This is a genomic window from Nocardia sp. CNY236 (assembly GCF_000482385.1).
In the GTDB taxonomy this organism is placed as follows: Bacteria; Actinomycetota; Actinomycetes; order Mycobacteriales; family Mycobacteriaceae; genus Nocardia.
This window is the reverse complement of record NZ_AXVD01000014.1, coordinates 56,307-113,977: the sequence shown is the minus strand read 5'-3', so window position 1 is coordinate 113,977 and position 57,671 is coordinate 56,307. Positions and strand designations below refer to the sequence as shown.

General features: G+C 65.7%; 45 protein-coding genes, 1 tRNA gene and 1 other RNA gene (2 of these 47 cut by a window edge). 23 read left to right on the top strand and 24 right to left on the bottom strand.

The window, feature by feature from the left end:
- The 6 genes from K940_RS0109815 to K940_RS32915 all read left to right on the top strand — a co-directional run.
- Positions 1-1,362, top strand: partial view of a DEAD/DEAH box helicase gene (locus K940_RS0109815; RefSeq protein ID WP_028477384.1) — the 3' portion only. The gene continues 984 nt to the left of window position 1, outside the view; the window shows 1,362 of its 2,346 coding nt (coding positions 985-2,346); the start codon falls outside the window, past its left edge; its stop codon occupies positions 1,360-1,362.
- 21 nt (positions 1,363-1,383) lie between these two features.
- Entirely contained in the window at positions 1,384-2,226 is an 843-nt protein-coding gene (locus tag K940_RS0109810; RefSeq protein ID WP_028477383.1) for a helix-turn-helix domain-containing protein, read from the top strand.
- Positions 2,227-2,231: 5 nt separating this feature from the next.
- Positions 2,232-2,654, top strand: a complete 423-nt coding sequence (locus tag K940_RS0109805) for a VOC family protein (RefSeq protein WP_081706268.1) — start codon at positions 2,232-2,234, stop codon at positions 2,652-2,654.
- Between the two features lie 237 nt (positions 2,655-2,891).
- Positions 2,892-3,914 carry a DMT family transporter gene (locus tag K940_RS0109795; RefSeq protein WP_196812156.1) on the top strand — a complete coding sequence of 341 codons (1,023 nt, stop codon included), beginning with the start codon at positions 2,892-2,894 and terminating at the stop codon, positions 3,912-3,914.
- Between the two features lie 162 nt (positions 3,915-4,076).
- Positions 4,077-5,090, top strand: a complete 1,014-nt coding sequence (locus K940_RS27695) for a DMT family transporter (RefSeq protein ID WP_081706256.1) — start codon at positions 4,077-4,079, stop codon at positions 5,088-5,090.
- A gap of 77 nt (positions 5,091-5,167) precedes the next feature.
- A complete protein-coding gene (locus tag K940_RS32915; protein WP_028477380.1) occupies positions 5,168-5,359 on the top strand; it encodes a hypothetical protein in 192 nt (63 codons plus the stop codon).
- A gap of 106 nt (positions 5,360-5,465) precedes the next feature.
- Here K940_RS32915 and K940_RS0109780 read toward each other — a convergent pair whose 3' ends face one another.
- The 5 genes from K940_RS0109780 to K940_RS0109760 all read right to left on the bottom strand — a co-directional run bounded on the left by K940_RS0109780 (position 5,466) and on the right by K940_RS0109760 (position 14,554).
- Positions 5,466-7,010, bottom strand: coding sequence for a sodium:alanine symporter family protein (locus K940_RS0109780; protein ID WP_028477379.1), 1,545 nt, complete (start codon positions 7,008-7,010; stop codon positions 5,466-5,468).
- A 341-nt stretch (positions 7,011-7,351) separates the two neighbouring features.
- Complete coding sequence (locus K940_RS0109775; protein ID WP_051407062.1) at positions 7,352-8,260, bottom strand: endonuclease/exonuclease/phosphatase family protein; 909 nt, start codon at positions 8,258-8,260, stop codon at positions 7,352-7,354.
- 151 nt (positions 8,261-8,411) lie between these two features.
- Positions 8,412-11,423 (bottom strand): bifunctional [glutamine synthetase] adenylyltransferase/[glutamine synthetase]-adenylyl-L-tyrosine phosphorylase, encoded by a 3,012-nt coding sequence (locus K940_RS0109770; protein WP_028477377.1) that lies wholly within the window; start codon positions 11,421-11,423, stop codon positions 8,412-8,414.
- Between the two features lie 55 nt (positions 11,424-11,478).
- Positions 11,479-12,819: a type I glutamate--ammonia ligase gene (gene glnA, locus K940_RS0109765; protein WP_028477376.1), complete on the bottom strand. Its 1,341-nt coding sequence runs from the start codon at positions 12,817-12,819 to the stop codon at positions 11,479-11,481.
- 196 nt (positions 12,820-13,015) lie between these two features.
- Complete coding sequence (locus K940_RS0109760; protein WP_028477375.1) at positions 13,016-14,554, bottom strand: alpha/beta hydrolase; 1,539 nt, start codon at positions 14,552-14,554, stop codon at positions 13,016-13,018.
- A gap of 179 nt (positions 14,555-14,733) precedes the next feature.
- On the opposite strand from K940_RS0109760, the gene panB reads away from it, so the two are divergent.
- The 4 genes from panB (at position 14,734) to K940_RS0109740 (ending at position 18,086) form a co-directional block, all read left to right on the top strand.
- On the top strand, positions 14,734-15,603 hold the full coding sequence (gene panB, locus K940_RS0109755) for a 3-methyl-2-oxobutanoate hydroxymethyltransferase (protein ID WP_036528109.1): 870 nt from the start codon (positions 14,734-14,736) through the stop codon (positions 15,601-15,603).
- Between the two features lie 164 nt (positions 15,604-15,767).
- The gene (locus K940_RS0109750) at positions 15,768-16,235 is read left to right on the top strand and encodes a hypothetical protein (protein WP_028477373.1); all 468 of its coding nucleotides are present in this window, start codon (positions 15,768-15,770) and stop codon (positions 16,233-16,235) included.
- 13 nt (positions 16,236-16,248) lie between these two features.
- Positions 16,249-17,211, top strand: a complete 963-nt coding sequence (gene pip / locus K940_RS0109745; protein WP_028477372.1) for a prolyl aminopeptidase — start codon at positions 16,249-16,251, stop codon at positions 17,209-17,211.
- A 5-nt stretch (positions 17,212-17,216) separates the two neighbouring features.
- Positions 17,217-18,086 (top strand): CHAD domain-containing protein, encoded by an 870-nt coding sequence (locus K940_RS0109740; RefSeq protein WP_028477371.1) that lies wholly within the window; start codon positions 17,217-17,219, stop codon positions 18,084-18,086.
- A gap of 80 nt (positions 18,087-18,166) precedes the next feature.
- Here the strand turns inward: K940_RS0109740 and K940_RS0109735 are convergent, their stop codons facing one another.
- Complete coding sequence (locus K940_RS0109735) at positions 18,167-18,499, bottom strand: hypothetical protein (protein WP_028477370.1); 333 nt, start codon at positions 18,497-18,499, stop codon at positions 18,167-18,169.
- A 417-nt stretch (positions 18,500-18,916) separates the two neighbouring features.
- On the opposite strand from K940_RS0109735, the gene K940_RS0109730 reads away from it, so the two are divergent.
- Positions 18,917-19,759 carry an acetoacetate decarboxylase family protein gene (locus K940_RS0109730; RefSeq protein ID WP_051407052.1) on the top strand — a complete coding sequence of 281 codons (843 nt, stop codon included), beginning with the start codon at positions 18,917-18,919 and terminating at the stop codon, positions 19,757-19,759.
- A 51-nt stretch (positions 19,760-19,810) separates the two neighbouring features.
- Positions 19,811-20,665: a phytanoyl-CoA dioxygenase family protein gene (locus K940_RS0109725; protein ID WP_028477368.1), complete on the top strand. Its 855-nt coding sequence runs from the start codon at positions 19,811-19,813 to the stop codon at positions 20,663-20,665.
- A gap of 46 nt (positions 20,666-20,711) precedes the next feature.
- Here the strand turns inward: K940_RS0109725 and rnpB are convergent.
- An RNA gene (gene rnpB, locus K940_RS30725) (RNase P RNA component class A) lies at positions 20,712-21,128 on the bottom strand.
- A 36-nt stretch (positions 21,129-21,164) separates the two neighbouring features.
- Between rnpB and K940_RS0109720 the strand changes: the two genes are divergently transcribed.
- Positions 21,165-22,052, top strand: a complete 888-nt coding sequence (locus K940_RS0109720) for an alpha/beta hydrolase (RefSeq protein WP_028477367.1) — start codon at positions 21,165-21,167, stop codon at positions 22,050-22,052.
- Between the two features lie 70 nt (positions 22,053-22,122).
- On the opposite strand, the gene K940_RS27690 is transcribed toward K940_RS0109720, so the two are convergent.
- The 7 genes from K940_RS27690 to cobC all read right to left on the bottom strand — a co-directional run bounded on the left by K940_RS27690 (position 22,123) and on the right by cobC (position 37,360).
- Positions 22,123-29,355 (bottom strand): non-ribosomal peptide synthetase, encoded by a 7,233-nt coding sequence (locus K940_RS27690; protein WP_051407051.1) that lies wholly within the window; start codon positions 29,353-29,355, stop codon positions 22,123-22,125.
- Positions 29,356-29,520: 165 nt separating this feature from the next.
- On the bottom strand, positions 29,521-31,992 hold the full coding sequence (locus K940_RS32260) for an FAD-dependent monooxygenase (RefSeq protein WP_036528106.1): 2,472 nt from the start codon (positions 31,990-31,992) through the stop codon (positions 29,521-29,523).
- 305 nt (positions 31,993-32,297) lie between these two features.
- Positions 32,298-33,509, bottom strand: a complete 1,212-nt coding sequence (locus K940_RS0109705) for a bifunctional RNase H/acid phosphatase (protein WP_231390304.1) — start codon at positions 33,507-33,509, stop codon at positions 32,298-32,300.
- Positions 33,506-34,243 carry a zinc ribbon domain-containing protein gene (locus K940_RS0109700; RefSeq protein ID WP_028477365.1) on the bottom strand — a complete coding sequence of 246 codons (738 nt, stop codon included), beginning with the start codon at positions 34,241-34,243 and terminating at the stop codon, positions 33,506-33,508. The genes K940_RS0109705 and K940_RS0109700 overlap by 4 nt, the downstream gene beginning before the upstream one ends.
- Positions 34,244-34,313: 70 nt before the next feature.
- Entirely contained in the window at positions 34,314-34,958 is a 645-nt protein-coding gene (locus K940_RS0109695; protein WP_028477364.1) for a hypothetical protein, read from the bottom strand.
- 132 nt (positions 34,959-35,090) lie between these two features.
- Positions 35,091-36,212, bottom strand: a complete 1,122-nt coding sequence (locus tag K940_RS0109690; protein ID WP_028477363.1) for a Nif3-like dinuclear metal center hexameric protein — start codon at positions 36,210-36,212, stop codon at positions 35,091-35,093.
- A complete protein-coding gene (cobC, locus tag K940_RS27680; RefSeq protein ID WP_081706253.1) occupies positions 36,209-37,360 on the bottom strand; it encodes an Rv2231c family pyridoxal phosphate-dependent protein CobC in 1,152 nt (383 codons plus the stop codon). Before cobC ends, K940_RS0109690 begins: the two co-directional genes overlap by 4 nt.
- Before the next feature lie 44 nt (positions 37,361-37,404).
- Here cobC and K940_RS0109680 point away from each other — a divergent pair, with 44 nt between their 5' ends.
- Both K940_RS0109680 and K940_RS0109675 read left to right on the top strand, forming a co-directional pair.
- Positions 37,405-37,890: a low molecular weight protein-tyrosine-phosphatase gene (locus K940_RS0109680; protein ID WP_028477362.1), complete on the top strand. Its 486-nt coding sequence runs from the start codon at positions 37,405-37,407 to the stop codon at positions 37,888-37,890.
- A 5-nt stretch (positions 37,891-37,895) separates the two neighbouring features.
- Positions 37,896-38,771, top strand: a complete 876-nt coding sequence (locus tag K940_RS0109675) for an SURF1 family protein (RefSeq protein WP_028477361.1) — start codon at positions 37,896-37,898, stop codon at positions 38,769-38,771.
- 3 nt (positions 38,772-38,774) lie between these two features.
- Here the strand turns inward: K940_RS0109675 and K940_RS0109670 are convergent, their stop codons facing one another.
- A complete protein-coding gene (locus K940_RS0109670; protein ID WP_028477360.1) occupies positions 38,775-39,689 on the bottom strand; it encodes a cobalamin biosynthesis protein in 915 nt (304 codons plus the stop codon).
- A 158-nt stretch (positions 39,690-39,847) separates the two neighbouring features.
- Between K940_RS0109670 and sigJ the strand changes: the two genes are divergently transcribed.
- Positions 39,848-40,804 carry an RNA polymerase sigma factor SigJ gene (sigJ, locus tag K940_RS0109665; protein WP_028477359.1) on the top strand — a complete coding sequence of 319 codons (957 nt, stop codon included), beginning with the start codon at positions 39,848-39,850 and terminating at the stop codon, positions 40,802-40,804.
- 35 nt (positions 40,805-40,839) lie between these two features.
- Here the strand turns inward: sigJ and ald are convergent, their stop codons facing one another.
- Positions 40,840-41,946: an alanine dehydrogenase gene (gene ald / locus K940_RS0109660; RefSeq protein WP_028477358.1), complete on the bottom strand. Its 1,107-nt coding sequence runs from the start codon at positions 41,944-41,946 to the stop codon at positions 40,840-40,842.
- A 291-nt stretch (positions 41,947-42,237) separates the two neighbouring features.
- Between ald and K940_RS0109655 the strand changes: the two genes are divergently transcribed.
- Positions 42,238-42,423: a hypothetical protein gene (locus K940_RS0109655; protein WP_028477357.1), complete on the top strand. Its 186-nt coding sequence runs from the start codon at positions 42,238-42,240 to the stop codon at positions 42,421-42,423.
- 98 nt (positions 42,424-42,521) lie between these two features.
- On the opposite strand, the gene K940_RS27675 is transcribed toward K940_RS0109655, so the two are convergent.
- The 7 genes from K940_RS27675 to aceE form a co-directional block, all read right to left on the bottom strand.
- The gene (locus K940_RS27675; RefSeq protein ID WP_051407050.1) at positions 42,522-44,324 is read right to left on the bottom strand and encodes an N-6 DNA methylase; all 1,803 of its coding nucleotides are present in this window, start codon (positions 44,322-44,324) and stop codon (positions 42,522-42,524) included.
- Positions 44,325-44,394: 70 nt separating this feature from the next.
- Positions 44,395-45,828, bottom strand: a complete 1,434-nt coding sequence (locus K940_RS0109645) for an acyl-CoA carboxylase subunit beta (protein ID WP_028477356.1) — start codon at positions 45,826-45,828, stop codon at positions 44,395-44,397.
- Between the two features lie 117 nt (positions 45,829-45,945).
- On the bottom strand, positions 45,946-47,196 hold the full coding sequence (locus tag K940_RS0109640; protein WP_028477355.1) for a KasA/KasB family beta-ketoacyl-ACP synthase: 1,251 nt from the start codon (positions 47,194-47,196) through the stop codon (positions 45,946-45,948).
- Positions 47,197-47,206: 10 nt separating this feature from the next.
- Positions 47,207-47,509, bottom strand: a complete 303-nt coding sequence (acpM, locus tag K940_RS0109635; RefSeq protein ID WP_028477354.1) for a meromycolate extension acyl carrier protein AcpM — start codon at positions 47,507-47,509, stop codon at positions 47,207-47,209.
- A 128-nt stretch (positions 47,510-47,637) separates the two neighbouring features.
- Positions 47,638-48,552 (bottom strand): ACP S-malonyltransferase, encoded by a 915-nt coding sequence (locus tag K940_RS0109630; protein ID WP_028477353.1) that lies wholly within the window; start codon positions 48,550-48,552, stop codon positions 47,638-47,640.
- A gap of 128 nt (positions 48,553-48,680) precedes the next feature.
- Positions 48,681-50,015, bottom strand: coding sequence for a CdaR family transcriptional regulator (locus K940_RS0109625; protein WP_028477352.1), 1,335 nt, complete (start codon positions 50,013-50,015; stop codon positions 48,681-48,683).
- Between the two features lie 15 nt (positions 50,016-50,030).
- Entirely contained in the window at positions 50,031-52,943 is a 2,913-nt protein-coding gene (gene aceE, locus K940_RS0109620; protein ID WP_028477351.1) for a pyruvate dehydrogenase (acetyl-transferring), homodimeric type, read from the bottom strand.
- A gap of 211 nt (positions 52,944-53,154) precedes the next feature.
- Here aceE and K940_RS0109610 point away from each other — a divergent pair, with 211 nt between their 5' ends.
- From K940_RS0109610 to K940_RS27670, 6 genes are all read left to right on the top strand, one after another.
- Entirely contained in the window at positions 53,155-53,688 is a 534-nt protein-coding gene (locus K940_RS0109610) for a hypothetical protein (RefSeq protein WP_028477350.1), read from the top strand.
- Between the two features lie 123 nt (positions 53,689-53,811).
- Positions 53,812-54,234: a DUF3052 domain-containing protein gene (locus K940_RS0109605; RefSeq protein ID WP_028477349.1), complete on the top strand. Its 423-nt coding sequence runs from the start codon at positions 53,812-53,814 to the stop codon at positions 54,232-54,234.
- Positions 54,235-54,306: 72 nt separating this feature from the next.
- Positions 54,307-54,771 carry a peroxiredoxin gene (locus K940_RS0109600; protein ID WP_028477348.1) on the top strand — a complete coding sequence of 155 codons (465 nt, stop codon included), beginning with the start codon at positions 54,307-54,309 and terminating at the stop codon, positions 54,769-54,771.
- A gap of 17 nt (positions 54,772-54,788) precedes the next feature.
- Positions 54,789-54,860, top strand: a tRNA-Val gene (locus K940_RS0109595).
- A 128-nt stretch (positions 54,861-54,988) separates the two neighbouring features.
- Positions 54,989-55,297, top strand: coding sequence for a hypothetical protein (locus tag K940_RS32910; protein WP_196812155.1), 309 nt, complete (start codon positions 54,989-54,991; stop codon positions 55,295-55,297).
- Positions 55,240-55,788, top strand: coding sequence for an inositol monophosphatase family protein (locus K940_RS27670; protein WP_196812154.1), 549 nt, complete (start codon positions 55,240-55,242; stop codon positions 55,786-55,788). Before K940_RS32910 ends, K940_RS27670 begins: the two co-directional genes overlap by 58 nt.
- A 1,473-nt stretch (positions 55,789-57,261) precedes the next feature.
- Here the strand turns inward: K940_RS27670 and K940_RS0109580 are convergent.
- Positions 57,262-57,671, bottom strand: partial view of a hypothetical protein gene (locus K940_RS0109580; protein ID WP_028477347.1) — the 3' portion only. The gene runs 40 nt beyond the window's last position; the window shows 410 of its 450 coding nt (coding positions 41-450); the start codon falls outside the window, past its right edge; the stop codon is at positions 57,262-57,264.

The following is a 57,671-nucleotide window of genomic DNA, read 5'->3' as shown; positions in this document are numbered from 1 at the left end:
CGCGCCACACTGGCCGAACTGCGGCGCCCCGGGGCGGCGACCGTGGTGGTGTCGAATGCGCGCGTCCTCGCCGAGGGTGTCGACGTCCCAGCACTGGACGCGGTGATGTTCGCCGACCCTCGCGATTCCGCCACCGACGTCACCCAAGCCGTCGGTCGAGCCCTACGCCACGGCGGAGACCGAGGAAAGACCGCGACGATCATCGTGCCGATCTTCCTCGTCGACGGCGAGAACCCCATAGCAGCGCTGGACGGTTCGCAGTTCGACACGGTCTGGCGCGTGGTGCGCGCTTTGCGTGCCCATGACGAACGCATCGGTGACTACCTCGACCGAGCCCGCCGGAACGCGGGGGCATCCGAACGCCGTGGGGTCGAAGACGCTCCCCCGTGGCTGCGCCTCGATGGACTCCCCCCACGCATCGGCCCCGAGTTCCACCGGTCGATTCTGCTGCGCACAGTGCGGATGACGACCTCGACCTGGTGGGAGAACTATGGCGCACTGCTGGCCTTTCACGCCGAGCACGGGCACACGGCCGTGCCGTCCGGACACCGAACTGCTGACGGGCGCGACCTGAGTGAATGGCTCACCAGGTGCCGCGTCGCCCATCGAGCCGGCACGCTGCCGCGCCCATTCACCGAAAAACTGGACGACCTCGGCGTGGAATGGAACCCACTGCCCGCCCGATGGGACAACGGCATCGCGGCACTAGGCGAATTCCACGCCGCGCACGGGCACGGCGAGGTTCCGCTGAATCATGTCACTGCTACCGGATTCGAACTGGGCCAATGGCTGCGCAAGCGTCGGGAGTACTACCGGGCGGGCGTTTTGTCGACCGAACATGCGGCCGTATTGACCTCGTATGGAATCGATTGGCATCCCAGCGCCAGCCGGCGCAACGCCCGGTGGACCGTCGCGCTCCGCGCGCTGGCCGACTACAGAGCCGCGCACGGACACACGAACGTTCCGGTCACCTATGTGACGGCCGATGGTCTATACCTCGGTAGATGGCTGCAACGACGCCGCACCCAGTACCGGGACGGGTCCTTGCCCGACGAACTCGCCACTCGGATACGCGCCGAAGGCGTCGAGTTGGTGGCCGAATCCTCGAGCGCTCAGGTGTGGCATCGTCACCTCGAGGCGCTGGCCGCCTATCGCCGCGAACATGGGCACGCCAATCCCCCGCAACGATTCACGACGTCGGACGGATTCCGGCTGGGCGCCTGGCTCGCACGATGCCGCACCGAGCATCGCCGCGGCCGCCTCGGCCGGGCGCATCTCGACGCATTGCACGCGCTCGGCGTCGACCTGGATTCGACGACCCCCACACGCCGGGGCGGGAAGAAACGTCGCGGTCGCGGATAACCGCGAGGTACCGTGACCGATATGGAGCCGCCCATCCATGCGGTGACGGCGCGTCCGGCACCCGCGCTCGCGGCGTTCATCGACCGCTACGTCGGCTACCGTATGTCCGGGCTCGCGCCGGCGATCCATCGCGGGTTGCCTTCACGGCATATGACGTTCGTCGTCGCCATCGGCCCCACCATCGATGTCGTCGAGCAAACCGATCCGCACCAGTCGCCGCAGAACTATCGCTGTGTGCTGAGTGGCCTGCAGGCGCGCGCCGCACTGATCGCACAACAAGGCGACCAGGAAGGCGTGGCCATCGCGCTGACCCCGCTGGGCTGCCGCACCCTGTTCGGCATTCCCGCGGCGGCACTATGGGATACGTCGATCGAACTGGCCGACGTGGCCGGCCCCGTCGGCCGGCAGCTATGGGAACGGTTACAAGAAGCACCGACCTGGCGGGAACGCTTCGCTGCCTGCGATCGGGTGCTTTCGGCGCTCGCCGACCACGATCGCGTGGTCGGCCCGGAACTCACCTGGGCATGGCACACCCTGGTCGACACCGGCGGGAACATCACGACCGGTCTGTTGGCCGAGCGGATCGGATGGAGCAGGCAACATCTCACTCGCCAGTTCCGTCGCGAATTCGGCCTGAGCCCGAAGCCAGCGGCTCGCATCACCCGATTCGGCCGGGCACGACGGATGCTCGCCCAGACGACCTCGTCGCACACCATCGCCCAGGTAGCCGCCGCATGCGGCTACTACGACCAAGCCCACCTCGATCGCGACTTCGCCGAACTGGCAGGAACCAGCCCCACGAGCTGGCTGTCGGAGCAGGTTCCATCCGTCCAAGCCACCGACGAGCACGCCGGACGACGATGAACGACATGACGAACATGGAAGCAACCGAAACCAGCACCCGCACCGCCGTGTGGCCCACCCTGACCTTCCGCGATGCCCGCGCGATGGCTGCCTTCCTCACCGAGGCCTTCGGCTTCCGGGAAGCCGCGCTCTACGCCCGCGAAGACGACCCGTCGATCATCGAACACGCCGAATTCCGCTGGCCGCTCGGTGGCGGCATCATGTTCGGCTCGGCAGGCAAAGACGACGGTCCATTCGGCAAACGCCCCACCGGCACCGACTCCGTCTACCTGGTGTGCGACAACCCGGACGCGCTCTACGCCCGCGCCTGCGCCGCGGGCGCCGAAGTGGTCCGGGAGCTGCGCGACGAGGACTACGACGCGCGCGGCTTCACCGTCCGCGACCCCGAAGGCAACCTGTGGAGCTTCGGCACCTACTGGGGCGCCTGACGACCCCCGAGTGCCGACCGCGCGATGCAGCGTCGTTCACCGAATGCGGCCGGGTAGCGTCACGCGGGTGATCTCCGCCGACCCCGAACGCATCGGGTTCGAATCCGCATCGGCCCAGCCCGGCGCGAGCGATCACGAGTCGACTACGGCTAGGTGCGGTGACGCGGAGTCCACCGGATGATCGGGCGAGCGGAATGCGGTGGACAATGCCACCAGACACTGGGCAGGATCGCTCGGGTGAACGCACCCGACGCACCCAGCCGGACAGTCTCCCCAGACCAAATCATGCAGTCCGGCTACCCGTACCTGCTCACCACGATGGTGCTCTTCGGTAGTGCGTATGCCAGCTCCAAAGTCGTTGTCGGCGAGATGCCGCATCAGCTCGCCGCTGCGTTGCGCTTCGCTGGCGGTGCGGGTGTGCTCGCACTGCTACTGCTGATAGTCGGGCGCAACCGGACTCCGATCAGCCGGGCGATGGCGATCCGCGCCGGATTGGTCGGCTTGATCGGCGTCTTCGCCTACAACGTGTTCTTCTTCTGGGGGCTGTCGCTGGCGCCGTCACTCGATGGCGCGATCATCATTCCGGTGATAAGTCCGGTTCTGACCACAGCGTTCCTGGTCGTCACCGGTCGAGAGAGCACGTCGCTGCCACGGATCGTCGGGCTGATCATCGCTGTGTGCGGTGCGGCACTGTTCTTCGTGGGCGCCGGTAGCGCAGGGGGGCAATTGAGCGGATCGCGGCTTGCGGGAGACCTGATCTATTTGGGCAGCGCAGTGTGCTGGGCGGTGTACACGATCGTGTCCAAGAGAGTGCTCGTCGGCGTCGACCCATTACGTTCGGCCGCCTATGGCACCAGCGTGGGCGCAGTCGTATTGCTCATCGTCGCGGCGCCGCATCTGCCCAGCACGGACTGGGGCGCGGTGACGGTGGCCGGTTGGGCGAATCTCGTCTACCTGGCGGTGGGACCCACAGCAGTGGCCTTACTGTGCTACGCGCGAGGGTTGAGCGTGGTCGCGCCGTCCACGGCCACCATCATGATGTTCGCGGTCCCTGTCTCCGGCGCGGTGTGCTCGGCGCTGTTCCTGGGTGAGTCGTTCACCACGGGCCAGTTGGTCGGCTCGCTCGTCACCGTGGCGGGGGCGCTGCTCGCTGTCACCCACGGGCAACTTCTGCCGTCACGGACGCGCACCCGCGCCACGAAACCTGTCGCGGGCGCGTCGCCCACCGCGGTCGAGCGTGGTGCTTCGACACGTCGATGACCGCGTCGTGCTGGTCAAGTCACGGTGATGCACGAGCGCCGATCTGCTGGCCCGAAATCATCGGGTACGCGCTTTTCAGCGGTATTGTCCTGTTCGACGGTGCGATCCGTTGGCGATTACACTCGCGTCGGCCAATCAATCCAGCACTGAGCAGGATCGCTCATGTGGACACCGCACACGCGCCCGGCCGATGATCCCGCGAAATTCCCGCTGAGTGTGCCCGCCGGGTACCCGCACTTGGCGCTGACAATGGTGCTGTTCGGCAGCTCGTACGCCAGCTCCAAGGTCGTTGTCGACCACCTTCCGCATCAGCTTGCGGCTGCGTTGCGCTTCGGCGGAGCCGCGCTGGTTCTCGCACTGCCCTTGGCCGTCGGACGCGACCGCACACCGATCCGTCGCGGCTTGGCCATCCGTGCCGGGCTGGTCGGCCTCCTCGGGGTCTTCGCCTACAACGCGTTCTCGTTCTGGGGGTTGTCGTTGGCGCCTTCCCTCGATGGCGCACTCATCATTCCCGTGCTGAGCCCGGTGTTGACCACCACGTTCCTCGTCCTCACCGGCCGTGAACGCACGTCTGCGCCACGCACCCTCGGACTGATCGTCGCCGTGGGTGGAGCATCGCTGTTCTTCGTGAGCGCCAGTAGCGCCGACAACCAGGTAACCGGGGCACGGTTGGGTGGTGATCTCGTCTACCTCTTGGCCGCCGTCTGTTGGGCCGCATACACGATCGTGTCCAAGAAGGTGCTCATCGGGGTCGACCCGTTGCGCGCGACCGCCTATGGGACCAGCGTGGGCGCGGCAGCACTACTCGTGGCCGCGGCTCCGCATCTATCCAGCGTGGAGTGGAGCACCATGACCGCGGCGGGATGGGTCAATGTCATCTACCTGGCAGTCGGACCCACGGCGGTGGCATATCTGCTCTACGCGCGCGGACTGAGTATGGTGACGCCATCGACGGCCACGACCATGATGTTCGCGGTCCCGCTGTCCGGTGCGGCGTGTTCCACGCTGTTTCTCGGTGAGTCCTTCGGCCCCGGCCAGCTGATCGGCGCGCTCATCACCATCGCGGGGGCGCTGCTGGCCATCAGCTGGGCCGATTCCCGGCCCGGAGACCGTCGACGCGCCAACCCGGAACGCCGTACATCTCGAATACCCATAGCGGCGGTGCGTCGACCCTAGTCGACTGGCGGAATATTTGCGGACAATGTCTTTACCGACACTATTGGCCGGAAATTGTTTGTACGAAACTGACTGCCATGAGTATTCAGGTCCTCGTTCCGACAGCTGCAGCGGTTGTGATACCAGTGGCGATTCTGGCAGCCATGGCGGTACTGATGTCCCGCTCTTGGATCTTTTTCGGCGAGGGCCGCGCAGGCTCGTCGGAGGTCGTCGACCGCGATGCGGAACGACTACGAGCAGAGCTGACGGCGATGCGTGGGAGAAGCTGATGTGCGGATACCCCACGGCCGCACACCGAGCGCCGGCATCCGATGGCCGCAGCTCCCGCGCACGCCTTTCGGCTGCGTACACGGGCACACCGCGGCCATCGATTCGCTACACCGTGGCGTCGGCTTTTTCCTTGCCGCTCTTGGGGTCGTAGGTCTCCCAGAACGTGGCCCCGACGATGCCCACCACCTTCGGGTCGAACACCGGGTCCAGACCCGCCTTCTTCTGCCGCTCGTAGTCGCGCAGCGCCTTGTAGGCCGGCTGCTGCAAGATGATGATGCCGACGATATTGAACCAGGCCATCAAACCCACACCGATGTCGCCGAGCGTCCAGGCATCTTCAGCCGTCGCGACCGCACCCACCACGACCGCTACCAAGAGCACTGCCTGCAACAGCAGCGTCGAGTTCGACCCGACGGTACCGCGCAGGACCGGCACTGGAACCGATGCGTACTTGCCGAGCAGGAACCGCAAATTGGTTTCCGCCATGTAGTAGTACGCGATGATCGTGGTTGTACAGAAGAAGGCGAGCGAAACTGCGACAAAGGTCGATCCGGCGCCGCTCCACAACGTATCGAAACCGACCTGAGCGAACGCTGGCCCCACCTCGACATCCGAAGGCAGCGCACCTCCGTCGGCCAGAATCGGCGCGTCTTTGTCGCTACCCTCGAAAACACGGTAGGCACCGGTCGACAAGATGAGGAAGCCAGTCGCGGTGCAGACGAACAGGGTGTCGATATAGACGGCGAAAGCCTGCACCAAGCCCTGTTTGGCCGGGTGCGATACCTCTGCCGCGGCAGCGGCATGCGGCCCAGTCCCCTGCCCTGCCTCGTTGGAGTAGACCCCACGCATGACGCCATATGCGACCGCTGCGCCGATGATCCCGCCGAAGACCGCGTCGGTGCCGAACGCACTGGAGAAGATCAGACTGAAGACACCGGGAAGTTCCGCTGCATTGACGAATATGACGATCAGCGCCAACGCGATATAGGCGACAGCCATGAACGGCACCGCGACCGAGGCGAAAGCCGCGATACGCTTGATGCCACCGATGATCACGAAGGCCAACACGATGGTTGCGCCGATCGCGACCCACCATTTCGAAACGCTCCACGCCGTGTTCATGGCGCCGGACATGGTATTGGATTGCACACCAGGCAACAACAGACCACAGGCGAGCACGGTCACACCCGCGAACAAGAATCCATAGATCCGGAACAGCGGGGCCGCGCGCGTATGCGCCATTGCCCGGCTGAAGTAGTACGCGGGCCCGCCGCGGTACTCTCCAGTGAGCCGGTCACGCGTCTTGTAGATCTGTCCGAGCGTGGACTCGACGAACGACGTCGAAGCCCCGAGGAACGCGACCATCCACATCCAGAACAGCGCCCCCGGCCCACCGAAGGCGATGGCGGTGGCGACGCCGGCGATATTGCCGGTTCCGACCCTACCGGACAATGAAACAGTCAACGCCTGGAAGGACGACACACCCGACGGCGACTTCTCGCCCCGAAGCATCAGTCGGATCATCTCCCCAAACTGCCGCACTTGGACGAACCTGGAGCGTACAGAGAAGTACACTCCAGCAGCCAGACACAGGTAGATCAGCGCATCGCTCCATATGGCGTTTTTCACCGTGTCGAGGAAACCACTCAAAACACTCGCTCCTATCAAGGTATCCGTCTAGGCCGAGATACTTGCACGGTCGGCCCGAGAACCCGTTACCAGTATGTGACATCGGTGTTATGCGCGAAGTTTTTCGGTAAAATACGCCAAGAGATACCAGCTCGGAGCGATACCCTCGGCCGCCAGACAACCACCAGCACACGGCCCGAAACCTAGGCCACCTGTGCTCGGATTCGCGCCGCGACACGAATGGAGTGTTCGAGCAACTCGCTGTCACGAAGGCCAGGCCGCTATACCACAGGATGCGCCACAACCCCACCGGCCGCATTCGAGAACACGTGAGGTCGTCTGCGGGCTCACCCCATAGCCCGTCAGTTGAGACGGACATCGGCGATGACAGCTCGGTGATCGGAGCCAGGGATGGTGAGGCTGTGCAGACGTTCGGCCGTGGCACCGGACAGCAGAACATGGTCGATCCCGATGACCGGACCCCAAGGCCGGTCGGTGGGGTAGGTGGGCAACAACCCCGTCCCGGTGTGATCGGCGGCAGCGGCGAAACCACCGCCCAGCAAGTCGCGGAACGCCTTGTGGTCTCGGGTCGCATTGAAATCGGCGCCCACGACGGCTGGGCCACGATGCGCATCCAAAAGACCTCGGATCGAACGCATTTCCGCGCTCCAGGCGCGAACGTCCAATGGCGGCACCGGATGAAATGCGAAAACCGCAATCGGCCCGCCGGCCGGATGTTCCATCGTCACCGACATATTGTTCAGCAGGAAGCCATCGAATTTCGTGAAGTCCCGCAATGGGTATCGGCTGTAGATGCCGGTACCACCAGCGCTCCCGTCGACCGGCTCGAGGTAGCGGTACGGCAACTCGTCGAGCAGGCCGGAAGCCGCCAGCCTTTCGGCCGCGCGGTTGGTCAACTCGTTGATGGTCAACACGTCGACGTCGTTGCTTCGAACCGCGCCGACCACGGCTGCCGGATCGGCGCCACCGAGGAGCAGATTCGATTGCATGACTGTCAGCCGCGGCCCGGTCGCCGCGTGTCCGTGCGGCACGAACGCCGGCACCAGTGTCCACAGCGCTGCCACAGCCAACACCGCGGCGACCGCGCCACTGCGCCATCCGCGTGCGATCAGCAGCAGCACCGACCCAACGACGGCGCCCACCATCAGATACGACGCCCCCGAGGCGAGCAGCACCAACCCACGCCGCTGCCAATCCCCGAAATGCAGCACAAGCCCTATGGCGCCCAGCACGACAGCGAACCAACCCACTATGAACAAACCTCGGTTCACCAGTGCATACACACGCCCGAGCCTACGGGACCCGCCCGCGTGCTACAGTGCTCGACTCGCTCGCAGCCGAATACGTGCCCTCGCGCACGAATACGAATCGACTTGCCTCAATCCCCGGCACCCACGGATCTCAGTGGCCGAAGACCCTTTCCACCACTGCTTTTGCTCGTCGTGTGACACGCATGTAGTGGTCGAGGAACTCGCTGCCGTCGTCGTTCGGCCACCCCGCCACCCGGGCGACCGCGGACAGCAGACGACCCGGCCCCGGGAGCTGATCGGTCGGTTTACCCCGCACCAGAACAAGCGCATTGCGCGCATTGGTCGCGGTGATCCACGCATCGCGGAGCAGTGCGACATCGGTCGCGTCCAACAACTCCTTGTCCTCGATCACGTCCAAGGCCTGCAGTGTGGAGGTGTTGTGCAGTCCACGGATGCGATGCGCGTGCCGCAACTGCACCAGTTGAACCGTCCACTCGATATCGGCCAGACCTCCGCGACCCAGCTTGGTGTGCGTGGCAGGATCGGCGCCGCGCGGTAGCCGTTCGGCGTCCACCCGGGCCTTGATCCGCCGAATGTCGCGGACCGCGTCGGCCGAGACGCCACCCTCCGGATAGCGCACCGTATCGATCACATGCAGGAAACGCACGCCGAGTTCCTGATCTCCGGCCACCTGGTGTGCGCGCAGCAATGCCTGCACCTCCCACGGCTGCGCCCACTGTTGGTAGTAGGCAGCGTAGGCGGCCAGCGTGCGCACCAACGCGCCGTGCCGGCCCTCGGGCCGCAACCCCGCATCGACGTGCAACGGCGGATCGGTGCTGGGCGCCCCGAGCAGTTGCTGCACCCGGTCGGCTACTCCGATGGCCCATTTGACCGCCTTGGCTTCGTCCTCGCCTTTCCGCGGGTCACAGACGAACAGCACATCGGCGTCGGAGCCGTAGCCGAGTTCCATACCGCCGAGACGACCCATTCCGATCACCGCGATGTCCGCCGGCGCCGCAGCGCCTCGCTCGGCTTCGCTGGCCCGAATCACCGCGCGCAACGAAGCCTCCAACACCGCCACCCACACCGAGGACAAGGCCCGGCACACCTGTGGCACGTCGAGCATGCCGAGCAGGTCGGCCGACGCCACCCGCGCCAGTTCGTGCCTGCGCAGCGAGCGGGCGGCGATCACCGCGCGTTTGGGGTCCTCGTACCGGGCGGACGCAGTGAGAATGCCGCGTGCGACCTCGTCGGGCCGCGGACCCAGCAGAAGCGGACCGTTCGGCCCATCGGCATACATCCGAATCGTTTCCGGCGCGTTGATCAACAGGTCCGGTAAATACTCCGACGAGCCGAGCACGATCATCAGCCGCTGTGCGATCGCGCCCTCGTCGCGCAACTCGCGCAGAAACCAGATCTGGTCGTCGAGCCGCTCCGACACCCGGCGGTAGGCCAACAATCCCGCGTCCGGATTCGGTGTGTCGCCGAGCCATTCGAGCAGCGTCGGCAGCAGCAGGGCTTGAATTCGGCCCTTGCGCGACACTCCACCGGTCAGTGCTTTCAGATGGGAGAATGCGTGTTCCGGCGCGACGTAACCGAGAGCGGCCAACTGCCGGATGGCTGCGGCCTGGCTCAGTCGCAGCGCATCGGAATCCAGGCGGGCAACCGACTCCAACAGCGGCCGGTAGAACAGTTTCGCGTGTAACCGGCGCACCCGCACGGCGTTTCGTCGAATCTCGCCGGCCAGCACACCCGTCACGTCCTGCCGGCCGTCGGGGCGGATATGCGCGGCCCGAGCCAGCCAACGCATGCCCTCTTCGTCGTCGGCCGCGGGCAGAGTATGCGTGCGCCGCATGCGCTGCAGTTGCAGCCGATGCTCCAACAGCCGCAGAAACTCATACGATGCGGCGAGATTCGCCGCATCGTCACGCCCGACGTATCCACCCGCAGCCAACGCCGTGAGCGCGTCGACCGTGCTGGTCACGTGCAAGGTCTCGTCCACCCGCCCGTGCACCAGTTGCAACAGCTGCACAGCGAATTCGACGTCACGCAAGCTGCCCTGACCCAATTTGAGCTCGCGTTCGCGCAGATCGGCGGGCACCAAGTCCTCGACCCTGCGCCGCATCGACTGGACATCGGTGACGAAATCGGGCCGCTCCGACGCCGACCACACCATGCGCATCACCGCATCCCGATACTGCGCGCCGAGAGTGAGGTCGCCGGTCGCTGGACGGTTCTTCAGCAGCGCTTGGAACTCCCAGGTGCGCGCCCACCGCTTGTAGTAGGCCAGATGCGAATCGAGCGTACGCACCAGGGCGCCGGCCTTACCTTCGGGTCGTAGCGCCGCGTCCACCTCGAAAAAGGCCAGATTCGCCACGCTCATCATTTCTGCCGCCAAACGGGTGGCTGTGGGATCGGCGGGCTCGGCGACGAACACCACGTCGACGTCGCTGACATAGTTCAACTCACGCGCGCCGCACTTGCCCATCGCGACCACACTCAGTCGCACCGGCACCGGTTCGTCCTTGCAGACACGCGCTACCGCGACGGCCAATGCCGCCGTCAAGGCAGCGTCGGCCAGGTCGGTGAGGTGTCTGCCCACCACCTGATATGGCAATGTCGGCTCGTTCTCCACCGTGGCAGCCAGGTCCATCGCAGCGAGCAGCATCACCTGGTCGCGGTACCGGTTGCGCAACAGCACCAGCGCCTCTGGGCTCGCGTTCCCGGCGCGAAACAGCATCGGCCCTGCACACGGGCCCTGTTCGGGCCGTGCTTCGACAACGCCCAGTAGATCGGCAACGAGCTCTTCACGGCTGGGTAACTGCTTGCGGCGCAGAACTTCCCAGCGTGCTGGCACAGCAACGAGGTGATCGCCCAGTGCGCTGGACGCACCGAGTAGCGCGAATAGTTTGCCGCGCAACGAGGTATCTTCGCGGATTGCCGAATCGAGTCCGGCCCAGCCTGTTGCGATCTGTTCGCGTAGTCGCACGAGGGTGCTCAGCGCAAGATCTGGATCAGGTGCGCGCGACAACGCCCACAGGACCGAAATACTCTCGACGTTGTCCCAGCCGAGTTCATGAAGGGACGCGGCAGCGGTCGGCTCGAGCAATCCGAGCCGACCGACACCAGGGACAGCGGAGCGGGCAGACGGTGACCGGGCCATGTTTCTCAAACTACAGGGCCGACGGCGGGTAGGCCCGCCGCCGAACATGCTTCGGCTACAGCCCCAGATACTCCTGCAGTTCCAGCGGGGTGACCTGGCTGCGGTAGGCCGCCCATTCCCGACGCTTGTTGCGCAGGAAGAAGTCGAACACGTGCTCGCCCAAGGTCTCCGCGACCAACTCCGAGCGTTCCATCGCCTGCAATGCCTCGTCGAGCGAGCCGGGAAGTTCCCGGAATCCCATCGCGCGCCGCTCGGCAGCGGTCAGCGACCATACGTCGTCCTCCGCCTCCGCGGGCAACGTGTAGCCCTTCTCGATACCCCGCAGACCCGCCGCGAGCAACACGGCGAAAGTCAGATATGGGTTGCACGCCGAGTCTGGACTGCGGATCTCCACCCGTCGCGAGGACGCCTTGTTCGGCGTGTACATCGGCACCCGCACCAGAGCGGAACGATTGGACCGGCCCCACGAGGAGGCCGTCGGCGCCTCGCCGCCGTGGATGAGCCGCTTGTAGGAGTTCACCCACTGATTGGTGACCGCGCTGATCTCGTGCGCATGCTCCAGGATGCCGGCGATGAACGCTCGCGCCGTCTCCGACAGGTTGATCGGGTCGTCGGGGTCGTGGAAAGCGTTCGTCTCGCCCTCGAACATGCTCATGTGGGTGTGCATCGCCGAGCCGGGCCACTGCGCGAACGGCTTGGGCATGAACGTCGCGCGCACGCCCTCGTCGATGGCGACTTCCTTGATCAGATAGCGGAAGGTCATCACGTTGTCGGCCATGGACAGCGCGTCGGCATAGCGCAGGTCGATCTCCTGCTGGCCGGGAGCGCCTTCGTGGTGGCTGAACTCCACCGAGATGCCCATGGATTCCAACGCGTCGATGGCATGGCGACGAAAGTTCGGCGCGGCATCGTGCACCGCCTGATCGAAGAAGCCTCCGCTGTCGGCCGGTACCGGCGGGCTGCCTTCCGGCGTGCCGTTCTTCAGCAGAAAGAACTCGATCTCGGGGTGGACGTAGCAGCTGAAGCCCGCGTCACCGACCTTGTTGAGCTGGCGGCGCAATACATGGCGCGGATCTGCCCAGGACGGCGACCCGTCGGGCATGGTGATATCGCAGAACATGCGCGCCGAATGTTGGTGGCCCTTGCTGGTGGCCCATGGCAGCACCTGGAATGTCGACGGATCAGGCCGAGCGACCACGTCGGCCTCCGAGACCCGGGCGAAGCCTTCGATGGCCGAGCCGTCGAAGCCGATGCCCTCCTCGAATGCTCCCTCGAGCTCGGCGGGTGCGATCGCGACGGACTTCAGAAAGCCCAATACGTCTGTGAACCAGAGACGCACGAAGCGGATGTCCCGCTCTTCGAGCGTCCGCAGCACGAATTCTTTCTGGCGATCCATGCCCGCGAGCGTAAGCATACAGCGTTAAATCTGTATTACATACACGCTCCAGATTTCCCCGCGGATCGCGGGAGACCGAGCCCGAGCAGCCGAACCGAGTCCGGTCGGCACATCGCCGAACCGAGTCCAGTCGGCACATCGAGGACCACGGTTCGTCCGCGGCCGACTTCGCGACCCCGTAGTAGGTGGGGCGAGGTCAGCAGGTGAGCCCTGGCGCGGGCTCGGTCAGATCGATCAGATAGGCGATGACCGCCTCGTCCACACACGCAGAACCCACGTCTTCCCCGAATACGACCGTGTGCTGATCTCCTTGGTGAGTGATCAGCGCCGCATCCAATTGGTCGGCCAAGTCGACACCGGCCTGGTATGGCGTGGCCGGATCGCCGGTGGTGGACACCACCACCGTCTTCGGTAGCCCGGCCACCGAGATGCGATGCGGTTCACTGGTGTTCGGTACGGGCCAGAACGCACACAACTCCAGTGGCGCTGCGCCGGTGCCGCGGCCGTCGTCCAGGAACGGCGCGATCGCACGGAATTCGGTATCTTGTCGGCCGGCGACAGCGCGGTCGGTGATGCGCGGATCATCCACACAGCGAATCGCATTGAACGCATCTTCTCTGTTGCTGTAGCTGCCATCATCGCGACGGCCGACATACAGGTCGGCCAGCGCCAGCAACGTGTCACCACGTCCGTCACGCAACTGCAACAGCGCTGCGGTGAGCGTCGGCCACAGTTCGTCGCTGTAGAGGGCTTGACCGACGCCGGTGGTGGCGTCACCGTACGTCAGCCCACGCTGGTCCTCGGTCGGCGCCGGGGTGTCCCACAGTGGGTCCAACAACTCTCGGAACTGATGCACTGCCTGCGTAGGATCGGTGCCCAGCGGGCAGTCCGGCCGCTGGACGCAGTCCGCGGCATAGGCATCGAAGGCACTTTGGAATCCCGCGGCCTGCCGCAGCGACTCCTGCAAGGGGTCTTGTTGGGGATCGACGGCACCGTCGAGCACCAGTGCACGCACACGAGTCGGAAACTTCTCCGCATACGCTGCGCCGATCCTGGTGCCGTAGGAGTACCCCAGATACGTGAGCGCGTCATCGCCCAACACCGCGCGGATCACGTCGAGATCTTGGACCACTTCCCGGGTACCGACATGTGCCAGGAAGTCCGTGCCCGAACGCTGGGTACAGCTATCGACATATCGACCGATGTCCGCCTCGGACTCCGCAATACCTTCCGGCGAATTGTCTTCCTGCGGCTCGGCGCGCTCGGCATCGCGTTGCTCGGCGGTCCAACAGCTGATCAGGGGGGTGGAGGCGCCAACTCCACGGGGATCGAAACCGATGCGGTCGAAGCGCTCGGCCACCGGCGTGTCGAGGCCCGTCACCGCCGTGAACAGTCCGGACACCCCGGGACCGCCTGGATTGATCACCAACGAACCGATCCGCTGCCCGGTCGCTTCGAGCCGAGACAGTGCGATCCGAGCCGTCGGCCCGTCCGGCTGCGCATAGTCGATCGGCACCGTGACCCGAGCACACTGGACGACCGGCGGAAGAAACTCTGCCGACTCGCCCAGCTCGCCACAATCACCCCACTGCACGGTTTGGTCGTAGAACTTCCCCAGGCCGGCCGGTCGCGGCGTCGACTGCTCAGCTTCGGTACCGGTGTCCGCGCACGCCGCGACCACCAGCATCAGCATCACCAACATGAACGCCCCGCGCCCACGGCCCACTATCGACATGTCCTGATAGTGCCATTCCACCGATGATCACGCCCAACTCCGACAATTCGGCCGCCGCGCTGTGACCAATTACATCCAGAGCTGCTCTTCGTCCGGTCCGGTGCCGGGTGGCAGACTGAACCTCGTCAGACAATCCCGGGGACCCGTACGGGCCTCGAGGCGAATAGACGAAAGGGACGATGTTGTCCAAATCCGATTCGGAAATCCCGGCCTATGGCGCTGCTCCCGCGACGTCGACCGCACCTGGGAAGCCCATGCGCAAGACCCGGGTGCACCACCTGCAACAGATGAAGACCGAGGGTACACGCTGGGGGATGTTGACCGCCTACGACTATTCCTCGGCCCGACTGTTCGAACAAGCCGGCATCCCGGTGCTGCTGGTCGGTGACTCTGCGGCCAATGTCGTGTACGGCTACGACACCACCGTGCCCATCACAGCGGAGGAACTACTGCCCTTGGTGCGCGCTGTCGTGCGCGGTGCGCCACACGCATTGGTCGTGGGTGATCTGCCGTTCGGCAGCTACGAGTCCTCGCCGCACCAGGCATTGGCCACCGCGACGCGGTTCATGAAGGAAGGCGGGGCCCAAGCGGTGAAGCTGGAGGGCGGTGAGCGCGTCGCCGAACAGATCGCGCTGATCACCGCTGCGGGTATCCCGGTGATGGCGCACATCGGCTTCACCCCGCAAAGCGTGAACAGTTTGGGCGGCTTCCGCGTGCAGGGTCGCGGCGACAGCGCCGAGAAGCTGATCGCCGATGCCATTGCGGTGCAGGAGGCGGGTGCATTCGCGGTGATCATCGAGATGGTGCCCGCAGACCTCGCCGGACAGGTCACCCGCAAGCTGACCATTCCCACCGTCGGTATCGGCGCGGGCGCCGATACCGACGGCCAAGTCCTCGTCTGGCAGGACATGGCCGGCTACACCACGGGAAAGACGGCGAAATTCGTCAAGCGCTTCGGTGCTGTAGGCGACGAGTTACGCGCCGCGGCGACCGCATACGCCGACGAGGTGCGTCGCGGCGTCTTCCCGGGGCCTGAACACAGCTTCTGACCCACGACGCCGACGCCGATCGGGTCGGTGCGCCTCGCCGCGCGCCGCCCGGTCGGCCGGGGGCTGCCCCGGACTGTCGGCGACCGAATCGAACGAGTATCCGCCGGTCGGTGGAATCAATGGCAGACTCGATGCCGACAATACCGACACGAGCAGAGGTACCGATGCGCTACAGCCGTTGGATTTCACGCCATGCCCGGCTGGCGGCAGGCGTCCTCGTCGCCGTGGCGCTCACCGCCTGTGGCAGCGAGTCGCTTCCCGCCCCTTCCGGAAGTTCGGGTTCGACCACCACGGTATCGCCCACCGAGCCCTCGGCGACCGCCGCGCCCGACACCACCTCCGGCGACGCCGGCCCGAACAACGCGGAAGTCTCCGACACGGCGGCGACTCAACTCTGTGACCTGATCGAGCCCGAGCTGTCCAACTGGCGGATACAGGGGCCGACGTTGGGCAAGATCGGGCTCCATACGCTCCTGGCCGAATGGGTGTTTCGCAATAGCGAGGTCGCCCCCACCATAGCGACGGACAAAGCCATCATCGACCGGGTCACCGCGCAACACTGTCCGGACGTTCGACGGCAGGCTCTGGAAGCACTGAAAATCCCCGACCTGGCCTCGGGTCTGGTGTTCTGATCGGAGCGAGCGCATGCGTACTCTCTACCCGGAGATCCAGCCGCACGACTCCGGCATGCTGGCGGTCGGCGACGGGCAGTCGGTGTATTGGGAAGTCAGCGGCAGCCCGGACGGCAAACCGGTGGTGTTCCTGCACGGTGGACCCGGCGGCGCCACCGCGCCACACCACCGTCGGTTCTTCGATCCACTCGCCTACCGGATCGTGCTGTTCGACCAGCGCGGTTGCGGACGATCCACCCCGCACCTCGCCGATGACCCGAGCCTGGAGCACAACACCACCCGACACTTGGTCGCCGATATCGAGAGATTGCGCGAGTTCTTGGGCGTCGAACGCTGGCAGGTGTTCGGCGGCTCGTGGGGTTCGACGCTCGCGCTGGCCTACGCGCAGCAGCATCCCCACCGGGTGACCGAGTTGGTGCTGCGTGGCATCTTCCTGTTGCGACGCATGGAAATCGACTGGTACTACAACGGCGCCGCCGGCTACGTCTACCCGGACGCGTGGGCGAAGTTTCTCGCGCCGGTACCGGAGGACGAACGCGACCACGACCTCGTCGAGGTCTACCATCGGCTGCTGCACTCGCCGGATGAGCAGGTCGCGCTGGCGGCCGGGGTCGCCTGGTCCAGCTGGGAAGCGGCGACGAGTTCGTTACTGCCGCAACCGGAGCGACTCGCGGAGATGTCGGCAGCACGGTTCGCGCTGGCGTTCGCCAGGATCGAGAACCACTACTTTCGCCACGGGGGTTTCCTCGACGAGGGGCAGCTGCTCCGCGACATCGGCGCTGTCGTGCACATCCCGGCGGTGATCGTGCAGGGCCGCCACGACATCGTCTGCCCATCGGTGAGCGCGTGGGAACTCCATCGCGCATGGCCCGGTTCGGTGCTGCACATCGTCGACGATGCGGGGCACGCGGCCACCGAACCCGGTATCACTCATCAACTGATCGAAGCCACCGACCGATTCGCGAAGCCGAGGTGAGCACTGTGAGCACGGCAGGGGAAGCACTCGTAGCCGCGCTACGCGACGACATCGACCAACTCGTGGCCACCGAACCGCAGGTGCGCGTGGATGCACCGGACTCGGTGCACCAGATGCGGGTGGCCACCCGCAGGCTGCGCAGTGTGCTGCGCTCCTATCGTGGCCTGCTCGCCCGCAAACCGGCCGCCGCGCTGGGCGGCGAACTCAAGTGGTTGGCCGGATTGCTCGGGGAGGCGCGCGACGCGGAAGTACGCGCCGACCGGTTCGCCACGCTGCTGGCCGAGCACGCCGAGCACGCCGCACCAGCCGAACTGGACGCCACCACCGCGCGCCTGGTGGACACCGAGCTGGATCGCTATCGCGCCGCGCACGACGAGGTGCTGGCCGCATTGACAAGCGGGCGCTATCGCCAACTGCGCGACCGGCTCACCGAGTGGCGCACCGATCCCCCACTGCGCGACTCCCGCGCCGTGGCGCATGCGACGAAGGTTTTCGGTGACGTACTGCGACACGACCTCGGTCGGGTGGAATCGCTCGTGCATGCCGAACACACCGTTGCCGAGACACAGCGCGTCGAGCTGCTGCACGACATCCGCAAGAGCGCCAAACGCTTACGGTATTCCTGCGAGGCGGCGCGGCAAACGGTCGGCGATCCTGCGGCCGATCTCGGCAAGCGCGCGAAGAAGCTGCAAACCGTGCTCGGCGATCACCGAGACGCGGTGGAGTCGCACGAGACGATTCTGGGCCGGGCCGCCGACGCGGCAACACACGGCGAGCGCGCCGATCTCTATGAACTTCTCGCTGCCGCCGAGAATGCCGCGGCCAGTCGTGAGCTGAGCCGCTACCCAGCCACCGCCGCGGCCTTGCTCGAGTAACGCCGCCGGGAGGCAGTGGCGCCGGTCGTCGGCCGGCGCCGGTCGTCGGCCGGGTGACCCTGTGCCCAGCGGCGTCAACCCTATTGCAGCGCCAGCATTGTGCCATTCAGCTGGTGGAGCGGCCCGTACACCGTGAAGGTGACCCGACCACCCGGGACCGAAGCCGACACCTGGGCAGCCGAGTCCAGCGCGTGACCGAACGAGGCGGCCGACGGATGGGGCAGCCCTGCGACGGCGAGACCGATGCGGTTGTGGTGCACCCACGCCGTATCGGCTGGGTTGAGGTCGACCTGAATCCCGCCTGGCAATGGAGTGACCGTCACCGCGCCGGCCGATCCGGCGCCCAACACCCCGAAAACCGAAGCGGCGCCGGCGACCAACGCGCCGGCGACCATTGAGCGAACTACGCGCATATGAATTGAGACCTGCTTCCCGCGATCGAGTACAAGTGGCCCGGAGCCGCCCTGCACCGGGCTGTGCCAACGGCGAATACCTTATGACGTCGATCACGAGAAAGGCCAGTTCCGCGCCGATCGATCCGACGAAATTTCTCGCGCGGCGGCACGCCGGCTCCCCTCGTGCGGAGCCGGCTCGGCGCCTACGGACAATCTTCGCTCGGTCACGAAAAGCCATGGGCAGCACGCCCAGCGCCTCATGGCGGGCAAACGGCTACCCATAACTGTGGCCGAGTACCTGCAAAAGTTCCCTCTCCCTGCGCAAGTTCCCAATACCATGACCTGGCGAGGAGGATTGGGTGCTATATCCCAGCGTTTCGGCTCACCGAGCGAGTCGGGCGGACCCGACGAACTACCCGAGAAGGGTTCAACCCCATGCAGGAAACAGGGATCGACTTCAGCGAACCCCCAATCGACGTCGGTGGCGTCGAAAAACGAACCGACGAAGTCTGCTCGAAGGTCGCGCCCGGTCGGTACCTGATCGATGGGCGCGAGATCGCTCTTCCTGTTGTTGTACGCGATGCATCGCTGCTATCGAGCACGTTTCTCGTCGACGCAGCCGCCGCCCAGCAGATGATCGCGCAGTCGGGCTATCGGGTCGTGAAATTCCTGCCCGGCAAAGCCATCGTGATGCTCACGTGCGTCGACTACCGGGACAACGATCTCGGGGACTACAACGAGGGAGCAATCAACCTTTTCGTGACCACCCCGGGCGAGAAGAGACCACTGCCTGTCGTGGGCCCGCTGCTCGGCCTCGTGAACGGCACGCTGAAGAGCTTCATCTACCGCATGCCGGTGGACCAAGAGTTCACCACGCATGCCGGGCGCTACATCTGGGGATTCCCGAAGTGGATCACCCATGTCGACGTCGAGTTCGGCGCGCAAACAGCCACCGGGACCTTTGTCGACGACGGCGAGCTGGTGTATTCGATTACCACCAAGACCGGAGGAACGCGGGTCCAAAAGAACCAGGCGATTACGAGTCTCGCCATCCGAAATGGCCGAGCCTGGAAGACCGCCGGCTCCAGTAGAGGCTCGGGAGTCACGTTCCGTCCGGGCGGGCAGGTCCCCGAGATCGGCGCCACACACCCGCTGGCAAACGAGCTCCGCATGCTCGGGCTTCCCAAAAAGCCGCTGATGACGATTTCCGTCGCCAAGGCCCAAATGCAGTTCGGCAGCCCGGAGAGCGTCGAGATCGGTTCTGCTTTTCCCTCCTAGCCGAAGCCTCTGCTGGCCGACAGCCGCCCCACGAGTACAAGGAGAATGGTCATGAGCGAGACAATCCAGACGCTCGACGCGGCCGATCCGATCGATGCGATCATTGGACAACTGCGCGAGAACGGTGCGGTCGTCATCGAGGATTTCCTCGATGACGACCTGCTGAACAGATTCAACGCCGAGATCGGCGATGTTCTGGACACGGTTCCCGAAGGGCGTGAGCTGTCGAACCCGCTGCACATGGCGTTTTTCGGCGCACAGACCAGACACCTGTCCGGTGTTGCCGGCTACTCGCGCATCTTTGCCACTGAAGTTCTGTGTCATCCGCTCTACAAGGCCATCGCCGACGACATCTTGCTACCGTTCTGCAGCAACTATCGCCTCAACGTCGCGCACGTGCTCGACCGCGGTCCCGGCTCCGAGCAGCAGTTTCCGCATCGCGACGAGGACGTGTGGATCCACTTGCCGCGACCGCATCCCGAGATTCAGCTGGCCTCGGTGATCGCCTTGAACGACTTCACCGCCCAGAACGGGGCGACCCGTGTGGTCCCCGGTAGCCACCGTTGGGACCCACAGCGCATCGCAAGCCCGGACGAGCTGGTGCCTGCCGAGATGCGCGCGGGATCGGCCGTGGTCTACTTGGGATCGACCATCCATGGGGGAGGCCCGAACACCACCGAGGACACGCGGCGAAGGGGAATGCACCTGAGCTTCAACGTCGGCTGGCTACGGACCGAGGAGAACAACTACCTTGTCAATCCCATCGAGACGGTCCGTGATCTTCCCGAACGTGCACAAGAGCTGCTCGGGTATCGCGTCCACGACGCGAGCGCGCACGGCGGGGGCGCAGTGGGACTCTATCGGTCCAACGACCCCCTGGAAATGATCCGAGCAGGACAACTCTGACCTGCGTTCGCTACGGCGTGGCGGCGGGTCGCTGCTCGTGGTGGCGCGAACGAGTCGGTCTGTAAGCCGGATCCTGTCCCCGGTTGGTCCGGGGGGCGGCCATCCATCTGAGCACACCGTTGCCGGGTGCTTCGAGCGGTCCACCCGCAAGCTCGGGCGAGCAGCCCTCGAGCGCCTGCGCAGCCGCACCGCGCACGATGCGACCTTCGACCTTGCTCCAGGCGGGGTTTACCCAGCCGCGCCGGTCACCCGGCGCGCTGGTGCGCTCTTACCGCACCGTTTCACCCTTACCGCACAGCCTCCTGGGAGACCGTGGGCGGTCTGTTTTCTGTGGCACTGTCCCGCGGGTCGCCCCGGGTTGCCGTTAGCAACCGCCTTGCTCTGTGGAGTCCGGACTTTCCTCGGCGCCGGGCGGCGACATATTCATGCCCGTACCCAGCGTCGCGGCCGCCCGACCGACTCGTTCGCCCTACCAGGATAAGGGGTACGGTGAATGGTCATGGAACGTGTCGAGGTCAGCTTCCCATCTGGCGGCGAGCAATGCGCGGCGTGGCTCTATTACCCCGACGGCCCGTCCAAGCCCCGCCCGCTGGTGGTGATGGGACACGGCGTGGGCGCCAATCGCGAAATGGGATTGGATCGCTACGCGCGCCGCTTCGCCGCCGCCGGCATGGCTGTCCTGGTGTTCGACTACCGGCATTTCGGCGCCAGCGAGGGTACGCCGCGCCAACTGTTGGACATCCGGCGACAACGCGAGGACTGGCATGCCGCCATTGCCTACGCGCGCACTGTCCGCGGTGTGGACGCGACGCGAATCGCCCTGTGGGGAACATCGTTCGGCGCCGGTCACGCCTTGTCGGTCGCGCCGGACGACGCCTATGTCGCCGCAGTGGTCGCGCAAGCGCCGTTCACCAGCGGCGTCTCCTCCATTCTGGCGAAGGGCCCGATCAGCATGGCCAAGGTCAGCGCCATCGCGACCGCGGACATGCTGTTCGGCTGGCTCCGACGTAAACCCATCGGCATTCGACTGGCCGGTGGCAAGAATGCCGGCGCATTGATGAGCGCGCCCGACGTACCGAGCGGTTACGGTCGATTGGCCGAAGAAAGCGAAAGTTACGAGCCGAAGGTCGCCGCGCGCGTGGCGTTCTGGATTGTGCTCGACGCTCCTGGCCGCCGCGCGAGTGCATTGAAAATGCCCGTTCTCTACGCATTGTGCGACGACGATTCCATCACTCCGGTGAAGCCCGCGCTGCGGGCCGCGGAGCGCACGAAACATGCGACTGTCAAACGCTATCCCGCGGGGCACTTCGACATCTATTTCGATGATTTGTTCGAAAAGGCCGTAGCCGACCAGACGGAATTCTTGGTATCGGTGCTGCGACCCTGATCAGCGCCGCACTCGGCTCCGGTCGGGTTGTTCCGGGCGCCGAACCGGCGCCCGGAACAACCGCGACCGATCATGCGTCCAACGTGGCCTCGTTCCACTCTCGGTCCACGGCGGAGTCGACTGTGGACATCACCTCGTCCAAGCGTCGTGCTACGTCGCCCACATTCGGCTCGGACATCATGCTCAGGTGATCGCCGGGCACCGAGATCACGGTGAATTCGCGACCCGCGTACGCCGTCCATCCGTTGTCTGCGGTGTCGAACATGGTGCCGATGGTCTCGTGCGCCACGTCGACGCCCGGCGGCAACCCCTCTTGCGCACGCAACAAGGTGATATCGCGCTCGTAGGGCGGGAGTTCATAGGCCAACATCGCAGAGTAGTTGGCGTGGAACACCCCGTAGAGTCGTCGCACGGCCTGTGGCGAACTGTCCGCCGGCAGGATGCCCGACCGCATCGACTCGGCGAGGATCGCCGCGAACAGCTCCTCGGAATCGTGCACATCGGGTTCGAATTCTTCCAAGGCGGACTGGCTACCGCGCGCATACCACAGCAACTCCAGGAAGAACCATCGAATCAATTGTTCTTCATCGATCGACACGCGTGTTCGGTCGCGCAATGCCATGGTGTCCAGCAACGTCACACTGGCTACATCGTGCTCGGGTAGCTGCCGAGCCATCTCCAACGCGACATAGCCACCGAAGGACCAGCCGGCCAGATGGTACGGCCCGCTCGGCTGCACCCGCCGAATTGCCGCCAGGTAGGACTCCGCGAGCGCCGACATCGTCCGCTCCGGCGTACTACCGGAGTCCGCGCCTGCCGCTTGCAGGCCGTACACCGGGCGGTCCGGCTCCAGATACCGCGCCACCGCCAGATAGCACAGCACATTTCCGCCGATCGGGTGTACCAGGAACAACGGGGTCTTGGCGCCACCTTCCCTGATCGGCACCAGCGGGTCGAACGTCCGGCGAACGCCTCCTGCGCGCACCAGTGCGGCGAGCTCGGCAGCGGTGGGCGCGCTGATGAACTCGTCCAACCGCACCTCCACACCCCACCGGCGGGACAATGCCAGCACGACACGCATGGCGCCGATCGAGGTCCCGCCCGCTGCGAAGAAGTCGTCGTCGACACCGAGCGCGCGCAGCCCCGCGTACTCCGCGAGCAGCTGCACCGTCGTCTGCTCGTACTCGTCGGCTGGTTCCCGAGGCGCCGTCGCCGCATCCGTGCCGTCCGCGCTGTACGCGCGCAACGTCGCATCGTCGCGTTTGCCGCTGGGCGTGCGGGGCAGCTCGTCGAGCCAAAGGAACCTCGACGGCACCATGTGCGCCGGCAGTTGCGCCCGCAGTTCGTGCCGAAGCGCCGCCAGGTCGGTACGGTCGGCCGCGCCGACCAAGAACGCGGTCAACGACCCATCGATGCCGCCGAAGTCGCGCGCCACCACGGCCACGTCGGTGATACCCGGGAACTTCTCCGTCGAACCGAGGATGCACAGTTCGACTTCGGCAGGTTCCACCCGGAAGCCGCGGATCTTGACCTGACTGTCGCTGCGCCCGAGGCACACGATGTCCCCAGAGGCGAGGCGGACCCCCAGGTCACCGGTGCGATAGCGGATTGCGCCCGCGTGGGCGGCCACGAATCGCGCAGCTGTGAACGCAGGTCTGCCCTCGTAGCCACGCGCCAGATTCCGGCCGCCGAGATAGATCTCGCCGATCGCCCCATCGGGCACTGGTCGCAGTGCGGTATCGAGCAACTCCACCGAATGACCGTCCACGGCGCGACCGATAGGTGGCAGCGGAGGGAACTCCTCGACGCGACCGTCGAGAGTGAACTTGGTGGCCACATGGGATTCGGTGGGGCCGTACTGGTTCTCCAACACCAGACCCGGCACCGCACGACACAGCGCACGAATCTCGTCGGTGATGCGCAGCTGCTCACCGGAGGAGATCAGCACCTTCAGTCCGGTCGGGAATGTCTGTCGTGCCACAGCGGCCTCGGCAAACGCCTGCAACGCCACGTACGGCAGGAACAGTCGCTCGATACCCTCCTCCACCACCGTGCTCAACAGCTGCTCGACATCCGAGCGCAAGTCCGCCCCACAGATCCGCAGCGTGGACCCAGCAGCAAGGGTGGTGAAGATTTCCTGGAACGACACATCGAAACTCAACGGCGCCAGCTGCAACGTGCTGCGCAGGTCGGTGCCGGTGCGCGAGCGGTTCTGCCAGTCCACCACTGCGGACAGGCCGCGATACGGCATCGCGACGCCCTTGGGTTCACCGGTCGACCCCGACGTGAACAGCACGTAGGCCACCGCGTCGGGATCGACGCGAGCGGGCAACACGACATCCGCGGCGGCCGATGCGTCGCCCAGCACAGCGGTGGAGTCCAGCACGACGACCCCGTCGGCAACCAGGTCTCGATAGGCGTCGTCGGCGATCACCCGGCGAGGGCGCGCTCGAGCGATCATCAGCTTCAGCCGAGCGCGCGGATAGCTGACATCCATCGGCACACATGCGGCGCCGATCCTGGCCAGCGCGAGGACGAGCACCACCGAATCGGGTCGGCGACGCAGCAGGATGCCGACCCGATCACCAGGTGACACGCCCGACTCGATCAGTCGTCGCGCCACATGGTCCGAACGCTCGAGCAGTGCGTCGTAGGTGATGGATTCATCGTCTCCGGCCACCGCAACGCGGTCGGGGTACAGTGCCGCAGCTTTGGCCACCCGCATGCTGACATCGTCGGCGGCCAGCAGCCCGACCCCTCGATCGATCGGCATGTCGGGCTCGGCGACAATACCGGCCAACATCGACAGCTCGGTGAGTGCCACCGCCTCGCACTGTTCGTCGGTCAGTGTGCGATCACCGTTGACCCGCAACCACATTCGACCGTCTCTGGGGTCGGTCGCCGCGGTCACCAGCAACTGGAAGTTGGTCTCCTCCCGAGCGTCGAAATCCAGCAGCCGCACCTCGTCCAACCCGAGCATGGGCGCGAACAGGTGGTAGTTGACGAAGTTGAACGCGGTCTCGATCACCGGTCCGCCGTCGGCGAGAATCGCCCGTAGCGGGTAGCGCCGGTAGGGGTAGGCTGCGCGTTCGCGCCGAGCGATCTGCTCCACTGCCGCGAGCCACGTGGTCGCGTCGCCGTCCAGTCGGATCGGCAGAGTATTGAGGAACAGCCCCGCCACTCGCTCGGCGCCTGCCCGGTCGGGGCGGCCGTGAGTGACCACACCGGTGGTGACGTCCGTCCTGCCGGTGAGTGTCCGCAGAGCGAGACAATGGGCGGCCAAATAGACTGTCTTCTCCGGAACCCGGTGGTGGGCGGCAAACGCCGCCACCTGCTGCGCCAAGCTGGTGGGAACCAGTACACGTGCGTGCCGTGCCCGCGCCGTATCCGAAGAATGCGCCCCGAGCGCGGCGAGGGCGGTGGCTTCGGCCCCGGCGAGCTCGGTCCGCCAGTGGTCACGGGCCGCGATGTCGTGCGCGCTGTCCTGCTCTGCCTGGGCGTATTCGGCCAACACGGCAGCCGAATGCACGGTGGTCGGGGTCTGGTCGGTCGAGCCGATGCGACTCAGATAGTCCAGCAACAATTCCAGAACCGAGGTAGCGACACTCCACCCGTCCAGCACGGCGTGATGGAAGCTGAACACCAGATCCACTGTCGTCGCGGACCTCGAGGAACCGGGACGAACGAACACCCGCATCGCGAACAGCGGAGCGACCGAGATGTCGTAGCGGGCGTGCGTCCGTTCCCGAAGGTAGTCCTCGATCAGGCGCTCGCCGACAGCGAGCGTGGTATCGCCGAGGTCGACGATATCCACGTCATAGGACGGGTCCACCTGCACGATCTGGAGCGGAATGGAATATTTGCTCAGCTCGAACGACGACCGCAGCGCCGGCTGGCGCGCCACCGCATTTGCGACGGCCGCACGAAAATGCTCACTGTCCCATGGCATTTCCAAGCGATATCGAAACGCATCCTTGTAGGTGGTCGAGTCGGCGCGTTCGATGCTGTGATACAGCATGCCCAACTGCAGAGCAGTCGCCGGGAATGCATCCTCGACGCGGTGCAGCGCAGCGCGATCGACCAGCGGCACCGTCTGCAATGGCGCCGTGATCTGCACGCGATCACCGCCGCTGCTGTCTCGCACGATACCCGCCAACGCGGCAATGGTCGGCGCCTGGTAAAAGGCGTCCACCTCGAAGGACAGCCCGACGCGCTCGGCAGCGGTACGTACGGAAAGCGCCAGGATGGAATCACCGCCATGGGTGAAGAAGTTGTCGTGCACCCCGATCGAGTCGACACCGAGCACTGTGCGCCATACCTGGACGAGCTGAGCCTCGATGGCAGTACGCGGCTCGCCACCTGCACGGCGCTCACCACCAGGGATGGAACCGACCTGTTCGGCGAGCGCAGTTCGGTCCAGTTTTCCATTGCGGGTCAGCGGGATTCGGTCTACCTCGACGAGCCGGGAAGGCACCATATAGCGGGGGAGCTCGGCCGCGAGACGCTGCGCGATCTGTTCGGCGGTCACTGTGGAGCCAACGAAATAGCCGACCAGTTGAACGCCGTGCACCTCGGATGCTTCGTCCACCACCGCGGACGCTCGCACGCCTGGGCAACCGAGGAGCGCATTGTTCACTTCGCCCAGGGTGACCCGGTTTCCGCGAATCTTCACCTGATCATCGAAACGACCGAGGTACTCGAGGTTGCCATCGGGCAACCACCGTGCCAGATCTCCGGTGCGATACCGACGACGTCCGATCACCGCGCGATCGTCCACGAAAGCAGCCGCCGTGAGCTCGGGGCGACCGCGGTATCCCCGGGCCACGCCGACACCAGCGATGTTCAACTCTCCCGGCACCCCGATCGGCACCCGCCGACCCGCATCGTCGAGCACCAGAAGATCGATATTGTCGATCGGACGGCCGATCGGTACGACCTCGAGTGGCTCGTCCTGCGGACAGTCGAAATAGGAGACATCGACGGTGGCCTCGGTCGGTCCGTAGAGATTCACCAACTCCGGCGCGGTCGCCGCGGCGTCGGCGAACACCGCCTGGAACCGACGCACCAATGCCGGCGGTAGTGCCTCACCGCTGCAGAACACCCTCCGCAGCGTGCTGATTCGCGCTATGACCGTCGTGTCGGCGACCAACTCGTCGACGAACGCGGCCAGCATCGAAGGCACGAAGTGCAGCACGGTCACCGCGTGTGTGTCGATCGCTTCGACGATGCGGCGCGGATCGCGCTCCCCGCCCGGCTCCAGCAACGCCACACCGGCGCCGGTGATCGCCCACCAGAACAACTCCCATACCGATACGTCGAAGGTGGCGGGAGTCTTCTGCAAGATCACGTCGTCGGACCGTAGTGGGTAGCGGCGTTGCATCCAGGTCAACCGGTTCACGACCGAACGATGTTCGATCATCACCCCCTTGGGCACACCGGTGGAGCCCGACGTGTAGATGAGGTAGCTCAGATCGGCCGGATGCGAGACGATTTCCATCCCGCGCCTGGGCACGATGTCTGCGACATCCACCCGGGTGACGCCGAGCTCGTCGAATACTGCTCGATGCTTCGGTCCAGCGGCCACCACTCGCGCCCCGCAATCGGCGAGCACGGTTTCGATGCGTGCGGACGGAAAGTCCGGGTCCAGGGGAACGTAGGCGCACCCCGCACGCAGCGTGCCGAAGATCGCGACGAGCATGTCCGGCGAACGGGACAGGACCACCGGAACACAGGCGTTGCCGGTCACGCCCAGACTACGCAGGCGAGCGGCAAAACCGTCTGCCAAGTCCGACAGTTCGGCAAAGCGCATCGGTGGCGCTGCGCCGCCTTCGGCCGAGTGGATCGCGACCCGGTCGGGATGTTCGGCAACCACCTCGGCGAACAAGCGATCGATCGTCGTGTACGGAAAGGCTGCCCGCGGCCCGGCTTCGAAATCGGCAATGGTGGCCAACTCCCGCCTGGAGGCCAGCGGCAAAGTTCCGATCGCGGCGCCCGGACGATCCAGCGCAGCGGTCAATAGCGAGCCGACACCGTGTGCGAACGAATCGAACGGGAGATTCTCGTCGAAAACGTCTTTGTCGTAATAGATGTGCAGGTTCAACAATCCATCGCGTGCGTGTTCGATGGCCAAGATGTTCACTGCTTGCAGCACAGTGCCCGGATTGACGACTTCGATGGTGTCCAGCAGCTTCTCGACGTGATCTGCGGAAGGCATCTTGATATAGGAGTACGACACGTCGAACAATGGAGGCGCGGTCGGATCGGAGCTGAGCGCCCGCGCCAGATCACCATACGGAAAGCTCTCATAGCGCTTGAGTTCCCGGATCTGCGCAGCCACTGCGGACGCTACGTGCGACAAGGGCTGCGTCTTGTCGACACGAATGCGCAACGGCAGCACATTGGTTCGATGTCCGGCGGTACGGAATGTCGCCTCGGTACGCCGATTGAGCATCGGGACTCCGATCACCACCTCGTCACAGCGATGGATCGCGGTCAGATAGGCCGCCAGCCCGGAGACGGTGAAGGCGAAGACGGAGAAGCCGGTTGCTCGGATTCGATCGAGGAAGGCCGATTCCACCAGAATGCGGCGGTGGCCCCGATCGACATTCGGGGTGGCCGCCCGGCCGGAGAACAACGCCGGAACCACGCCGTCGAACCGTTGGACCATTGCGTCACGGTCGGCCACCCACTGCGCGGAGGACAAGTATTCCTCGTGCTCGGCAGCGATCGACCGGTAGGTGACAACGCTGCGGTCGGTATGCTCGGTCGCCGGTTCCGGCTCTGCGAGCAGTTCCAGCGAAAGATCCGGATTGCAATAGTTGTGTATCAGGGAGGCCCAGAGCACGTTCATACCCCAGGCGTCGACCATCGCGTGTGGCATCGACACGTAGAGATGGAAGGTGTCCGGATTGTCGACCAGCGCCGCGACTCGGCACGGCTGCTGCGGCGGCGACGGTGCCATGTTGGCGTGGTTCACCCAGTCTCGGCGCGCTGCAGCAGGGTCCGCGGCCCCGCTGAAGTCGACCAATTCGACATCGGGCAGTTCGTCGGATACCCACTGCCAGAAACGCCCACCGGAAAACTCGAACCGAAGGCGCAGCGCATCGTCGCCGAGCAGCACTCGGCGGACCACGGCTTGCACCCGGGACAGGTCGAAGGGGTCGGCAATGTACGCGCAACAGGCATGCCTGGTCACGGGTGACGGGGCGTAGCGGAACGCCACCGACAACAGATCTCGCTGATATGCGCTGACCGGCCATGCCTCGGCGGGTCTGTCGGGGACGGAACTCGGTTCGGATGTCACAGAGTCACTCCTATCGCGACAGCCGCGATAGCGGCCGGTACGCTCCAACCAAGCCCACCCTGATCGTCGAAACGCACAGCAGATACCGCAGTTGTCGGGTTCACGAGTCGCGCGATCGAAGGTCACAATGGCGCGACTCGGTTGTTGAATAACGCTCGCCGACGATCAGCAGACCGACAGCAACGCCCGCACACTTTCGTCTGCGAGCCGTTCGGCACGATCGCGCGACACGGCGGGCTCGACGTAACCGATGTTGAGGAACAACGCATTGGGGGCAGCGTTCGCCGTAGCCATGACATGTCCGCTCACCGACATTCCGGAGACGAACTGCGCGCCTTCCAGCTGCCAGGAACCGATCTTCTCCGGGAACGGGTAGTGACCCAGGTAGGTCATGGCGAGATGTCCGGCGCCTCGAGTGTCCATGAATTGCACCATCGACCCACTGGCAGCCACCGACTTCGGCGCGGCCGCTTTCAACAGGTTCAACGTGTGGAAATGATCGCGCCGATCCACCCGCGTGGTGTATTCGCGGTCGATCTCGGCCGCGATGTCCCACAGCGAGGACCACCGCGCGCATGTGGCGGGGGTGGCGATCATGCTCTGATAGCCACCGACCTCACCGTCGGCGGCCGCACCCTCGAGGTGGTCTCGGAAGTCGACCGAACTACCGACGGTATAGCGGGTCGGCTTCTCGCTCCCGGCATCCTTGGCCGCCGCCATGACCAACGCCGCGGACAACGCCGATTGCAGACCGACGCCGCGGCGCGCGCAGCCGGCAGTGAGCGCCTCGAGCTGGTCGGCCTCCAGGCGACGATGCACGACGCGACTACGCCGCTCGCTCGGCGGCGCCGACACGGTCGGTTCCAGCCTGCGCGGCGTGCGTAGCAGCGACTTCTGTTCGCGGAGCACAGCGCCTGCCGTGCGCAGGGCACCCATTGCGCCGTGAAAGCGCTGCGGGAACATCTCTTCCGGACCCGGCCGCACGGGAGCGACAGGTCGGTCGTCGGCTTCACCGGCTGCCGCGCGAAGCACTTGCTCGGCGACCGACAATGCACTGCGGCCATCGGCGATGGCGAAATGCAGCGTGATGACGAGCTCGGTGCTGCCGTCGGTGTCGCTGATCAGCACCGCTCGTGCCAAAGGACCGGCACGCCAGTCGAACGGCTCGTGCAACTCGACCTCGTCGACTTCGGTCAGCCATGTTGTGCTGTCTTCGGATTCGATCACTCGCAAGGGAATGGGTGCCTCTACCGGCACGAATCGCGGTGTGGTGCCGTCGGGTTCGGCAGCGACCGCGACCCGCAGCAGCGGATGTCGTTGCTGGACGGCGTCGAGTCCGTGGCGGATCTGCTCGGTGTCGACCGGTCCGGTGATCCGCACGCGCGACAGGATGTGCAGCGGCGCCAACTGATCGGCAATCCAGTGCCAGCGTTCGAGCGGAGACAGCGGTCGCGGCAGCCGCGTGGTCGGGCCGTCCAACGGCGGAAACACCATCGGCTTGGTGAGCTCGCGCATCATGATGCCGGTGGGCGCATGCCGAAAGTAGCTGTTGCGTGCCTGCACCAGGCGTGGTTGGGCCACCTGCTCGACCTTGGCGACCTGAGCGGAATCGTTGACGAACGCCGCGGTGCGGCCCATACGTACCTGTTCGTAGCGGCGAAGACCCGCAACGGGATCGTTCGCAGCCAGCAGCATACGCGCGAGTACCACCCCGTCCTCGATAGCGGCGCAGGCACCCTGACCGCGACTCGGCAGCATCGCGTGCGCGGCATCGCCGAGCAACGTCACCCGACCACGACCCCACTGGGTCAACGGCGGGCGATCCTGGGCCGGTACGGCGAGTATAGCCGAGTCCGGAGTTTGCTCGATACATGCACGCACTTCCGGCGCCCAGTCGGCGTACAGGCGCAGCAACTCGTCCTTGCCGCCCTGCCAGTTCAGGGCATCGTCGATGGACATCGACCTGGTACCCCACCAGTACACTCGACCGTGCCCGATGTCGTGGATGCCGAAACGCATTCCGGCGCCCCAGAAATGTGCGGACGATCCGCGCGCGACCCAGGGATGTTCGAACGGGATACAGGCCAGCCAGCACAGGAAATTGCCCGGACGGGGCGCCGCACGGCCATGTAACTGGGCACGAACCATGGAGTGGATGCCGTCGGCGCCGACGAGCAGATCACCTTCGGCAACCCGGCCATCGGCGAATTCGACGCGCACGTGGTCACCGTCGTCGATGAACCGGGTGGCCTGCGCGGCAACAAAAGTCGGCGCATCACCGGTTGCGCCGACCAGTACATCGTGCAGATCGGCACGGTGCAGCGCGACCGAGGGACCTCCGACCTGGGCGTCGATTCGATGTACCGGCAGCGACCGAATGGGGCTGCCGTCGGAACGACAGAAACGGAAGGATTCTATCCGGCCGCCGCGTTCGAGTAATTGCTCGTCCAGTCCCAAATCGAGCGTACGTAGCGCATTGATTCCGTTGGCCTGCACCGAAAGACCGGAACCTTTGGCGCGAAGCTCGGGCCCCGCCTCGTATAATTCGACCTCGAAACCTGCTTGCCGGAGCGCTGCCGTGGCGGTCAGCCCCCCGATCCCCGCTCCGAGGACAACAACCTTGCCCGGACTGCTCATCGAACCTGCACTCTCGTCAAAACACGCTATGGCACAGGCGCTCTCGCCGTGACGAGGCGCCACGAGCAACACTGCCCGCAGCTTCTCGTCCCCCCTACACAGCCCCGACCGAAGGCGATATCGACCCCGGTCAGACAGACAGGGTGGGACACCTGTGCCTGACCGTCCCAAAGCCTACCGCTACCACGCAGTAGGCGCTAAGTCTGCTGCTCGGTGCGGGTGATGAATACACAATGTTTGCGGAAGGACCCAATTCGGTTTCACTGCACTGCAGTAACCCTGCCGTTCCCGGATTCGAAAAGTTCTCACAGATATGACGTGTCGTTCACCAGCCGCACCGATGAGCCACCATCCGGATAGAACTCGGCAAGGGACAACGAGGCCAGATCCAGATGCAGCCGATACAACAGCGAGGGTCCGACGTCGAGCGCCAGTTGCAGCAGCGTCTTGATCGGAGTCACATGGCTGATCACCACCACGGTTGTGCCGGGATACCGGTCGACCAGGTCGCGACGAGCCGCGTCCACCCGCTCGCGTACCTGGTCGAAACTCTCCCCTCCGGGCGCCGCGGTCGCCGGGTCGCCGAGCCACCGCGTGTGCAACTCGGGATCTCGCCGTGCGGTTTCGGCGAAGGTGAGGCCCTCCCATGCGCCGAAATCGGTTTCGATCAGCCCGTTGTGAACCTCGACCGATGTCTCCAAGGCGGAAGCCACCACCTGCGCGGTTTCCCGTGCGCGTGCGAGCGGAGAACTGACGACCGCGGCAACTCCGGCCTCGAGGGACAGCCTCTCGGCGGCGCGGGAGGCCTGGTGCCGACCCTGTTCGGTGAGCGGCGGATTGCCACGCCCGGAATACCGCCGTTGCACCGACAGCTCGGTTTGACCGTGGCGAAGCAACAGCAGTCGCGTAGGACGACCGGTGGTTGCGGTCCAACCGCCGCCGTGCCACATCGACGGTGCCCGACCGGCTCCCGCCTCCGGACCGTCGTCCGTTCGTCGTGACCGAGCACGCTCACCGTCGGCGAGGTCCGTGGAGGTGTCGTCGGTCGTTTCGGCCACCGAAGCGGCGTCGTCCATCGCCTCGTTCGCCAGCCGGTCGGCATGGGTGTTGCGCGCGCGCGGAATCCAGTCATAACTCACCCGCGCGAATCCCGCGGCCACCTCGCGTGCGCGGTCGGCGAGCGGAATCAGTGCCGCATGCTTGACCTTCCACCGACCGGACATTTGCTCGACCACCAGTTTGGAGTCCGTACGGACCTGGACGGACTCGGCGCCCAGCTCCCCGGCCGCCGTCAATCCGGCTATCAGTCCGTGGTATTCGGCCACGTTGTTGGTGGTGACGCCGAGGTATTCGCGCCGTTCGTCCAGTACCATGCCGTGGTCGGCGGAGTAGACCACCGCACCGTATCCAGCGGGACCAGGATTGCCGCGGGAGCCGCCGTCGGTTTCGACGATCACCTCGCGATGGGCTGCCCCGCGCGCACTGTGTGTGGTCGCACCCGATCCAGATGCGGTCACAGCCCCGATTCCCTGGTCCGCACCAGGATCGCACCGCATTCCGGGCAACGCGTGATCACCTCGGGGGCGGTCTTGGCGATACGCGCGATCTCACCACGGTCGAGTTCGATTCGACAAGCACCGCAGCGGCGAGCCTGCAGCAACGCAGCGCCCACACCATGTTGCGCCCGCTGCCGATCGTAGATCGCGAGCAACTCCGCGGGCAGTTGCGCAACCACACCGGCCCGATCGGCGTCGCAGCGAGTGGCCGCCACGTCCAGATCCGCCAGTGCTTCGTCGCGCCGCCGTTGCGCGGCGGCCATGTCCTCCTCGGATGTGCTCAGTCTGGCCCCGGCATGGTCGTAGTCGGCGGCCGAGGCCTCACGCCGCTCCATCACCTCGAGCAGTTCGTCTTCCAGCACCGAGCGGCGGCGCTCCAGACTGCCCAGTTCGTGTTGGATTTCCGAAAGCTGTTTGGCGTTCACCGTTCCCGCAGTGAGCATCGCCTTGTCTCGGTCCTCGCGCTTGCGTACCGCCTCGACCTCACCTTCCAACTTACGGATGTCCCGATCGAGGTCGTCCAGGGTGATCTCCACGGCCACCGCGGCGTCCTTGTGGGTATTGCGCTCGGCCTCCAGTCGGGTCACCTCCTCCTGCTCGGGCAGCACACCGCGGCGGTGCGCGATCCGAGTCAGCTCGGCGTCGACGGCGGCGAGCCGAAGCAGCTCGGCCTGGAGCGGGGGTTCGACATTCAACGCGGACAAACTCCTGGGCGGGGTGGATAGGACGATGTTCTACCGTACCCCCCGGACCCGCGACCGTGTGTCAGCTACCGGCGGGGCGGGTTTTGATGGCGTCGGTGGAGATGTAGACGTCGTATTCGCCGGGTACCGCGATCACCGCGTTGCCGTAGGCGGAGCGTACGAACGGCTGGGTCCACCAGCGACCTTCACGCATGTCGGCGAAGAAGTCCTGATCACCGCCCCCCAGAAAGATCTGCCTCTGCGTGGTCGCCTCCCCGTCCAAGCGCTGACCGTACAGGCGGCTGATCCGATAGCCGGAGTGAAAACCGAGGGCATTGACCCACGGATGCAGTTCGACGATCCCCGCTTGCAACACCCATAGGTCACCCTCGACCCGGTAGTTCTCGCGGTGTTCGGGACGGCCGTCGTCACCATAGAGGGTCAACGCAACGTCCAGGTGATGTTCCTGACCGGGCACCGGCTCGGCCACCACGTGCGCCGCCTTGATCTCTCCGGTCAGTCCCAGGTAGGTCTGCAGCAGCGTCGCAATCCACAGCAGTGTCGTCGCGACCACCAGCACGGCGAGCCCACCCGACCCACGCACGAGGGCAGCCCGCAGCCCGGTTCGGCGCAGCCCGAGCAGGCCGAATACCACCAGCGCTACTCCGAGTAACAGCAGAAGGACCAGGCCGATCCGCAGTGGACCGACATCGACCGGGAAGTTCATGCGGTAGTTCTACCCATGTGGGCGGTTCGACTCACACTCACCGGGCGGCCGTTGTGCGTCCATTGCCGTGACGCGCCGTCCACGCACCGATGTCACTACGCGCCAGCGTATTACCGGACCGTCCGATCGGCGTCAGCCCACTGCGGCCAGCGTCCACGGGTCGGTGCGCAGCGCGCTGACGGTGGTCTGGACATTCGGCAACGCAGTCCGGACCACAGCTTCCGCTTGCGCACACCATGGGAATTCGGTTGCCCAATGCGCCGCATCGATCAATGCGGGACCGCCCATGCGCAGGTGCTCGTCGACAGGGTGGTGGCGCAGGTCGGCTGTGACGTACACGTCCACGCCGAGCCGAGTCACCGCGTCCAGGTAGGAATCACCCGAACCGCCACAGACCGCCACGGTGCGCACGACGCGATCGGCCTCACCCGCGGCGCGAACACCCCACACCGTGGACGGTAGCGAGCGCGCAACACGATCGGTGAAGGCGCGAAACGATTCCGGTTGTCGCAGGGTGGCAATTCGGCCGATACCGAGCGACGAGGGCAGCGTCGCCCGCTCGGTGAGGTGATAGGCCGGATCTTCGTAGGGGTGGGCGGCATGCAAGGCGGCCAGCACGCTCGAGCGCGCCGACGGCGGCGCCACCACCTCGACGCGATCCCCCTCGACGCGATGCAGTTCACCGAGCGCGCCGTGGGTGGGCACCGCTGCCGCCACTGGACGAAACTGACTCGTCGCGCTCATCGACAATGCACATTCGCGATAGTTGCCGGCGCCACCGGCGCCGGCAGCGAACAGGGCTGCAAGTACGGCATCGGTGTGGGAGTCCGGCACGTGGATCACCCAGTTGTCCACGACGGACTCGGGTTTCGCCACCAGCGGGCCGGTCACGGCGAGCCCGAGTCTCGCCGCAAGCGCGTCGGAGACTCCCGGATCCGCACAGTCGGCGTTGGTGTGCGCGGTGAACAAGGCGCAACCAGAGCGGATGAGCTGATGCAGCAGTGCGCCTTTCGGCGTGCTCGCCGCGACGGTGTCGACACCGCGCAACAGCAGCGGGTGGTGCACCACCAGAGCTTCGGCACCCCATGCGATCGCCTCGCCCACCGTCGCCTCGGTTGCGTCGACTGCGAACATCACTCGGGTCGACTCCTGCGCCGGATCACCACAGACCAAGCCGACCGAATCCCACGACTCGGCCAAGGCTGGCGGGTACGCCGCGTCGAGTACCGCGATGAGGTCCGCGAGCGTGGTCATCGTCCACCTTCTTTCGTTTCGGTCGTGCACTGGTTTCGGTCGTGCACCGCGTTTCGGTCGTGGGGGCCGTTCGGTCGCGCAGGGTCGGCCCCCGCACGAACCGGGCAGCCCCATACATCCGAGGATCGAATCGCCGCGACCAAGCGGTCGACTTCCTCGACTCGGCGCACCGCAACCCGCAGATGATTCGGGCCCAGACCCGGGAACGTGTCGCCGCGCCGGACCGCGATGGCCTGGTCGGCGAGATGCTCGCGCAGCCGTTCGCCCTGCGGAACGCGCAGTAAGAGGAACGGTCCCCGGGCCGGGGTGTGCACCTCGACGCCGAGTGCGGTCAAGCGCTCGATCATCGCGGCGCGCGACGAAGCCAGCGCCTCGGCGCGCCGTTGCGCGTGCGCCACTGCCGCCGGGCTCGCCGTAGCGGTGATCGCCTCCAACTGCAGGGTGCCCAGCGGCCAATGTGCGCGGCCGTGCCCGAGGCGCGCGAGCAGGTCGGGTGCGCCGAGAAAGTAGCCGCAGCGCAGGCCTGCCAATGCCCAGGTCTTGGTGAGGCTGCGCAGCACCAGCACATCGGGCGCGGAATCGGCGGCGAGGGATTCGGGCTCACCGACCACCGCATCGGCGAAGGCTTCGTCCACCACCACGGTACGGCCCGGGCGACGCAGCGCTCGGATGGCCTCGGCCGGGTGCAACACCGAGGTCGGGTTGGTCGGGTTACCGAGTACCACCAGGTCGGCCTCGTCGGGCACCGCAGATGGATCGAGCCGATACGGTTGTCGCAGCACGACCCTGGCAACCGGTATTCCGGCCGCACGCAGGGCGAACTCGGGCTCGGTGAACGATGGGTGCAGCACTGCGGCCAGACGAGGCGCCAGACGAGGCAGCATCGCGAATCCCTCCGCGGCGCCCGCCAACAGCAGCACCTCGTCGGGGGTGCGGTGGTGTCGGACCGCGACCGCACGGCACGCGGCGGTGGTGTCGGCGACACTCGGGTAGCGGCCCAGGTCCGACAGCCGCGAGGCCAAACGCCGCCGCAACCACTCCGGCGGTGCGATGCCCTGGACGTTCACGGCGAAATCGAGCATGCCCGGGTGCGTGTCCGCGTCGCCATGGTGGCGCAGTTTCACGGGGTCGATACGGTCCTCGAGCACGAGACCCCACCCTACGTGGCGGTCCCCGAACCGGACCGGCGACAATGACAGGCGTGGGTCAGTTGCACGTCGCGTTCGTCTGCACCGGGAACATTTGCCGCTCCCCGATGGCCGAAAAGATGTTCGCGGCACACCTGTACCGAGCAGGGCTGGCCGACCGGGTGCGGGTCGACAGCGCCGGAACCCAGTCGTGGCACGTCGGCGCCGAGGCCGATCCACGAACCAGTCGGACTCTGCGCAAGTACGGCTATCCCACAGGGCACGTTGCCGCAGTGTTCGGCACCGAACATCGCAGCGCCGATCTGGTGGTCGCGCTCGATCGCTCTCACCAGCGCGAGCTGGACCGCCTCGGAGTGGCGCGGCAGCGACTGCGACTGCTGCGGACCTTCGATCCCGTCGCCGACGACGAGGAGGTCGCCGACCCCTACTACGGCGGCACCGCGGACTTCGAACGCGTGCACGACCAAATCGCGGCGGCCATCCCTGGTCTGCTCGAATGGGTGCGCCTCGAACTCGATCGCGCCAGGTGAGGTCGATGCGCAAACTCACCTTCCTGTTACGCCCCAGCTGGGTGATTCTGGCGGTGGTGGTCGTGGCGTTCGCCTATCTGTGCTTCACGGTGCTCGCACCATGGCAACTCGACAAGAATTCGGCCACGGTGCACCGCAATCAACTGATCACCGACTCGATGCGCACCGATCCGGTCGAGGTCACAACCGTGCTCTCCGGCACGGGTGAGGACACCGAGTGGCGGCGTGTCGTCGCTTCGGGCAGCTATGTACCGGATTCGACGGTCTTGGTGCGCTTCCGACACCTCGAGAAAGCCCCCGGGTACGCAGTACTGGCAGCCTTCGCGCTGGAAGACGGGCGCCTGCTGCTCATCGATCGTGGGTTGGTGGCGGCAGTCGACGGCTCACGCCCGCCCGAGATTCCGCAGCCACCGTCCGGATCGCAACGCATCGAAGCCCTGGTCCGAAAGTCGGAGGGCGTCGCGCCGGGCAAGGACCCGAGCGTCCAAGACGGCTACCGCCAGGTGTATTTCATCGACGTCGCCCAAGAATCGGTGGTCTTGGGCGCGCCTCTCACCCCTGTTCCGACGGGCGAACGCGGCGGCTACCTGCAACTGCGGGACAACCAGCCCGGTGCACTCAGCCCGCCTCCACTGCCGCAGCTCGACACTGGCCCATATCTGTCCTACGGCCTGCAGTGGCTGGCCTTCGGCATCATGGCTCCCCTGGGCCTGGGCTACTTCGTCTACGCCGAGATTCGGCAGCGGAAGAAGAGGAAAGTCGCGGTGTCCTCGCCTCCCGATACGGCGAGTGCCGAAGTCGATGCCTCGACCGCGAAGCCGTCGAACAACGCCCCGTCGACGACCGCGGATCGTCTCGCCGATCGCTACGGCCGTCGCTGAGCCTCAGCGCTCGACGACCACGACAGCCGCGGCGAGCAATGCTGCGGCGAGCTGCACGACTTCGGAGAGGTGAACCGCGCGACGCAGGTCCTCGACGTCGGGAGCAGGACCGTCACCGAGCCGCGGTCGCAGCTCGACGCCATGCGGGTACCGAGTGCGGCCACCCAACCCGACCCCGAGCGCGCCGGCCATCGATGCTTCGACCACCCCGGCATTGGGGCTGGGGTGGTGCCTGCCCTGGCGCCGCCATGCGCGCAACGCCGTGGCGGGGTGTCCGCCGATTATTGGCGCGAGCACGACCGTGAGCAGGCCGGTGATTCGTGCCGGCGCGAGATTGGCGATATCGTCGGTACGCGCGGCGGCCCACCCGAAATGTCGGTACCGTGCGTTCCGATAGCCGACCATCGCGTCCAGCGTATTGATCGCGCGATACCCGAGCAGGCCGGGCACCCCCGCCACCGCGCCCCACACCAGCGGAGCGACGGCCGCGTCGGAGGTGTTCTCGGCGACGGACTCGATCGCAGCGCGCGTGAGCCCCTCCGCATCGAGCACTTCCGGGTCACGCCCGCACAAGGCGGGTAGCAGCGCCCGAGCGCCGGCTACATCGCCGACGGCCAGTCGATCGGCCATCGCACGACCGGTACGCACCAGGCTGCGACCGCCGAGCACCGTCCAGGTCGCGATCGTGGTCGCGGCGATGCCGCGACCGGCGGCGACACCGAGTCCGATGACCGTGCCGACCGCAACGGTCTCGTGGACCAATCCCGCGGTACGCCGGTCGGCATAGGTGACCGACTCCAACGCGGCCGCCGCGGAGCCGAATCCTGCCACGGGATGCCATCGCCGAGGGTCGCCGGCCAGTCGATCGAGTGCGAACCCGAGCAACAACCCGACCGCGATGGTGGTCTGTTTCCGCACCGGGCTAGGTTAACCGACGAACACGCCGACCTGCGCGGATCGGCCGGCCAGCGGGAGCTGCGCTCGGTAATGTCACACTGGGTCCCCCGGCGTCGTCGGCATGCCGAACGACCCACGCACTCGCTCCGCCGAGGCCGAACAACGAACGGCTGACACCAGTGACTTCCGAACAGCTCTCTCCCGAACCCCTCGACCGAGCCGACCTGGCCAGACGTTTCGAGGAGCATCGTCCGTATCTGCGGCGACTCGCCTACAGCACACTCGGCAGCCTCGCCGACGCCGACGATGTCGTGCAGGACGCGTGGCTGCGTTTGCAGCGGCAGCACGAGGCAGGCGCGGCAGGTGAGATCGACAACCTGCGCGCGTGGCTGTCGCGGGTGACCGGTCGGCTGGCGCTCGACTACCTCGGCTCCGCCCGGGTGCGCCGCGAACAGTACGTGGGGGAATGGCTCCCGGAGCCGGAGGTGACCACATGGGACGACCCGGCCGACCGAATCGCTCAGGACGAGCGCGTCACGACCGCCCTGCTGATCGTTCTCGAATCCTTGTCTCCGGCCGAGCGCACCGCCTTCGTTCTACAGGACATCTTCGGTATGAGCGGTCGGGAGGTCGCCGAGGTGGTCGGACGCACCCCGGCAGCGGTGCGTCAACTCGCCTCCCGCGCGCGTAAGCATGTCGAAGACGGGACGCCGCGCTTTCCTGCGTCCAACGATGAGCAGAAGTCGGTGGTCTCGGCGTTTGCGTTGGCTCTGCGTTCCGGTGACTTCCGCGCTCTGCTCGGGGTCCTCGACGCCAATGTGAATCTCACCGCCGACGGCGGCGGGAAGGTGCCCTCGGTCCGTCATCCGGTCCGTGGCGCCGAACTGGTGGCCAGGCTGCTGCTCGGGTGGTACCACTCGCCATCCGCCGCCGGCGCGTGGGCCCGCGCCGCCTTGGTCAACGGCCAGCCGGGATTGGTGTTGTTCGACGGCCGGCACACCGGCGTCTATTCCTTCACCATCGACAACGGCCGGATCGTGGCGATCGACGCGGTCCGCAACCCGGACAAGCTGCACGACCTGCCCACCAGCGGACAGCCCGACTGGTACCTGGGTGCGGGTCACGACCGGCCGTAGCCGACGACAGCCGCGTGCGCGACTCGGCGCCGCGATCAGCCGGCGACGAGTCGCGGCGACCGATCGTGCGCGGCAGCGACTTCGGTCGACAGCAGGCGACCTGCATCCGCAGTGAGCCCGTGGCCGAGGTCCGGATTCGCCGCACATGCCTCCTGCCAGCCGAGATCGGCAATAGCGCGCACATACGGCAGGGTGGCGTTGGTGAGTGCGATCGTCGAGGTGTGCGGGACCGCGCCGGGCATATTGGCGACGCAATAGAACAGGGCGTTCGCCACCGGGAAGGTCGGGTTGGCGTGCGTCGTCGGGCGTGAGGCGGCGAACGATCCTCCTTGGTCGATGGAGATATCGACCAACACCGCACCGGGTCGCATGTCGGCGACCAGATCGTCGGACACCAGCTTCGGTGCCCGCGCGCCGGGGATCAACACCGAGCCGATCACGAGATCGGCCGAACGTACCGACCGGTCGATCTCGGCGGCGTTCGACGCGATGGTCGTGACCGCACCCTGAAACTGCGCGTCGAGTTCGCGCAATCGGCGCAGGTTGGTGTCGAGCACGCTCACGCGGGCGCCCAGACCGACAGCCACGGTGGCGGCATTCGCGCCCGCGACACCGCCGCCGAGCACGACCACCTCCGCAGGACGCACACCCGGGACACCGCCGGGCAACAGCCCGGCACCGCCCAGTGGCGCCATCAGGTGGTAGGCCCCCACCTGGACGCTCAGCTTGCCCGCGATTTCACTCATGGGCGCCAGCAGCGGTAGCGATCCGTCGACTGCGCGGACCATCTCGTAGGCGATCGCGGTGACCCCGGAACGCAGTACGGCGTCGGTGCACGCGTACGAGGCCGCCAGATGCAGGAAGGTGAACAGCACCTGTCCGCGGCGCATGCGTGGATATTCTTCGGCGATCGGTTCCTTCACTTTCAGCACCAACTCCGAGTCCTGCCACACCTGAGTGGCCTCCGGCACCAACTGCGCTCCGGCCGCGGCGTAATCGGCGTCGGGAAACCCGGATCCGATTCCAGCGCCGGTCTGCACCAGCACGTCGTGCCCGCCTCGAGTCAGCTCTGCGCAGCCCGCCGGGGTGAGGGCCACTCGGAACTCTTGCTCCTTGACCTCCCGTGGTATTCCTATCCGCATATCGCCATCGTGGCCCTCGTACGGCGCCCGCGCCACGACCGACGCGCCGAGGAGCCCGATCCCGTTCGCTCGAATGCGACCGCCCAATATCAAACACAGCAGGAAAACACACCGAAAACAAGATGTGAAACAAAACACCTATTTCGAGTCCGGTACCACGATGACTGATACCATTCGTCGAGCGCGCCCGGCGGCCCGGGTTCTGCGGTCTACGTCGACTGCGCCAGCTGGTACCACAGCGAGCCCACCCGGGTCGATGGGAGGTCGGGTGCGCAGGCAGGAGGTATCACGGTGTCGTATACGCAGTCGGGCAGGACCGGACTCGAGGGCCGAATAAGCGTCGCCGACATCGCGGCTCAGCCAGGCGGAATCGAGGCACTCCAGCGCAGGGTTCACGAACTACGGTCCCGCGGTGTCGACTTCGCGGCGAATGCCATCGAAAAGGAAATGGCGGAGCTGGATCTGCCGCATCGATAGCCTCGATCCGCACCTCGTCGCCGATCCACGACGCCAGCCATCGAGATCGGCGCAGCGACCATGCGCGGCGGTGGTCGGTCCGCCCGATCAGTGCGTCGTCAGGGCACGCCGAACGCGGACTCGACGAGCCGGTCCAACTCACCCAGTGCAGCGCGGTCGGGCGGGTGGTGCTCGATCAACTCGCGAACCAGGTCGATCACCGCTGCCGAACGCGGCAGCGTCGGGTCGGGCAACGGCATCCGCGACACATACTCGGTGGTCCATCGCCGCCGGTGCGAATACAGTCGATTGCCACAACTGACGTCGTAGAACCGCACGCCGAAGCTCGAATTGGCCACACCCATCAGCAGATAGGCCAGCCGCAGAGCATCGACCGGCACGCGCGACAGTTCGGGCAGCGAAATCCAGTAGCAGTCGCCATTGACCACCGCACCCGAGCGGTCCAAGGCGAAACGCGGGCGGTCACTGATGTCCGGGAAAACCACCTTCGGTTCCCGCCACAAGCGCGGGCGCTGCGGGACCCAGATCTCGAACCAGGCTCGACCACTGTCGATGAGGTAGCGGCGCCCGGCCAACGCCTCCTTGTTGGCCGACAGGTACGCGGCCGCGGCGGGAAAGTCGGCGAAATCGATCGGTGTAGGCCGCGCGTGGGCCGGATCGTACGGGTAGAGCACGCGCAGATCGGGGCGACACGTGGCCCGCCAGGGTGCCAGTTCGCGGTGGGTGAGCAACGCACGCAACAACTCGGGCTCGGGGCAGGGGTCGGCGTCGGCCCATCGGTCGGAGATGAATATGCGGTCGGCAGTCGTCTTGATCCCTACGCGGACGCGTGCCACCTCACCGAAGGTGCGCCACGTCCTCGCCTCGACCCGCGCCAACCAGGAATCGACCGCCGCGTGGGACATCCGCCAGCCCCACTGTGGCAGGGACGCCCCGCCGCCACTGCGCGCGGTGCCCCTGTCGCGCGTGGACCGTCGCCCTCGGGCCGTCGGCGGCGCACTACCTCGCGCCCTCGACTCTGCGCCGGTCAGCAGCGTGCCGGCCTCGATGGCGAAGACGCGCCCCTTGTGCCCAACAGTCGCAGGATGCTGCGTGACCAGTGCGTCGAAGAGACTCAGCGCGCACGTCGGGCGTCCAGCGGTCTCATAGATCGAGATATAGCGACAGCCACCCCGATAGTCGGCCCGCCGCGCAATGATGATCGCCGGAAGCACTGCTGCGGCGAACAGCTTGGTATCCCCCAGGTCGTACAGCTCGATCGGCGACAGATCGGACAGCAGCAGGTCACGAATGTTCGCGCCGGCCTTGGTAGTGAGAAATCTGTTGGCGCACAACAAGCCGAGCACACCGCCGCCGGCCAACAACCGGGGCAGTGTCGCCACGAACGGATGGGTCAGGTCGATCCGTCCATGCAATCCGAATCGCCTGCGTAGCAGGTGCGCAGTCGACCCGCCGAGCTGCTGGGTACGGACATACGGCGGGTTCGTGATCACCGCGTCGAACGAGCCCTGCGTCAGCCGGGTCCCGGCAGCGAGAAAGTCTGCCGCATACCATCGGGCAGCCACTCCGGCTGCCTCGGCCCGCTCGCGTGCCGCCACAATCGCCTGCGCGTCGAGATCGTACCCGGTCAGCACCAGTCTCATGCCCGGGAACCGGGCGGTCGCCTCGGTGTGCGCCGCCAACAACAGTTCGCCGTTGCCGCACGCCGGATCGAGCACGCGCAAAACCCCCGCCTGCGACGGCGCGGCCTGAGATACCACACGGTGCGCGAGGAACCGGGCCAGTGCAGGCGGCGTGTAGTGCCGGCCGAACCGTTTGCACTCCCCGGCTGCGGGATCGGCGACGGCAGGCGCCGGATCCCGCCTCTGCTTGGCCGACCGGTATCGCCTCTCGGCGGGCATAGCACGATTGTGCCTCGTTGGGCGGCCAGTATGCGCCCTCGAAGCGATACCGCGCCCGCAGGCAGATCACTCAGAGGGGAATGTTCTTGTGGTGGCTGGCTCGCACAGGCGCCGCGGACAGTGCCGCGGCAATGATGCTGCGCGTCTTCGCTGGATCGATCACCTGGTCCACGACGCCGATCTCCACCGCGCGATCGACGCCGCCCGCGATGCGCTCGTGCTCGGCCGTCAACTGTGCATGCAGCGCTTCGCGCTCATCGTCCGGTGCGGCGGCGAGGGCCTTTTTGTGCAGAATGCCGACCGCGGCCTTGGCGCCCATAACCGCCACTTCCGAATTCGGCCACGCGTAGACCGCGGTCGCACCGAGAGCCCGGGAGTTCATCGCGATGTAGGCGCCACCGTAGATCTTGCGCGTCACCAGGGTCACCCGTGGAACGCGCGCCTCGGCGAACGCGTGCAACAGTTTCGCGCCGCGACGGACCACCCCGTCCCATTCCTGGCCGACGCCGGGCAGATACCCAGGAACGTCGGTGAGCACGACCAAGGGAATACCGAATGCGTCGCACAACCGGACGAATCGTGCCGCCTTCTCCGCGCTTTCGGAATGCAGGCAACCACCGAGCCGGATCGGATTGTTGGCCAGAACCCCGACTGTGCGGCCGCCGAGGCGACCGAGGCCGGTGACGATACTGCGAGCGTAGAGTCCTTGCAGCTCCTCGAACGTCGATTCGCCGTCGACATTGTCGAGCAACTCGTGAACGATCGGTCGCACGTCGTAGGCGCGCCTGGGCGAATCGGGCAGCATCGCCTGGAGATCGACATCTCCGTGCTCGGCTGCGACCGGATCGAATTCACCCTGTTCGACGAACATCGACACCAGGCGGCGCGCGCGATGTATCGCATCGGCCTCGTCATGGGCGACGATGTGGGTGACGCCGGACTTCTTGCCGTGTGTCTGCGGCCCCCCCAGGGTGGCCATGTCCACGTCCTCGCCGGTCACGCTACGCACGACGTCCGGACCGGTCACGAAGACCCGGCCTTCTGGAGCCATGATCACCAGATCGGTCAGCGCCGGACCGTAGGCGGCGCCGCCGGCGGCGAAGCCGAGTACGACGGAGAGCTGTGGAACCAGTCCGGATGCGCGGACCATGGCTTCGAACACCTGCCCCACGGCATGCAACGCCTCGACGCCTTCGGCCAGGCGCGCCCCACCCGAGTGCCACAGCCCGATCACCGGGGTGCGGGAATCGATGGCCGTATCGATGGCGTCCACGATGTGCTTGCAGCCCGCCACACCCATCGCCCCACCCATGATGGTGGCATCCGAGCAGTAGGCCACGGTGCGGACGCCGTCCACCTCGCCGATGGCAGCGAGCACACCGGATTTGTCGCGTGGGTGGAGCGCGAGAATCGTGCCGTGATCGAACAGACGCTCCAGTCGACCGAGCGGATCGCGCGGATCGGGCGTCGTCCGTTGCGGCAACGCGGGAGCGATGACAGTCATCGCAATGGTCTCCTCATCTCGATGGACGTGCCCCTGCCACGGTTGCGTCCATAAGCGCCTGGGCGGGTCGCCATTCGGTGGCCGACCCGCCCAGGAGCGTTGTACACGTGATAGCAGCTATGCGCGGCCGAAAGCGAGGGCCACGTTGTGGCCGCCGAATCCGAAGGAGTTGTTGATCGCGTACTCGATCTCTTGCCGGCGGGCTTCACCCTTCACGACATCGAGGTCGATTTGCGGATCCTGGTGCTCGAGGTTCAGCGTCGGCGGCACGATGCCGTCCCGGATGCTGAGCACGGTCAACACCGATTCCAACGCACCCACCGCTCCGATCGAGTGGCCGAGCGCGGACTTGGGCGCATACACCGACGGATGATTTCCGACCGACTTGTTGATCGCGTTCGCCTCCGCGGTATCACCGATCGGCGTGGCGGTCGCATGCGCGTTGACATGCCCGATGTCCTTCTTGGTCAAACCTGCCGACTGCATCGCCCGGGTCATCGCGCGCGCCGCGCCATCGCCGGTGGGGTCGGGAGCGACCAGGTGGAAGCCATCCGAGGTGATGCCGGCCCCGAGCAGCCGGGCGTGGATGGTGGCGCCACGAGCTTTCGCGTGCTCCTCGGATTCGAGCACCATGAGTGCGCCCGCCTCACCGAAGACGAAACCGTCACGATCCTTGTCGAACGGGCGCGAGGCGCCCTTCGGGTCGTCGTTGCGGGTACTCATGGCCCGCATCATGCTGAACGCCGCGATCGGCACCGCATCGATGAAGCCCTCGACCCCACCGGTGACGACGACATCGGCATCGCCCAGAGCGATCATCCGCCATGCGTTGGCGATGGCCTCGGAGCCGGACGAGCATGCCGAGACCGGAGTGACCACCCCTGCCTTCGCCTTGAGTTCGAGGCCGACAACGGCCGATGGCCCATTGGGCATGATCATCTGCACAGCCAACGGCGAAACCTTGCGGTAGCCGCCGTTCTTCAGCTTGTCCACGGAATCGATCAGGGCGTCGCCGCCGCCGATTCCGGTGCCGATGGCCACAGCCAGCCGCTCCGGATCGACATCGGGGCTGCCCGCGTTGCGCCACACTTCGCGACCGAGTACGGTCGCGAGCTGCTCGACGTAGGCCATGCGCCGACATTCGACCCGGGACAGCAGAGTCTCCGGCCGGACCTTCAAGTGGCCGCCGACGCGGACTGGAAGATCGTATTCCTCGACGAAGGAATCCTCGAGAACGTCGATGCCGCTCTCGCCATTGAGAAGTCCCTTCCACGTCGCATCGACGTCACCCGCGATCGACGTGGTCGCCGCCAAGCTGGTGACGACGACGTTCGGGAAATTCCCGTTCAAGGTGGAAGGAGTGGTCACGGATTCGGCCCTACTCGGCGTTGTCGAACTTGGCCTTGAGCTCAGCCGCCGCCTCGGCGTTCTCAGCTTCGAGTTTCTGGAGGTAGGCGACCGCGTCACCGACCGTCTTCAGGCTGGCAAGATCCTCGTCGGGGATCTTCACGCCATACTTGTCCTCGGTCTGCACCGCGATCTCGACCATGGACAGTGAATCGATATCCAGGTCATCGACGAAGGACTTCTCGATCGTCACCTCGGAGGGCTCGATACCGGTGACCTCTTCGATGATCTTGCCGAGTTCCTCGACGATTTGTTCCTGGGTCAGAGCGGCCACTTCGTGGCTCCCTTCTTGGTACTGTGTAGGGCTCTACTGATTACTGATTTTTGGTGGATGGAGCAAGGCGACAGGTACCGCCCGCTCGCACGCGACCGCACAGAGTGCTGCGTGGCCGCGAGGGAAAGCTAGCCTGATGTGGTCAGCTCAGCCAAGGCGGGGAGGTCCTGCGGGGTCTTCAGGGCCAGTGTGGGTGTACCTTTCAACTCCCGTTTCGCAATACCGACGAGCGTGCCCGCCGGCGGCAACTCGGCCACAGCCGAGACACCGGCCTGTCGGACGGTCTCGGTGCACAAGTCCCACCGGACGGGGCGGGTAACCTGCGCAGCGAGCTTATCGATCGCGTCCTGCCCGGACGCGATGGGCTTGCCATCGGCATTCGACAGCAAGGTCTTGGTCGGCTCCTCGGGTGTGATCTCACCGATGGCCGCGGCCACGGCATCCTGCGCGGGAGCCATGAACGCCGTGTGGAAGGCGCCCGCGACCGGCAACGAGCGCACTCGAGCCTTGTCGGGGGGATTCGCGGCGAGTTCGGCCAGCGCATCCAGTCGCCCGGCGGCCACGATCTGTCCCACCGCATTGCGATTGGCGGGAACGAGGTCCAGTTCGACCAGCCGCTCGAGCACCGCATCCTCGTCGCCGCCGAGCACCGCGGACATGCCGGTGGACTCCAGTGCACACGCCTTGGCCATCTCCGCACCGCGGATCGCGGCCAGCCGGACCGCGTCGTCGGCAGAGATGACACCGGCGATCGCGGCCGCAGCGAGTTCACCGACGGAGTGCCCGGCCACGACAGTGTCGGCGGGCAGCGTGTCAGGTGCGATTTCGGAGAACGCGAGCAATGCCGCGGCGACCACCAGCGGCTGCGTCACAGCGGTATCGGTGATTTCCTCCGCGGTGGCGGTGGTACCGAGACCGACCAGATCCAGGCCACACGCCTTGGACCACAGCGTGAGGCGCTCCTGTGCACCCGAAAGGTCGAGCCAAGGCGCGAGCATGCCGGGTTTCTGGGAGCCCTGTCCGGGGGCGAGCAACGCGATCACGTCTCTAAGAAAACACTGTGGGGCGATCCCTACGAGATGTCGACGCGAATGAAGGTTGGGAGGCGCTTTTGTGGGAGTCCCACAAAAGTCCACGTGGCCCGGCCGGATCGACCGATTCTTCAAAAGCGTTACAAGCTGTCTTGGCCCAGTGCGACCCCTGCGGCCTCTGGGGCCAGAGTAGATGATTCGTTACGCATTCGTGTCAAACGGCCTACTGTAGCGGCGATTCGCAGCACATACGCATCCCGAGGATTCATCGGATCGCGACCTGTGATCTCGGCAATGCGTTTGAGGCGGTATCGAACCGTATTTGGATGGACGTACAGCTGCCGCGCACACGTCTCCACTGCCCCGCCGCAATCGAGGTAGGCATCGAGTGTGTCCGCGAGCGATGCCCCCGCAGTGGTCAACGGAAGCACGACGAACTCGTTCAACGCATCGATGGCGGCGCGATCACCCAACAATGCGCGTTCGGGCAGTAGTTCCGCCGCGTGCACAGGTCGCGGCGCTCGGCGCCAACCCACCACCGCCTCCATGCCGGCCAATGCCTCCACCGCGCTCGCATGTGCCGCGCCGAGCGTGCGGGTCGTGGGTCCGATCACCACTGGACCATCCGAGAACACCTCGGCGAGCAGATCCGACAGCAATGGGGAGGCATACGAGCCGTCGCCCAGATGCCCGGACACGACCATCACCAGGCGGGTGCCCTGCACCACCGCCAGCGCAGCGCGACCGTGCCGCGCCGCGATCGAGTGCACCGCCCCCACCGAGGAGACGCCTTGCTCGCCAGGCGGCGTGCCCACCAATACGGTCGCCGGCGCGGTGGCGTCCCAGTTCAATGTGGCCGCTCGAGACAGCATGTCCGGACCGGTGTCGCCCCGGACCACCGCATCGACCACCAACGCCTCCAGCCTGGTGTCCCACGCCCCGCGCGACTCGGCGGCGCTGGCATAGACCGAGGCCGCCGCGAAACCGAGCTCCCGCCCGTAGCGCAGCACCGCCTCGGTGAGCGCCACCAACTGCCGATCGTTGCGTGCGAGCGCGGGCAACCACTGCTCGAAGAACTCCATCGCGACACGGACCATGTCCACGGTCTGGCGCAGTGTCAGTCGCCGCGCCAGATCCTGCGGAATCACCTGGAAGGCGTCCAGGCTGAACCGGATGTCGCTGTCGGGATCCTGCAACCATTCCAGGAAGTTCACCACCGCGGTCTGCACCAGCATCTGGACGCCGGCCCGCTGGGCGGCGTCCAGATCGGCGAAGAAGGGCAACCGATCCTGCATGGAGCCCACCGCGTCGGTGGAGAGCCGTCCAGAGAACTGCTTCACTCGCTTGAGCAGCGTGTCCGGAAGCGGGTCACGAGTCTGCCGGTTCGGAGACAGCGCTCCCGTCGGCAGATACACCTCGTGCTCGGAAGAGCTGTCGGAGATCCGCCGCGGCCGCGGCGGTTTACGGTCCACCATCCGTCCAATGTTCCGCTATGCGAGGTGTTCTTCTGTGCTTGCCGTCGGCTTCGGCGCGGCGTCGACGTCATCGATGCGATATTTCGCCGCGGCCTCGACCACGACGGCCGGATCGAGCTTTCCGGCTCGTACCAGTCCGGCGAGCGCTGCGACAACGATGGACTGTGCATCCACATTGAACACCCGGCGCGCAGCGGGGCGGGTGTCGGAGAAACCGAAACCATCGGTACCGAGTGTGGTGAAGTCGCCGGGCACCCACTTGCGCACCTGGTCGGGCACGGCGCGCATCCAGTCGGTTGCCGCGATATACGGACCGTCGACTCGCGACAGGACCTCGGTCACATACGGAACCCTCGGCTCGACGGCGGGGTTGCGCAGCGCAGCGATCTCCTTGTCCAATGCCTGCTTGCGCAGCTCGCCCCACGACGTGACCGACCACACATCCGACTGCACACCCCACTCCTGCTCGAGCATGGCCTGTGCGCGCAGCCCATCCGGCATGGTGACACCCGACACCATGATCTGGGCGCGCACCGTGCCCTCACCTCCACGCTTGTACAGGTAGATGCCCGCGAGCAGCCCGGCAACGTCCAACTCGTCCGGTTCGGCCGGCTGCGGATACGGCTCGTTGTACAGGGTGATGTAGTAGAAGACGTCCTCGCCGCCGAACGTGCCGTGACCACCGGGGGGACGGGCGCCCGGCAGTGGCGCCGCGCTGGGGGCAGGTGCGCCGCCGCCATACATCCGGCGCAAGCCGTCACGCACGATATGCGCAATCTCGAACGCGAACGCCGGATCATAGGTCACGACAGCAGGATTGGTCGAGGCGAGCAACACCGAGTGCCCGTCGTTGTGCTGCAAACCCTCACCGGTCAGCGTGGTTCGCCCGGCAGTAGCGCCGAGCACGAACCCGCGGGCGAGTTGATCCGCCGCCGCCCACAGTCCGTCACCGGTGCGCTGAAATCCGAACATCGAATAGAAGATGTAGAGCGGAATCATCGGCTCACCGTGAGTGGCATACGAGGTACCCGCCGCGGTGAACGATGCGGTCGACCCTGCCTCGTTGATGCCCTCGTGCAGAATCTGCCCAACGGTGCTCTCTTTGTAGGCAAGCATCAACTCTGCGTCGACGGAGGTGTACAACTGGCCATCGCGGTTGTAGATCTTCAATGAAGGAAACCACGAGTCCATCCCGAACGTCCGTGCTTCGTCGGGGATGATCGGGACGATCCGCTTGCCGATCTCCTTGTCCCGCAACAACTCCTTCATCAGCCGCACCAAGGCCATGGTGGTGGCCACGCTCTGCTTGCCCGAGCCCTTGCGAACACTGCGATACACCTCGTCGCCGGGGAGTTGCAATGGCTTTGCCACAGTGCGCCGCTCGGGCAAGAATCCGCCCAACGCCCGGCGCCGGTCGAGCATGTACTGGATCTCACGCGCCTGCATGCCCGGGTGGTAGTACGGCGGCAGGTACGGATCTCGTTCCAACTCCGCATCGGAGATCGGAATCCGCTGCAGGTCGCGGAAATCTTTGAGGTCCCCCAGCGTGAGTTTCTTCATCTGGTGTGTGGCATTGCGGCCCTCGAAGTGCTTGCCGAGGGTGTAACCCTTGATGGTCTTGGCCAAGATCACCGTCGGCTGTCCCGTGTGCGCCATAGCGGCCGCGTAGGCGGCGTATACCTTGCGGTAGTCGTGGCCACCACGCTTGAGGTTCCAGATCTCGCGATCGGTCAGGTTCTGCACGAGTGCTTTGGTCCGCGGGTCACGACCGAAGAAGTGATCGCGCACGTAGGCACCGTCGTTGGCCTTGTAGGTCTGGTAGTCCCCATCGGGAGTGCTGTTCATCAGGTTCACCAGTGCGCCGTCGCGGTCCGCGCCGAGCAACGCATCCCACTCGCGTCCCCAGATCACCTTGATGACATTCCAGCCTGCACCGCGGAAGAAGGATTCCAGTTCTTGGATGATCTTGCCGTTGCCGCGTACCGGACCGTCCAAGCGTTGCAGGTTGCAGTTGACCACGAAAGTCAGGTTGTCCAGTCCCTCCATGGCCGCAACGTGGGCGAGACCGCGCGATTCGGGCTCGTCCATCTCACCATCGCCGAGGAAGGCCCACACATGCTGTTCAGAGGTGTCCTTGATGCCTCGGTCATGCAGGTAATGATTGAATCGCGCCTGGTAGATGGCATTCATCGGCCCCAGGCCCATAGACACCGTGGGGAACTCCCAGAAAGTGTTCAGCAGCCGCGGATGCGGGTAGGACGGCAACCCGCGCCCGAGACCGCCGTTGCTGTACTCCTGACGGAACCCGTCGAGTTGACCGGCGGACAACCGGCCCTCCAAGAAGGCACGTGCATAGATACCGGGCGAGGCATGACCTTGGATGAAGATCGAGTCGCCGCCACCGGGGTGATCCTTGCCACGGAAGAAGTGGTTGAAGCCGACCTCGTACAGCGCCGCCGACGACGCATAGGTCGAGATGTGTCCTCCCACACCGATACCGGGGCGTTGGGCGCGATGCACCATGATCGCCGCATTCCAGCGAATCCAGGCACGGTAACGCCGCTCCACTTCCTCGTCGCCGGGGAACCACGGCTCGTTCTCGGTAGGGATGGTGTTGACGTAGTCGGTGGAGGTCAGCGACGGGATGGCGACGTGGCGCTCCCCGGCCCGCTCCAGCAAACGGAGAATGAGGTACCGCGCCCGGCCGGGACCTTCCCGATCGAGCATCCCATCGAACGACTCGAGCCATTCGCTGGTCTCCTCCGGGTCGATATCCGGTAGGTAAGACGCCACCCCCTCGCGGATGACCCGCACCCGTCCACCCGTGGGCGCGGACGCGGTGTTGGGATCGCGTCTCGCGTCAGGAGCGGCGGCAGAGCTGGAACCAGCGGATTGCGCTGGCGCGGAAGAGTGGATGAGGTCGGTCAAATCTGCTCCTCGTACAGGGGGTGGACATGCTGATGGCGTCGTATCCCCGGGCCGGTCTCGTGGTTGACGCACCGCCCGTTCGCGATAGATTCGGTCGCACCATCCATCCTTGCCGATTGCACGTCGCAGGTCACCATTGCGGCCGGAAATCCAGTACCGTTCGACACGCACAGGCGAATCTATGGTGGGAGCCAAGGGGGGTAGGAGGACGATGCGGCTGTTGAGCCTCCGCGGGATCGAGATAGTGTGCGCCGGCGTCATCGCAGCCGGAATGGTCGTTACAGGGTGCACCACCACCGTGGACGGCCTGGCAGTTCACGATTCCGACGACCTGGCCGCACTCCGGGCCGAGGCGGAGGCCGCCTCGGCCCTCGCGGCCCAGGTCGAAGCCGTCGCCGACACCTGCAGGCGGTTTCTGAATCTCAGTAGACAGTCGATCGCCGAGTTCAACGAGTTCGTCGATGCCTACAGCTCGAACGCATCCGACTACGTCACCAAACGGGACACGGCCGTCCAATCCCTCGAACACGCAGCGCTCATGGTGGAAACCGGCCTCGTCCTCGACGGGGATCGCCTGCCGACCGAACTCGTCGGCACACTCACGGACTACGTGAACAGAGCGCGTGACACGGCCACCCGGGCGCGCACGACGGCCCTGACCAGCCCGCCGGGTCCGATGAATGCCGCCATCGACCGATTGAGTAGCGCCCGCACTGCCGCGCTGGACGCCTGTCCGGCCGGTTGAGCGAACATTCGACGATATCTCACGCGACATTCGTCGGCTATTTCGTCGGATCGGCTTGCGTTGAAGCCCGTAACCATGTTCGCTTGCAAATACCTACTGTCGGGATTTGAGGAGGACACCACCGTGGTTGCCGCGGCGGACGCGCAGAACTACGCTCAGAAGCTTGGCATTTCGCACGGCTTGGCTGTCCAGGAATTGGGCTGGGACGAGGACGCCGACGACAATCTGAGAGCCGATGTGGAGGAAGTGATCGGCAGCGAACTGGTCGATGAAGACTCCGACGAGGTGATCGATGTCGTGCTGCTGTGGTGGCGCGATGGAGATGGCGACCTGATCGACTCGTTGGTGGATGCGATCGGCCCGCTGGCCGACGAAGGATTCGTCTGGGTACTCACGCCCAAGACCGGACAGCCGAACCATGTCGAGCCGAGTGAGATTGCCGAGTCCGCTGCCGTCGCCGGGCTGACGCAGACCTCGGCCATCAACCTCGGCTCGTGGACGGGCAGCCGTCTGGTACAACGGAAGGCGCGTTCGAAGCAGCGCTGAGCGCCCGCTATGTCTCCACCAGGCGGCATCACGCGCCGCCTGGTGGGCACTTTACTCAATGGAGGTTTCGCTATGCCGCTCGAGGTGGGCGCGATCGCGCCGGACTTCACGCTGAAGGATCAGAACAACCAAGATGTCGCGCTGTCGGGTTTCCGCAGCAAGAAGAACGTCTTGCTGGTGTTCTATCCGCTTGCCTTCACCGGCATCTGCCAAGGCGAGTTGTGCAAGGTCCGCGACGAGCTGCCCAAGTTCCAGAACGACAATGCGGAAATCCTCGCGATCTCCGTCGGCCCTCCGCCGACGCACAAGATCTGGGCAGCCGAGCAGGGGTACACCTTCCCGCTGCTGTCGGATTTCTGGCCGCATGGCGCGGTAGCCGAGGCCTATGGAGTGTTCAACGAGAAGGCCGGCTACCCCAACCGCGGCACGTTCGCCGTCGACCGTGACGGATATATCCGTTTCGCCGAGATGAACGGTCCCGGCGAGGCCCGTGACCAGGCGGCTTGGGAGAAAGCGCTCGCCGCGCTAGATTCATAGACCGTCGGCAACGGTCCGGGCGTATAGCTCAGCGGTAGAGCACTGGTTTTACACACCAGCGGTCGGGGGTTCGATCCCCTCTGCGCCCACAGCAAAAGCCGAGGCAGCCACGCCTCACGCGCGAGGGAGTTTTGCCCCACGCAGATCTCGTGGGGCTTTCGTGGGGCAAGCTGCCGCCCACCGACACCGCTATCCGAGCTTTGGCTAGTCTCACGACGTGATTGATGAGGTGACGCAGGTCCTGTTCGATGCCGCCGATACCTCGATCCGGCCCCGGTTCCGCCAGTTGACCAAGAGCCAGATCTCGGAGGAGGCACCGAACGATTTGGTCACTGTCGCCGATGTGGAAGCTGAGCGTCTGATCTCCTGTGGATTGTTGGAGATTCTCGATATTCCGGTAGTCGGCGAGGAAGCCGTAGCCACAGACCCGTCTCGTCTCGCGGCGTTGGGTGGGGGGCATGTTGGCTGGTGGATCCTATCGACGGAACTGCGAACTTCGTATCCGGTCGTCGGGAATACGCGGTGATGGTCGCGCTACTGCGTAACGGCGAGCCCGCCGCAGGGTGGATCCTCCTACCCGAGAGCGGCCAGCTCTATGTGGCCGAACGCGGATCCGGGGCTTTCCGAGACGGCGCCCGGATTCGACGGCTCACCCCACCGGCCGCGGCCGAACAGATGCAGGGTGCCGCCCCGACCAAACGCCTGACCCATCGGGAGCGCGCTGATCTGTCGAAAGCCGGCGAACGCTTCGCGCGTCTGGGCCCCGGCGCTTCGAGTGCTGGGGTCAACTACACACGGATGCTCGACGGTGATCTCGACTTTGTTCTGTATCAACGGTCGATGCCGTGGGATCACGCGGCGGGCACCCTACTTTTGGCCGAAGCTGGTGGCATATCCGTTCGGCCGGATGGGAAGCCATACCGAATCGTTGAGGGGCAAATCGGTCTACTGCTGAACGCAGCGGATCACGCATGCTGCAAGGCCGTGCGAACGGCCCTGTGGGGCACCGTGCCGTGACCCGCTGAACGACGGCCCGATGCTCAACCGCAGCGGCGGCGGGTTCTTTTGCCCCTGGGTGGTGGCGCATGCGCCTCCACTGGGGCAGGCCACCGGCCTGCCCCATAGCGCCTGCTCTTCTCGCGTAGAGGCTCCAAGGTCAAGGGTGGCCGCTAGGCCATCGCCGAAGGCGACGCGACGCAGGAGCGCCCTTGAGGTTGGAGGGGCGCGAGAACACAATGCAGGCGCCACCAGCCAGGGGCACGCGGCCGGAGGCCGCGCACGGCGCACCGCGCCGACACCTCCCGGTCATCAGTCGGTGACCGCCTGGAGAATATATTCGAGATCGCCTCGCCTCCGACCGAGTCGAACCTCACCGCCATCCAGCCTCCGGTATTGAATGAGAATCAACAGATTTGACAGAATCACTGCTGGTCAATAAGTGTCGGGCCCCGCGCCCGCGGGGATGGTCCGGCGCGGGTTGCTGAGATCCGCGCTGCGGGCGGGTCGGCCCCGCGCCCGCGGGGATGGTTCGTGGGGTGCGGCATGGGCCGTAACGGCGATCTGGTCGGCCCCGCGCACGCGGGGATGTTCCGTCTCGTTCCGAAGACCCGCCGCCGAAAGGTGACCACCGCCGCCCAGAGCAAACAGCCCGGCCGGCCCCCACAAGCTCACATAGGCACGTTAGTGTGCTGGCGCGTTCACGAAATCGGCCAGTTGCCAACCCTGCCGGCGGAACCAAACTCACGAAATAGCACACCTACGCCCACGCACTCGTGTCACACGCGCTCCACCAGACGACCATCACGCACAGCCGCGTGCCGTAAACCGCAGCCGATGCACACGAGCCACCACCGTCACCGTCTCCCAACGCAACCCACTCGCAAACCCACCGATGCCCACCCAACTCAACCACTTTCTCTTCTCTCCTCCACCACATCACTTCTCTCTTTTGATCTTTTGATTTCTGATTGCTCCCCACCCCCACCCAGTTCGACATCTCGTTGATCACGAAGTGGGCGATGAGATGTCGAACTGGGTGGGGGTGGGGAGTGAGCAGAAATCACGCTCTTTTCCCAGCTCACTGCAGGGTTGGGATGAAGGAGGAGAGTGCCGATAGGTAGCACACGAGTGTGCTACCTATCGGCTACTTTGATGCCTGGATTTTCGCGCCGCCGATCACCGTGAACCGGTACCAAAATCGATATCGAGGGCGACAGCTCGAATGCCCTTCCTCAGCCGGACAGCGTGAGCCCGGATACCGGGTAGTTCAAGGGCGCTCCTGCGTCGCGTCGCCTTCGGCGATGGCCTGTCGGCCACCCTTGAGCTACCCGGTATCCGGGCTCGGATCACCTTCGGAGGAAGAGCAAAGGGAACAGTCAGGGGAAGGAAGGCCGACTGGCGATTGCGAGTCGGCTGGTATGTCGTGGACACGAGAAACCCCCGGCTCGAATGTGTTTCGGGCCGGGGGTCCTGACGGGTGAGTGAGTGTGCCTATGTATTGGGTGGAATGTAGGCGCCCAGGTCATAGATACGGCCGTAGCCACCGCCCTCGACCGGCCCGACGTACAACAAGCCCTCGATGCGGCCACCGATCGCGATACCTCCAGCGCCGGCACGGCGCACCCCCGCGCCGAGAGTGCGCTGCACGTCACGGTCCAAAGTGACCACACGCAGCCCGTCGTCCTGCTCGTCGTCCCGAGCGTCGGTTTCCACGATGAGCTGCGAATCGATCACCGGATCACCGGCCGCAGCGACGGTGGGTTTGCGGTTGATCCAGTACAACGGGTGTCCTTTAGAGTTGTGGCGGTGGCGGCGTACGACCGAGACGATCTCGCCGGTCACCCCGTCGCCGGGCTGCACGTCCTTGCCGAACGGGTTGCGGGCGCCGGAGCCCATCAGCT

Bases quoted from the DNA above. Each gene is read 5' to 3' on its own strand.
- K940_RS0109810 (WP_028477383.1), top strand. From the start codon at position 1,384: ATGGAGCCGCCCATCCATGCGGTGACGGCGCGTCCGGCACCCGCGCTC.
- K940_RS0109720 (WP_028477367.1), top strand. From the start codon at position 21,165: ATGGAACGTGTCGAGGTCAGCTTCCCATCTGGCGGCGAGCAATGCGCG.
- K940_RS27675 (WP_051407050.1), bottom strand. From the start codon at position 44,324: ATGCCCGCCGAGAGGCGATACCGGTCGGCCAAGCAGAGGCGGGATCCG.
- K940_RS27695 (WP_081706256.1), top strand. From the start codon at position 4,077: ATGTGGACACCGCACACGCGCCCGGCCGATGATCCCGCGAAATTCCCG.
- K940_RS0109675 (WP_028477361.1), top strand. From the start codon at position 37,896: ATGCGCAAACTCACCTTCCTGTTACGCCCCAGCTGGGTGATTCTGGCG.
- K940_RS0109610 (WP_028477350.1), top strand. From the start codon at position 53,155: ATGCGGCTGTTGAGCCTCCGCGGGATCGAGATAGTGTGCGCCGGCGTC.
- K940_RS0109600 (WP_028477348.1), top strand. From the start codon at position 54,307: ATGCCGCTCGAGGTGGGCGCGATCGCGCCGGACTTCACGCTGAAGGAT.
- ald (WP_028477358.1), bottom strand. From the start codon at position 41,946: ATGCGGATAGGAATACCACGGGAGGTCAAGGAGCAAGAGTTCCGAGTG.
- K940_RS0109760 (WP_028477375.1), bottom strand. From the start codon at position 14,554: ATGTCGATAGTGGGCCGTGGGCGCGGGGCGTTCATGTTGGTGATGCTG.
- K940_RS32915 (WP_028477380.1), top strand. From the start codon at position 5,168: ATGAGTATTCAGGTCCTCGTTCCGACAGCTGCAGCGGTTGTGATACCA.
- glnA (WP_028477376.1), bottom strand. From the start codon at position 12,819: ATGGATCGCCAGAAAGAATTCGTGCTGCGGACGCTCGAAGAGCGGGAC.
- K940_RS0109750 (WP_028477373.1), top strand. From the start codon at position 15,768: ATGCGCTACAGCCGTTGGATTTCACGCCATGCCCGGCTGGCGGCAGGC.
- K940_RS32260 (WP_036528106.1), bottom strand. From the start codon at position 31,992: ATGAGCAGTCCGGGCAAGGTTGTTGTCCTCGGAGCGGGGATCGGGGGG.
- K940_RS0109805 (WP_081706268.1), top strand. From the start codon at position 2,232: ATGACGAACATGGAAGCAACCGAAACCAGCACCCGCACCGCCGTGTGG.
- panB (WP_036528109.1), top strand. From the start codon at position 14,734: ATGTTGTCCAAATCCGATTCGGAAATCCCGGCCTATGGCGCTGCTCCC.
- K940_RS0109680 (WP_028477362.1), top strand. From the start codon at position 37,405: ATGACAGGCGTGGGTCAGTTGCACGTCGCGTTCGTCTGCACCGGGAAC.
- pip (WP_028477372.1), top strand. From the start codon at position 16,249: ATGCGTACTCTCTACCCGGAGATCCAGCCGCACGACTCCGGCATGCTG.
- K940_RS0109735 (WP_028477370.1), bottom strand. From the start codon at position 18,499: ATGCGCGTAGTTCGCTCAATGGTCGCCGGCGCGTTGGTCGCCGGCGCC.
- K940_RS0109645 (WP_028477356.1), bottom strand. From the start codon at position 45,828: ATGACTGTCATCGCTCCCGCGTTGCCGCAACGGACGACGCCCGATCCG.
- K940_RS0109690 (WP_028477363.1), bottom strand. From the start codon at position 36,212: ATGACCACGCTCGCGGACCTCATCGCGGTACTCGACGCGGCGTACCCG.
- K940_RS0109625 (WP_028477352.1), bottom strand. From the start codon at position 50,015: ATGGTGGACCGTAAACCGCCGCGGCCGCGGCGGATCTCCGACAGCTCT.
- K940_RS0109730 (WP_051407052.1), top strand. From the start codon at position 18,917: ATGCAGGAAACAGGGATCGACTTCAGCGAACCCCCAATCGACGTCGGT.
- K940_RS0109770 (WP_028477377.1), bottom strand. From the start codon at position 11,423: ATGGCCCGGTCACCGTCTGCCCGCTCCGCTGTCCCTGGTGTCGGTCGG.
- K940_RS0109695 (WP_028477364.1), bottom strand. From the start codon at position 34,958: ATGAACTTCCCGGTCGATGTCGGTCCACTGCGGATCGGCCTGGTCCTT.
- K940_RS0109725 (WP_028477368.1), top strand. From the start codon at position 19,811: ATGAGCGAGACAATCCAGACGCTCGACGCGGCCGATCCGATCGATGCG.